At 61.6% G+C, this 55168-nt stretch carries 61 protein-coding genes (1 of these 61 running past the window's edge); 41 read left to right on the top strand and 20 right to left on the bottom strand.

The features are described from left to right. A protein-coding gene (locus M2360_RS18870) for a GNAT family N-acetyltransferase (RefSeq protein WP_280776798.1) crosses the window boundary here: on the top strand, positions 1-111 show its 3' end. Its footprint begins 402 nt before the window's first position; 111 of the gene's 513 nt are visible here — the last part of the coding sequence; its start codon lies beyond the left edge, outside the window; the stop codon is at positions 109-111. On the opposite strand, the gene M2360_RS18865 is transcribed toward M2360_RS18870, so the two are convergent. Then, positions 106-1293 carry an MFS transporter gene (locus M2360_RS18865; RefSeq protein ID WP_280776797.1) on the bottom strand — a complete coding sequence of 396 codons (1188 nt, stop codon included), beginning with the start codon at positions 1291-1293 and terminating at the stop codon, positions 106-108. The genes M2360_RS18870 and M2360_RS18865 overlap by 6 nt on opposite strands. A 96-nt stretch (positions 1294-1389) precedes the next feature. On the opposite strand from M2360_RS18865, the gene M2360_RS18860 reads away from it, so the two are divergent. The 12 genes from M2360_RS18860 to M2360_RS18805 all read left to right on the top strand — a co-directional run bounded on the left by M2360_RS18860 (position 1390) and on the right by M2360_RS18805 (position 7521). Further along, positions 1390-1800, top strand: a complete 411-nt coding sequence (locus M2360_RS18860) for a phage major tail protein, TP901-1 family (protein WP_280776796.1) — start codon at positions 1390-1392, stop codon at positions 1798-1800. After that, positions 1797-2198, top strand: coding sequence for a gene transfer agent family protein (locus tag M2360_RS18855; RefSeq protein WP_280776795.1), 402 nt, complete (start codon positions 1797-1799; stop codon positions 2196-2198). The genes M2360_RS18860 and M2360_RS18855 overlap by 4 nt, the downstream gene beginning before the upstream one ends. Further along, the gene (locus M2360_RS18850) at positions 2198-2383 is read left to right on the top strand and encodes a phage tail assembly chaperone (RefSeq protein WP_280776794.1); all 186 of its coding nucleotides are present in this window, start codon (positions 2198-2200) and stop codon (positions 2381-2383) included. Before M2360_RS18855 ends, M2360_RS18850 begins: the two co-directional genes overlap by 1 nt. Next, complete coding sequence (locus tag M2360_RS18845) at positions 2376-2909, top strand: phage tail tape measure protein (RefSeq protein ID WP_280776793.1); 534 nt, start codon at positions 2376-2378, stop codon at positions 2907-2909. The genes M2360_RS18850 and M2360_RS18845 overlap by 8 nt, the downstream gene beginning before the upstream one ends. A 145-nt stretch (positions 2910-3054) precedes the next feature. Continuing rightward, positions 3055-3318, top strand: coding sequence for a PbsX family transcriptional regulator (locus M2360_RS18840; protein ID WP_280776792.1), 264 nt, complete (start codon positions 3055-3057; stop codon positions 3316-3318). After that, positions 3318-3677 carry a type II toxin-antitoxin system PemK/MazF family toxin gene (locus M2360_RS18835; protein WP_280776791.1) on the top strand — a complete coding sequence of 120 codons (360 nt, stop codon included), beginning with the start codon at positions 3318-3320 and terminating at the stop codon, positions 3675-3677. Before M2360_RS18840 ends, M2360_RS18835 begins: the two co-directional genes overlap by 1 nt. 416 nt (positions 3678-4093) lie before the next feature. Next, positions 4094-4732: a DUF2460 domain-containing protein gene (locus M2360_RS18830; protein ID WP_280776790.1), complete on the top strand. Its 639-nt coding sequence runs from the start codon at positions 4094-4096 to the stop codon at positions 4730-4732. Continuing rightward, complete coding sequence (locus M2360_RS18825) at positions 4729-5610, top strand: DUF2163 domain-containing protein (RefSeq protein WP_280776789.1); 882 nt, start codon at positions 4729-4731, stop codon at positions 5608-5610. Before M2360_RS18830 ends, M2360_RS18825 begins: the two co-directional genes overlap by 4 nt. Continuing rightward, positions 5585-6037 (top strand): NlpC/P60 family protein, encoded by a 453-nt coding sequence (locus M2360_RS18820; protein ID WP_280776788.1) that lies wholly within the window; start codon positions 5585-5587, stop codon positions 6035-6037. The genes M2360_RS18825 and M2360_RS18820 overlap by 26 nt, the downstream gene beginning before the upstream one ends. A 58-nt stretch (positions 6038-6095) precedes the next feature. Further along, the gene (locus M2360_RS18815; protein ID WP_280776787.1) at positions 6096-6350 is read left to right on the top strand and encodes a TraY domain-containing protein; all 255 of its coding nucleotides are present in this window, start codon (positions 6096-6098) and stop codon (positions 6348-6350) included. After that, positions 6350-6772 carry a type II toxin-antitoxin system VapC family toxin gene (locus M2360_RS18810; RefSeq protein ID WP_280776786.1) on the top strand — a complete coding sequence of 141 codons (423 nt, stop codon included), beginning with the start codon at positions 6350-6352 and terminating at the stop codon, positions 6770-6772. Before M2360_RS18815 ends, M2360_RS18810 begins: the two co-directional genes overlap by 1 nt. 122 nt (positions 6773-6894) lie before the next feature. Next, complete coding sequence (locus M2360_RS18805) at positions 6895-7521, top strand: LysE family translocator (RefSeq protein ID WP_280776785.1); 627 nt, start codon at positions 6895-6897, stop codon at positions 7519-7521. 6 nt (positions 7522-7527) lie between these two features. Here M2360_RS18805 and M2360_RS18800 read toward each other — a convergent pair whose 3' ends face one another. Then, entirely contained in the window at positions 7528-7899 is a 372-nt protein-coding gene (locus tag M2360_RS18800; RefSeq protein ID WP_280776784.1) for an XRE family transcriptional regulator, read from the bottom strand. Positions 7900-7901: 2 nt separating this feature from the next. Then, positions 7902-8243, bottom strand: a complete 342-nt coding sequence (locus tag M2360_RS18795) for a type II toxin-antitoxin system RelE/ParE family toxin (RefSeq protein WP_280776783.1) — start codon at positions 8241-8243, stop codon at positions 7902-7904. Between the two features lie 418 nt (positions 8244-8661). Here M2360_RS18795 and M2360_RS18790 point away from each other — a divergent pair, with 418 nt between their 5' ends. From M2360_RS18790 to M2360_RS18750, 9 genes are all read left to right on the top strand, one after another. Beyond that, a complete protein-coding gene (locus tag M2360_RS18790) occupies positions 8662-8952 on the top strand; it encodes a nucleotidyltransferase family protein (protein WP_280776877.1) in 291 nt (96 codons plus the stop codon). Further along, the gene (locus M2360_RS18785; RefSeq protein ID WP_280776782.1) at positions 8949-9320 is read left to right on the top strand and encodes a DUF86 domain-containing protein; all 372 of its coding nucleotides are present in this window, start codon (positions 8949-8951) and stop codon (positions 9318-9320) included. Before M2360_RS18790 ends, M2360_RS18785 begins: the two co-directional genes overlap by 4 nt. A gap of 104 nt (positions 9321-9424) precedes the next feature. Then, complete coding sequence (locus M2360_RS18780; protein WP_280776781.1) at positions 9425-13273, top strand: glycoside hydrolase/phage tail family protein; 3849 nt, start codon at positions 9425-9427, stop codon at positions 13271-13273. 39 nt (positions 13274-13312) lie between these two features. After that, entirely contained in the window at positions 13313-13519 is a 207-nt protein-coding gene (locus tag M2360_RS18775; protein ID WP_280776780.1) for a hypothetical protein, read from the top strand. A gap of 101 nt (positions 13520-13620) precedes the next feature. After that, positions 13621-13959: a hypothetical protein gene (locus M2360_RS18770; RefSeq protein ID WP_280776779.1), complete on the top strand. Its 339-nt coding sequence runs from the start codon at positions 13621-13623 to the stop codon at positions 13957-13959. Positions 13960-13989: 30 nt separating this feature from the next. Further along, on the top strand, positions 13990-14658 hold the full coding sequence (locus M2360_RS18765; RefSeq protein ID WP_280776778.1) for a response regulator transcription factor: 669 nt from the start codon (positions 13990-13992) through the stop codon (positions 14656-14658). Continuing rightward, positions 14651-16096: a HAMP domain-containing sensor histidine kinase gene (locus tag M2360_RS18760; RefSeq protein ID WP_280776777.1), complete on the top strand. Its 1446-nt coding sequence runs from the start codon at positions 14651-14653 to the stop codon at positions 16094-16096. Before M2360_RS18765 ends, M2360_RS18760 begins: the two co-directional genes overlap by 8 nt. Positions 16097-16292: 196 nt before the next feature. Beyond that, entirely contained in the window at positions 16293-16466 is a 174-nt protein-coding gene (locus M2360_RS18755; protein WP_280776776.1) for a hypothetical protein, read from the top strand. 8 nt (positions 16467-16474) lie between these two features. Beyond that, positions 16475-17011 carry a hypothetical protein gene (locus M2360_RS18750; RefSeq protein ID WP_280776775.1) on the top strand — a complete coding sequence of 179 codons (537 nt, stop codon included), beginning with the start codon at positions 16475-16477 and terminating at the stop codon, positions 17009-17011. Positions 17012-17349: 338 nt separating this feature from the next. On the opposite strand, the gene M2360_RS18745 is transcribed toward M2360_RS18750, so the two are convergent. After that, the gene (locus tag M2360_RS18745; RefSeq protein WP_280776774.1) at positions 17350-17727 is read right to left on the bottom strand and encodes a hypothetical protein; all 378 of its coding nucleotides are present in this window, start codon (positions 17725-17727) and stop codon (positions 17350-17352) included. A 395-nt stretch (positions 17728-18122) separates the two neighbouring features. Between M2360_RS18745 and M2360_RS18740 the strand changes: the two genes are divergently transcribed. The 11 genes from M2360_RS18740 to M2360_RS18690 all read left to right on the top strand — a co-directional run bounded on the left by M2360_RS18740 (position 18123) and on the right by M2360_RS18690 (position 30560). Further along, positions 18123-18608, top strand: coding sequence for a hypothetical protein (locus tag M2360_RS18740; protein WP_280776876.1), 486 nt, complete (start codon positions 18123-18125; stop codon positions 18606-18608). A 97-nt stretch (positions 18609-18705) separates the two neighbouring features. Continuing rightward, positions 18706-19836, top strand: a complete 1131-nt coding sequence (ccmI, locus tag M2360_RS18735) for a c-type cytochrome biogenesis protein CcmI (protein WP_280776773.1) — start codon at positions 18706-18708, stop codon at positions 19834-19836. Next, positions 19833-20288 carry a cytochrome c maturation protein CcmE gene (ccmE, locus tag M2360_RS18730; RefSeq protein WP_280776772.1) on the top strand — a complete coding sequence of 152 codons (456 nt, stop codon included), beginning with the start codon at positions 19833-19835 and terminating at the stop codon, positions 20286-20288. Before ccmI ends, ccmE begins: the two co-directional genes overlap by 4 nt. After that, positions 20285-22297, top strand: a complete 2013-nt coding sequence (locus M2360_RS18725) for a heme lyase CcmF/NrfE family subunit (RefSeq protein WP_280776771.1) — start codon at positions 20285-20287, stop codon at positions 22295-22297. Before ccmE ends, M2360_RS18725 begins: the two co-directional genes overlap by 4 nt. Then, positions 22294-22752: a cytochrome c-type biogenesis protein CcmH gene (locus M2360_RS18720; protein ID WP_280776770.1), complete on the top strand. Its 459-nt coding sequence runs from the start codon at positions 22294-22296 to the stop codon at positions 22750-22752. Before M2360_RS18725 ends, M2360_RS18720 begins: the two co-directional genes overlap by 4 nt. A gap of 130 nt (positions 22753-22882) precedes the next feature. Continuing rightward, positions 22883-24475, top strand: coding sequence for a Do family serine endopeptidase (locus M2360_RS18715; RefSeq protein WP_280776769.1), 1593 nt, complete (start codon positions 22883-22885; stop codon positions 24473-24475). Between the two features lie 71 nt (positions 24476-24546). Then, entirely contained in the window at positions 24547-25224 is a 678-nt protein-coding gene (locus M2360_RS18710) for a response regulator transcription factor (protein WP_280776768.1), read from the top strand. Further along, positions 25224-26633 carry an ATP-binding protein gene (locus M2360_RS18705; protein WP_280776767.1) on the top strand — a complete coding sequence of 470 codons (1410 nt, stop codon included), beginning with the start codon at positions 25224-25226 and terminating at the stop codon, positions 26631-26633. The genes M2360_RS18710 and M2360_RS18705 overlap by 1 nt, the downstream gene beginning before the upstream one ends. Before the next feature lie 51 nt (positions 26634-26684). Beyond that, positions 26685-26951 (top strand): hypothetical protein, encoded by a 267-nt coding sequence (locus M2360_RS18700; protein ID WP_280776766.1) that lies wholly within the window; start codon positions 26685-26687, stop codon positions 26949-26951. Further along, entirely contained in the window at positions 26915-27589 is a 675-nt protein-coding gene (locus tag M2360_RS18695) for a nucleotidyl transferase AbiEii/AbiGii toxin family protein (protein ID WP_280776765.1), read from the top strand. Before M2360_RS18700 ends, M2360_RS18695 begins: the two co-directional genes overlap by 37 nt. A gap of 67 nt (positions 27590-27656) precedes the next feature. Then, a complete protein-coding gene (locus M2360_RS18690) occupies positions 27657-30560 on the top strand; it encodes a bifunctional [glutamine synthetase] adenylyltransferase/[glutamine synthetase]-adenylyl-L-tyrosine phosphorylase (RefSeq protein ID WP_280776874.1) in 2904 nt (967 codons plus the stop codon). Here the strand turns inward: M2360_RS18690 and M2360_RS18685 are convergent, their stop codons facing one another. From M2360_RS18685 to M2360_RS18665, 5 genes are all read right to left on the bottom strand, one after another. Next, a complete protein-coding gene (locus M2360_RS18685) occupies positions 30561-30989 on the bottom strand; it encodes a hypothetical protein (protein ID WP_280776764.1) in 429 nt (142 codons plus the stop codon). Next, positions 30986-31240, bottom strand: a complete 255-nt coding sequence (locus tag M2360_RS18680) for a hypothetical protein (RefSeq protein WP_182826813.1) — start codon at positions 31238-31240, stop codon at positions 30986-30988. Before M2360_RS18680 ends, M2360_RS18685 begins: the two co-directional genes overlap by 4 nt. A 91-nt stretch (positions 31241-31331) precedes the next feature. After that, positions 31332-33623, bottom strand: a complete 2292-nt coding sequence (locus tag M2360_RS18675; protein ID WP_280776763.1) for an ATP-binding protein — start codon at positions 33621-33623, stop codon at positions 31332-31334. 258 nt (positions 33624-33881) lie between these two features. Further along, positions 33882-36530, bottom strand: a complete 2649-nt coding sequence (gene pepN / locus M2360_RS18670; protein WP_280776762.1) for an aminopeptidase N — start codon at positions 36528-36530, stop codon at positions 33882-33884. Between the two features lie 197 nt (positions 36531-36727). Next, positions 36728-37831 (bottom strand): methyl-accepting chemotaxis protein, encoded by a 1104-nt coding sequence (locus tag M2360_RS18665; RefSeq protein ID WP_280776761.1) that lies wholly within the window; start codon positions 37829-37831, stop codon positions 36728-36730. Positions 37832-38059: 228 nt separating this feature from the next. Here M2360_RS18665 and M2360_RS18660 point away from each other — a divergent pair, with 228 nt between their 5' ends. Further along, positions 38060-38977, top strand: coding sequence for a DMT family transporter (locus M2360_RS18660; protein WP_280776760.1), 918 nt, complete (start codon positions 38060-38062; stop codon positions 38975-38977). Here M2360_RS18660 and M2360_RS18655 read toward each other — a convergent pair. The 3 genes from M2360_RS18655 to M2360_RS18645 form a co-directional block, all read right to left on the bottom strand. Beyond that, positions 38955-40115: an MFS transporter gene (locus M2360_RS18655; RefSeq protein ID WP_280776759.1), complete on the bottom strand. Its 1161-nt coding sequence runs from the start codon at positions 40113-40115 to the stop codon at positions 38955-38957. The genes M2360_RS18660 and M2360_RS18655 overlap by 23 nt on opposite strands. Positions 40116-40161: 46 nt before the next feature. Beyond that, complete coding sequence (locus M2360_RS18650) at positions 40162-40938, bottom strand: hypothetical protein (protein ID WP_280776758.1); 777 nt, start codon at positions 40936-40938, stop codon at positions 40162-40164. A 74-nt stretch (positions 40939-41012) separates the two neighbouring features. Then, on the bottom strand, positions 41013-42305 hold the full coding sequence (locus tag M2360_RS18645) for an Hsp70 family protein (protein WP_280776757.1): 1293 nt from the start codon (positions 42303-42305) through the stop codon (positions 41013-41015). Positions 42306-42758: 453 nt separating this feature from the next. On the opposite strand from M2360_RS18645, the gene M2360_RS18640 reads away from it, so the two are divergent. Together M2360_RS18640 and M2360_RS18635 are read left to right on the top strand one after the other, a co-directional pair. Beyond that, positions 42759-43001 (top strand): hypothetical protein, encoded by a 243-nt coding sequence (locus tag M2360_RS18640; RefSeq protein WP_280776756.1) that lies wholly within the window; start codon positions 42759-42761, stop codon positions 42999-43001. Positions 43002-43181: 180 nt separating this feature from the next. Beyond that, entirely contained in the window at positions 43182-44843 is a 1662-nt protein-coding gene (locus M2360_RS18635; RefSeq protein ID WP_280776755.1) for an electron transfer flavoprotein-ubiquinone oxidoreductase, read from the top strand. Positions 44844-44961: 118 nt separating this feature from the next. Here the strand turns inward: M2360_RS18635 and M2360_RS18630 are convergent, their stop codons facing one another. Next, positions 44962-45762, bottom strand: coding sequence for a hypothetical protein (locus tag M2360_RS18630; protein WP_280776754.1), 801 nt, complete (start codon positions 45760-45762; stop codon positions 44962-44964). 321 nt (positions 45763-46083) lie between these two features. On the opposite strand from M2360_RS18630, the gene M2360_RS18625 reads away from it, so the two are divergent. Next, entirely contained in the window at positions 46084-46701 is a 618-nt protein-coding gene (locus M2360_RS18625; RefSeq protein WP_280776753.1) for a L,D-transpeptidase, read from the top strand. On the opposite strand, the gene M2360_RS26815 is transcribed toward M2360_RS18625, so the two are convergent. Next, complete coding sequence (locus M2360_RS26815; protein WP_348529568.1) at positions 46692-47048, bottom strand: EamA family transporter; 357 nt, start codon at positions 47046-47048, stop codon at positions 46692-46694. The two genes, M2360_RS18625 and M2360_RS26815, sit on opposite strands and share 10 nt — an antisense overlap. A gap of 33 nt (positions 47049-47081) precedes the next feature. Continuing rightward, positions 47082-47603 (bottom strand): EamA family transporter, encoded by a 522-nt coding sequence (locus tag M2360_RS26810; RefSeq protein WP_348529567.1) that lies wholly within the window; start codon positions 47601-47603, stop codon positions 47082-47084. Between the two features lie 132 nt (positions 47604-47735). Between M2360_RS26810 and M2360_RS18615 the strand changes: the two genes are divergently transcribed. Beyond that, positions 47736-48206 carry an Lrp/AsnC family transcriptional regulator gene (locus M2360_RS18615; RefSeq protein ID WP_280776752.1) on the top strand — a complete coding sequence of 157 codons (471 nt, stop codon included), beginning with the start codon at positions 47736-47738 and terminating at the stop codon, positions 48204-48206. A 9-nt stretch (positions 48207-48215) separates the two neighbouring features. On the opposite strand, the gene M2360_RS18610 is transcribed toward M2360_RS18615, so the two are convergent. Continuing rightward, positions 48216-49400 (bottom strand): MFS transporter, encoded by a 1185-nt coding sequence (locus M2360_RS18610; protein ID WP_280776873.1) that lies wholly within the window; start codon positions 49398-49400, stop codon positions 48216-48218. Positions 49401-49681: 281 nt separating this feature from the next. On the opposite strand from M2360_RS18610, the gene M2360_RS18605 reads away from it, so the two are divergent. After that, positions 49682-50611 (top strand): diacylglycerol kinase family lipid kinase, encoded by a 930-nt coding sequence (locus M2360_RS18605; RefSeq protein ID WP_280776751.1) that lies wholly within the window; start codon positions 49682-49684, stop codon positions 50609-50611. Here the strand turns inward: M2360_RS18605 and M2360_RS18600 are convergent. From M2360_RS18600 to M2360_RS18590, 3 genes are all read right to left on the bottom strand, one after another. After that, positions 50586-51332, bottom strand: coding sequence for a class I SAM-dependent methyltransferase (locus tag M2360_RS18600; protein WP_280776750.1), 747 nt, complete (start codon positions 51330-51332; stop codon positions 50586-50588). The two genes, M2360_RS18605 and M2360_RS18600, sit on opposite strands and share 26 nt — an antisense overlap. Continuing rightward, the gene (locus tag M2360_RS18595) at positions 51329-52831 is read right to left on the bottom strand and encodes an AMP nucleosidase (RefSeq protein ID WP_280776749.1); all 1503 of its coding nucleotides are present in this window, start codon (positions 52829-52831) and stop codon (positions 51329-51331) included. The genes M2360_RS18600 and M2360_RS18595 overlap by 4 nt, the downstream gene beginning before the upstream one ends. Positions 52832-52937: 106 nt before the next feature. After that, entirely contained in the window at positions 52938-53105 is a 168-nt protein-coding gene (locus M2360_RS18590) for a hypothetical protein (protein ID WP_280776748.1), read from the bottom strand. A gap of 152 nt (positions 53106-53257) precedes the next feature. On the opposite strand from M2360_RS18590, the gene M2360_RS18585 reads away from it, so the two are divergent. Next, a complete protein-coding gene (locus M2360_RS18585; RefSeq protein WP_280776747.1) occupies positions 53258-53959 on the top strand; it encodes a glutathione S-transferase N-terminal domain-containing protein in 702 nt (233 codons plus the stop codon). A gap of 57 nt (positions 53960-54016) precedes the next feature. Here the strand turns inward: M2360_RS18585 and M2360_RS18580 are convergent, their stop codons facing one another. Then, positions 54017-54352 (bottom strand): DUF2147 domain-containing protein, encoded by a 336-nt coding sequence (locus M2360_RS18580; RefSeq protein WP_280776746.1) that lies wholly within the window; start codon positions 54350-54352, stop codon positions 54017-54019. A gap of 448 nt (positions 54353-54800) precedes the next feature. Between M2360_RS18580 and M2360_RS18575 the strand changes: the two genes are divergently transcribed. Continuing rightward, positions 54801-55064 carry a sel1 repeat family protein gene (locus tag M2360_RS18575; RefSeq protein WP_280776745.1) on the top strand — a complete coding sequence of 88 codons (264 nt, stop codon included), beginning with the start codon at positions 54801-54803 and terminating at the stop codon, positions 55062-55064. Positions 55065-55168 lie beyond the last annotated feature (104 nt).

Here is a 55168-nt window from a genome sequence, read left to right as displayed (position 1 = left end):
GCTGCCGAAGCATTTTACCTGAGATGGGGCTTTCGCAAGGTTAGGGGGCTCGACCGGGCGCTGATCCTGCCCATGCGTGACCTGATCGCGGCGCTTGACCGGGAGTCATGAGCGCCTCCCTCTCTGCAGTCCCCAGAGGCAGGCGAGCGCGGCCAGAGTGAGCAGCGCCGCCGCCGACAATGCGGCCATGGGGCCGGCGCGATCGAGAAGCGCGGTCATGGCGACCGGGGCGAAGGCGGTGGCGATGTTTTGCGGCAGCGCGATGCGGCTGGACATCAGCCCGAAATCGCTGGCCGAGAAATGGCTGAGCGGCAGGACGGTGCGGGCCACCGTGCCGACGCCGGAGCCGAAGCCGTAAAGGCCGATGAACAGGATGAGCGCTGCAAGCGACGGCGCGCCGAAGGCCAGCGCTGCGAAGGCCAGCAGTAGCAGCAGGCAGGCGCCGGCCATGGCGCGCGGCGGCGTGCTGAGCCTGCCCAAGAGGATATCGCCGAGCCGGGCGGTGACGCCGAGCGCCGAGCGGAACGAGGCGAGGCTGAGCGCGAGCGCCGGGGCCGCGCCGCTGGCGGTCAACAGCGCGATCAGGATCGGCGACAGGCCGAAGGTGACCAGCGTGAACAGCGTGGAGACGGCGGCGAGCAGCAGAAACGTGTTGCGCCCGGCTTTGGCGGTCTCGGCAGGCGCCGATGTGGGTGATTGCGTTTCCTGAGGTGGCTGTGGCGGCGCATCGGGAAGCGCGAGCAGATAGAGCGGAACGCAGAGGCCGATCTGCAGGGCCGCGCCCATCAGCACCGCGATCCGCCAGCCGAAGCTGGCATTGACGAGACTGAGCAGCGGCCAGAACAGCGCCGCCGACAGGCCGGTGACGATCATCATCAGTGAGATCGACGCCTTGGCGCGGAGGCCTTCGCGCTCGACCACGGCGGTGTGGGCGGAGGCCGAGAGACCTAGCGCCGCGCCCAGCCCTACCACCAGCCAGCCGAGCCCATAGAGAAAAAGGCCCTGCGCGGCGGCGATGATTGTGAGGCCCGCGCTCATGGTGCAGGCGCCTGTGATCAGGCAGAAGCGGGCGCCGCGCGCCTTCAAAAGCCGGCCGGCCCAGGGGCCGGCAAGGCCCGAGACGATCATCATCACGCTCAAGCCGGCAAAGGCCGCTTCGTTGGAAAAGCCGAGATCGGCGGCGATGATGCGGCCGAGCGCGCCGGGCATGTCGAAGGTCGTTCCCCAGCCGATGATCTGGCAGAGCGCCAGGGGCGCGAGAAGGCGAAAGCGGGCGGCGGATGGCGACGTCATGAAAATCTCTTTGAATGCGGCGCCAGCATAGGCGCCGCCGCCCGCCGCCGCAAGGCGAGGGCGCCATCGATTATCTCAGCAAGAAAGGACAGGCGCATGACAGCCCAGCGCGGCAAGGATCTGCTGCTCAAGATCCACAATGGCGAAAGTTATGAGACGGTGGCGGGGCTGCGCTCGCGCCGCATCGCCTTCAATGCGGCTGCTATCGACGCCACCGACGCCGAAAGCGCCGGACGCTGGCGCGAATTGCTCGACGGCGGCGGGGTGAAGAAGGCGGCTGTGTCCGGCTCCGGCATCTTCAAGGATCAGGCGTCGGATGCGACCGTGCGCACCGCCTTCTTCGCCGGCAGCGTGCTCGACTGGCGGATCGTCATTCCCGATTTCGGCCAGGTGACCGGGCCGTTCCAGATCACCGCGCTCGATTATTACGGCCAGTTCGACGGCGAGGTGCTGTTCGATCTCGCATTGGAATCGGCGGGTCAATTGAGTTTTGGAGCGCTGGCGTGAGCGGCCGGGCCAACCGGCGGCGCGGCGAGGTGGAGGCGGTGATCGATGGCGAGCGCCGCATTCTCTGCCTGACGCTCGGCGCCATCGCCGAACTCGAAACCGCTTTCGGCGTCGACAATATCGCCGATCTCGCCGGGCGTTTTTCGGGCGGCAGGCTGTCGGCGCGCGACGTCATGACGATCCTCGCGGCCGGCCTGCGCGGCGGCGGCAACCGGCTCGATGATGAGGATCTGGCCGATCTCAGCATCGAGGGCGGGCTTGAAGGCGCGGTGCGGCTGACGGCGGAACTGCTGGCCTCGGCCTTTCTGACGGAGGAGGCGAACGGGGCGACGCGCCCTTTTCAGCCGCCGGCGCGGGGCGGGCCGAGCCCGGCGTCGGCTTTCCCTGGCGGCAGGTGATGGAAGCGGGGCTCGGCCGGCTGCGGCTCACGCCAGGGGATTTCTGGTCGATGACAGTGAGGGAACTGACCGTGCTGCTGGGCGGGCCGCTACGAAGCCCGCTCGGGCGCGGCGATCTCGCCGCGCTGATGGCGGCCTGGCCGGACGAGCCGGCGAGGGTGGAACAAGGAGGGCCGTATGGCTGAGGATGACCTGGAGGCGAGCCTCGATCTCGCCGGTGCGCTGACCGACACGCTCGATGGCCTTGAGGCGCGCTCGCGCGCCTTCGGGGCGGCGCTGACCAATGCGCTCAAGGGCGCTACGCTCGAAGGCGACGGGCTGAACGCGGTGCTGGCCTCGATCGCCACGCGCTTCTCGTCGATCGCGCTCGACGCCGGGCTCGCGCCGCTGCAAAGCGCGCTGTCCTCGGGCGTTTCCAGCCTGACCCAGACGCTGACGGGCGCGACCGCCTACGCCAAAGGCGGCGTCGTCAACGGCCCGACTTATTTCGGCGCCGGCGACGGGCTGGGCCTGATGGGCGAAGCCGGCGCCGAGGCCATCCTGCCTTTGAGCCGCGGCCCCGACGGCCGCCTCGGCGTGGCGGGCGCCGGCGGCGGAACCCAGATCGTCTTCAATGTGCAGGCGGCCGATGCCGCGAGCTTCCGCCGCTCGGAGCAGCAGATCAACGCCATGCTGGCGCGGGCGGCGGCAAGGGGGCGGCGGGGGGTGTGAGCAAAGTCGAATGCCAATGCAGCAAGGTCTTCGTCAATGTTTCTCAAATTGGTTCCGGCGTAACTGTTTTCCACCGATTGCCCCATCATCGCCTTGCGAGCAATAGGACGGTGCTATATATGTAGCACACCAATGGGAAGGCGATATGTCCAACACAGCAAAGATTCGCCGCCAAGGCGGCGCCGCGGTATTCAGCATTCCTCCTGCGCTTCTGAAAATGCTCGGCGTGGACGTTGGGGCTGAACTCACCTTGGTCGTGGACAAGGGCGCTCTGGTCGCGACGCCGCTTAAGCCAAAGAAAAAATACACCCTTGCAGAACTGCTTGAAGGGTCGGACGAGATGATCGAACTGAGCAGGCAAGCTGCGGGATGGGACACAGGCGGTCCTGTGGGGAATGAAATTCTCTGATGGTGCGGAGTCATGTTCCCAAACGCGGTGATATTTTTCTCATTGACCTCAATCCGGTCGTGGGAAACGAGATGCGAGACACGCATCGTTGCGTGGTGATTTCGCCTCGTGAGGTCAACGCTCTCGGCATGTGCTTGACCGTCGTCGTTACAACTGGCGGCCAATTCGCTCGGAAAGCGGGTATGGCTGTGAACATTACAGGACACGAAATCAACGGGGTCGCGCTTTGCAATCATGTCAGGAGCTTCGACATTGTGTCCCGGGTTCAGCAGAAGACGGCGCGTTATGTCGACACGGTTGATGCTGATACTGTCGATGAAATCGTCGGTAGGGTTGTGGGCATCATCGATCCGTCTTGACGTTGCGGGACGCAATCCTTGGCCATCTGCTCCTTTCCGAGAGCGTTCTTGATCAGACAGACGCGCCTTCCTCGACGAAATTCCGTATGGTGGATATCAGTGCGAAGGCCCAATGCTCAAGCGGCAGCGCATGGCGCGCCCGAGGACAAGTTTCCCAATAATCTCGGCTGTTCACCACAATTTTAGTCGCTCACGGCGTGACCACCTGATGTCACTGATCTTGGCCAATAACTCCTCGTTATCTGCGGCATGGTCCCGAACCCTTCTGAGAACCTATCGGCGCCTAAAGGCTGTCACGTCACGATCTTTCTCGCAGGACTGGAAACGCAACAAAGCAAAGTTCGTCATACCGTATGCGGTTGATTGCGCGTCAATTTTCCACGCCCCCGATATCACTTCCCCAGGAGAGACCATCCATGACCGCATTTCACGAGGTGCAGTTTCCGCTTCGCCTGGCGCTCGGCGCGCGGGGCGGGCCGGAGAGGCGGACGGAGATTGTGTCTTTGTCCAATGGGCGGGAGGCGCGCAACAGGCGCTGGCGGGATGCGCGGCGGCGTTATGATGTCGGATCGAGCATGAAGACGCTCGCCGATCTCTATGAAACGCTTGCCTTTTTCGAGGCGCGGGCGGGGCAGCTTTATGGGTTCCGCTTCACTGACCCCTTCGATTTCAAGAGCGGCGGGCCGCATGAGGCGGTTGGGCCTGAGGATCAGCGGATCGGGACGGGGGATGGAGAGACGCGCAGTTTCCAGCTCAGGAAGACCTATCGCGACGCCGGCGGCGAGAGCGTGCGGACGATCGAGAAGCCGGTGGCGGGCAGCGTGCGGCTGTCCGTCGATGGCGTCGAGATCGACGGCGCGGATTTTTCGGTTGCCGCGGCGACGGGGTTGGTGACGTTTTCGGCTTCGGCAGCGCCGGCCAATGGCGCGGTGATCAAGGCCGGCTTTCGCTTCGACACGCCTGTTCGCTTCGACACCGACAGGCTCGATATCGATCTCGACGCGTTTCAGGCGGGCCGTATCCCGTCGATCCCGCTTGTGGAGATCCGGCCATGAGGAGCATTCCCGAGGGGCTTGCCGCCCATATCGCCGGCGAGGCGACGACGCTTGCCAATGGCTGGACAGTGACGCGCCGGGATGGCGTGGTCCTGGGGTTTACCGATCACGATCATGATCTGACATTTGCCGGGCTGACATTTGCGGCGGCGAGCGGCTTTGCCGCCGGCGGCGACGAGAGCGAGACGGGGCTTGCCGCCTCGTCCTCGGAAACGCTGGGGGCGCTGTCATCGGACGCCATCACCGCCGAGGATATTGCGGCGGGCCGCTATGACGGAGCGATCGTGGATCTTTATCTCGTCAATTGGCAGGCGCCGGAGCAGCATCTGCGGCTGCGGCGCTACGAGATCGGCGAGGTCACGAGAAGCGAGAGCGATTTCAAGGCGGAATTGCGGGGGCTGTCGCATCGCCTCGGTCAGATGCAGGGGCGGGTCTACGGCCATCGCTGTAACGCGGGTTTTTGTGACGCCCGCTGCGGGCTGAGCGCCAGCGACTTCCGGCATGTGGGCGTGGTGGCCGCCGCGGACAGAATGAGCGTGACGATCGAGGGCGTGGACGAGGTCGCGCCGGCGCGGCTTGCGGGCGGGGTGATGACGCTGACATCAGGGGCGCTGGCGGGTTTTGCGACGGATATCGACGGCGCGACGCGGACAGGGGGGCGGACGCGGCTTGCGATCTGGCAGCCGCTGCGGACCCTGCCGCAGGCGGGCGATGCCGTGACGGTGCTGGAAGGTTGCGACAAGCGGTTCGAAACCTGCCGCGACCGCTTCGGCAATGCGCTGAATTTCCGGGGTTTTCCGCATATGCCGGGCGCCGATTTCGCCTATTCCTATGCCGACGGGGAGACCGAGCATGACGGACGCCCGCTCTATGACTGAGACGGAACAGACAGACGGGCAGCGCGTGGCGCAGATCGCGCGCGGCTGGATCGGCGCGCCCTATCGGCATCAGGGGGCGAGCCGGATCGGCTGCGATTGCCTGGGGCTAATTCGCGGCGTCTGGCGTGAGTTGCGCGGCGCGGAGCCGGAAGAGCCCGGCCCCTATGGCCGCGACTGGGCGGAGCGTTCGGGTGAGGAGCGGCTGCTGGAGGCGGCGCGACGGCATTTCGGCGCGGCGTGTCCGGGCGGAGACTTGAGGATCGGCGATGTGCTGGTGTTCCGGCTGCGGCGGGGGCTGGCCGCCCAGCATCTCGGGATTGTCTCGGCTGAAGATCGCTTCATTCACGCCTATGAGCAGACGGGCGTGGTGGAAAGCCCGCTCGCGCCGGCCTGGCGACGGCGGATCGCGGCGGTGTTCCGGTTTTGAAGTGGTTGCCGGCTCCGCCCATCGGTTGTAGATTGCGGTTCTATCACGGAGGCTGGATATGGGCCTGATCACGATCGACGGATTGGATGCGGAGACCGAGGCGGCGCTGGAAACGCGGGCTCAAGAAAATGGACGCACGGCTTCGGAGGAAGCGAGGGCTGTGCTCGAAGCGGCGCTCGACACTGAACCTGTCTCGCGAAAGGGGATGTTCAATCTGGCCGACTTCATTCGCGACAGGGTGTTACGGTTCGGCGGCGAAGATCTCGAATTGCCGGAACGGAGCATGATGCCTGAGCGGGTGAGCCTGCGCTGATGATCCTACTCGACACCAATGTCATTTCTGACCTGGTGTCGATCAATCCCGATCCCGGCGTTCTGGCGTGGGTGGGATCGCATCCTGCTGATGATCAGTTCATTTCAGCCATCACTGTTGCCGAAATTCTCTATGGGATCAGAATTCTTCCCGAGGGCCGGCGTCGCACAATGCTGGAAAGCGAAATCGGCCTGTTATTGAGAGACGCTTTTGCCGACCGAATTTTTCCCTTCGACGCTGCGGCGGGGGAGTGTTTCGCGACGATCATGGCGGACAGGCGGTCGCGAGGGCGGCCCATATCGCAATTCGATGGCCAGATCGCGGCGATCGCGCTGTCGCGGGGCGCCAAGCTGGTGACCCGCAATGTCAGAGATTTCGAGCTGACCGGGATCGAGGTGATCAATCCATGGCGGGGCGCGTGACATGTGTCTTTTCGAGCCCGCGCACTTTGACACGGCCATCGCCGCATGATCATGTGCCCTCGACGGGGCGGGGCCGGCTGTTCTGTCTCGAAAAGTCCGGCTGAGACCTTGCCGGAGCCGTCATGCCGTCTTTATCCTTGCTCGCCGCGTTTTTTGCGACCACCTTCGTTTTTGCCTATGTGCCGGGGCCGGCCATGCTCTATGCGGCCGGGCAGACGTTGGCGCGGGGGCGCAAGGCGGGGCTGATGGCGGCGCTTGGCATTCATCTCGGTTGCTACGCGCATGTGTTTGCCGCCGCCGCCGGACTGTCGATCCTGTTTCATGCGGTGCCGTCGCTCTATCTCGCGGTGAAGCTGGCAGGCGCGGTCTATCTGGTGTGGCTCGGTTTCCGGATGATCGTGGCGAAAGACCAGCCGGCGGCCGAGGCGGGCGCGATGAAAAGCGGCCGGGCGGCGCTCATTGAGAGCATGCTGGTGGAAGTGCTGAACCCGAAGACGGCGATTTTCTTTCTCGCCTTCCTGCCGCAATTCGTCGACGACGGCGCGGGCTTCCCGGTCTGGCTGCAACTGGCGATCCTGGGAACTGCGGTGAATGTGATCTTCACCTCCGCCGATGTGGTCTGCGTGCTGTTTGCCGGACTTCTGACCGAGCGGCTGAAACGATCGAGCGGCGCGCAGAAGCTGATGCGGCGCGCGGGCGGGACGGTGCTGTGCGGGCTCGGCGTCAATCTGGCGCTGCAGCGGGGGTGAGGGCGCTCACCGCGGTTGCGCGGCGCAGTCCGTGCTCTCGCGGTTTCTGACCGTCACATCGACCGTTTTGCCGATGCGCTGGACCATGTCGATCAGCGTGTCGATGGTGAATTTCGAGACCTTCAAGTTGACGACGTCGGAGACGCGGGGACGGGAGACGTTGAGACGCTCGGCGGCCTCGGCCTGTTTCAACCGGCTGTCGCGGATCCAGGCGGCGATTTCCGCCATCAGGCTTTTCTTGATGGCGATGCTGGCGGCGATGCGAGCGTCTGACTCTGTCTGCAGCCGTTCGGCTTCCTCGGCGGCAAAGCCGAGTTCGGCGAAAATGTTGGCGTCCGCTGGGGTGACGTGGCCGATATCGTGGATGTCTGCGGCCATGATCATGTGTCCATCGTTTCTCTGAGCTTTTTCATAGCCTTGTAGCGCTGCTTGCCGATCTCGACATCGAAAAGAGAGGTTTTCTGGCTTTTCTTGACGAAGCAGTGAAGCACGTAAATCGCCTCTTCGAATTTCGCGACATAGAAGATGCGGCGCTGGTTGTTCTCGGTCTTGATCCTGATCTCGTAGGTTCCGGGGCCGACCGTCGAAAAGGACTTCCAGTCATCCGGCGTCGCGCCCGCCTGGAGGCAATTCAGGTCATGGCCCGCTTGCCGGCGGGCGGCGGCGGGGAAATTCCTGATGTCGTCGAATGACGACCCGATCCAGACGACGGGTTTACGCACTATAACCCCTGTATAAGTATTTATACGCTTTGAAAAGTCAAGGGCGATGGATGAGCGTTGGGCTCCCTTATTCCGGTATGGCGAATGTGTCGTTATTCTGCTCTGGTTGCAACAGTTGCAATTGCGCGCGGGTCTTTCCTGATGCTCATCCCAACTTCATCTCAATAGAACATTGGTCCGTCAGCCCGTCGTGGGCGCGGCGCTATGTCTGTGAATTTGGCTGAACTTGCGGTTTGTCGGGCCTGGGCTTAGATTGCTCTCCAGAAAGTGGAGGCTTCCGATGGGCCCGATAACGATCGACGATCTTGATGCGGGTGTGTTCGAAATATTGGATGGGCGGGCTCGTCAGAGTGGTAGGACCGTCGAATATGAAGCGCGGCGGGCGCTCGAACATGCTTTGGGGCCGGACGCTGACGCCTTGAAGCCATCCGAGAAGCTGGCGGCGCATCGCGGCGACGTGCGCGAGGCCGTGGCGCGCTATCCCCTGAGCAATCCGCGTCTGTTCGGCTCGGCGCGAACCGGACGTGATCGACCCGGCAGCGACCTCGATATTCTCGTCGATCCGGAGCCCGGCGCGTCCTTGTTCGATCTCGGCGGATTGCGCCAGGAGCTCGAGGACATGCTGGGCGTTGGCGTCGATCTGAAAACGCCGGACGATTTGCCGCCCGCCATCAGGGCGAGAGTGCTGGCCGAGGCCGAACCTTTATGACCGAGCGCAGCGCCGCCGATTATCTGGGGCATGTTCTCAGGGCGGCGCGCGAGGCTATCGAATTTACCAATGATCTGACCATCGAAGAGTTCAAGGGCGACCGCAGAACCCAGCAGGCCGTGGTGATGAGCTTGATCGTGATGGGCGAAGCCGTTGTGCAACTCCAAAGGGTCGCTCCCGATTTCCCGGTCCGACATTCAGAACTGCCGTGGAGAGCGATGCGCGGCATACGCAATCAGCTTGTTCATGGCTATTTCGACATCAATCTCGACCTTGTCTGGACCACGGTGAGGCGGGATTTGCCGAACCTGATCGCACGGATCGAATCCGTGTTGTCGAGGGATGGCAGGCCCATCGCGCCTGAGTGAGCGCTGCCGCATCTGGCTGGCCCGCAAAATTTTCACAACATCGATTTTGCCGCCCTGCTGATCAGGGTGAGCCGCACCATTCCCACATATCACAGGACAATCTCATGGCGACATTGGTGTTGCAGGCCGCCGGCGCTGCGCTGGGCGGGGTGTTCGGGCCTGTTGGCGCGATGATCGGGCGGGCGGCGGGAGCGTTGGCGGGCAATGTCATCGATCGCAGCCTGATCTCCGGGCTGACGACGATAGAAGGCAGCCGGCTCGCCAATGCGCGGATCGCCGGCGCGGAAGAGGGAACGGCGATCCCGCGCGTCTATGGGACGATGCGGATCGGCGGCACGCTGATCTGGGCGACGCGGTTCGAGGAGGAGGTCAGCAAGGAGCGGTCGGGATCAAAAGCCACAGGGCCGCGGGTGGAGACCTATCGCTATTTCGCCAATTTCGCCGTGGGTCTCGCCGAAGGTCCGGTCGCCTGCATTCGCCGCATCTGGGCCGACGGGATGGAGATCGACCAGACGGACTATGAGATCCGTTTCTATGAGGGGACGGAGAGCCAGGGCCCCGATCCGCTGATCGAGGCCAAGCAGGGCGCGGGCAATGCGCCGGCTTTTCGGGGGCTCGCCTATGTGGTGTTCGAGCGCATGCCGCTCGACGCCTTCGGCAACCGCATTCCGGTGCTGCAATTCGAGGTCCTCCGGGTGATCGATGCGCTTGAAAACCGGATCAAGGCGGTGACGATCATTCCCGGCGCGACCGAGCATGGTTATGCGACTGACATCGCGACCGAGAGGACCGGTGAGGACAAGGGACGCAAGATCAACCGCAACCAGTTGCGGCGTGCGACCGACTGGGAGGCGTCGCTGGATGAATTGACGGCGCTGTGCCCGCATATCGAGCGGGCGGCGCTGGTGGTCTCCTGGTTCGGAACCGATCTTCGCGCCGGACATTGCCGGGTGCTGCCGGGCGTGGAGACGCGGGCAAGGGACGAGGAAAGCCCGGCCTGGCGGGTATGCGGTCAAGATAGAGGCTCGGCGCATCTGATCTCGTCGGGGGCTGGCGGGCCGGCCTATGGCGGCACGCCCAATGATCAGAGCGTGATCCAGGCGATCCTCGATCTCAAGGCGCGCGGGCTCGGCGTCTATCTCTATCCCTTCCTGATGATGGATATTCCTTCGGGCAATGGTCTGCCGGATCCCTATGGCTGGGGCGAGCAGGCGGCGTTTCCCTGGCGCGGGCGCATCACCTGCCATCCCGCAGCCGGCCAGCCCGGCAGCGTCGACAGGACGGCCGAGGGCGCCACGCAGGCGCTGGCCTTCATGGGCGGAGCGCAAGCGGCGGATTTCGACGTCGACGGCGAAAGCGTGCGCTATGAAGGGACGGATGAAGGTTATCGGCGGCTGGTGCTGCATTATGCGCTGTTGGCTCAGGCGGCGGGCGGCGTCGACGGCTTCATCATCGGCTCGGAACTCAGGGGGCTGACGCAGATCCGCGACGCCGCAGGCGACTATCCGTTCGTGGCGGCGCTGGTGGAACTGGCTGCGGATGTCAGAGCCATTCTCGGGCCTGAGACCAAGCTGACTTATGGGGCCGATTGGAGCGAGTATTTCGGCCATCAGCCGCAGGACGGATCGGGTGACCGGACTTTCCATCTCGATCCGCTCTGGGCCTCGCCCGCGATCGACGCTGTCGGCATCGACAATTACATGCCGCTGTCGGATTTTCAGGACGAGGATTTCACCGGCTTGCATCCTGATGGCGCCGCCATCGCCGACGACGAGGCGGCGATGCGCGGGGCCATCGCCAGCGGCGAGGGCTATGACTGGTACTATGCCTCAAGCGCCGACCGGGCGGCGCGCATCCGCAGCCCAATCAGCGATGGTCTCGCTGGCAAGCCCTGGGTCTATCGTTACAAGGATATCGAGAACTGGTGGGCGAACCGGCATTACGACCGCGTGGACGGAGCGGAAAGGGCTGCGCCGACCGGTTGGACATCCAAGATGAAGCCGATCTGGTTCACCGAACTCGGTTGCCCGGCGATCGATCGCGGCGGCAACCAGCCCAATGTCTTCGTTGATCCGAAATCGTCGGAATCCGAGACGCCGTATTTTTCGAGCGGCGCGCGTTCGGACGAGACGCAGCGTCGGTTTCTGAACGCGCATCTCGCTTACTGGAATGGCAGTGAGGCGCCGGAAGGCCTGGTCGATCCGGGCCATGTGTTTCTGTGGACCTGGGACGCGCGCGCCGCGCCGGCTTTTCCCGAGGATCTCGACATTTTCGCCGATGGCGCCAATTGGCAGACCGGGCATTGGCTGAATGGACGGTTGGGGGCGGGCACGCTCGCCACGGTGATCGCGGCGATCGCCGAGGATTGCGGCGTCGGCGAGGTCGACCTGTCCGCTGTGTCAGGCAATCTGCAGGGCTATGTGATGGGCCAGCAGAGTTCGGCCCGGGCGCTGATCGAGCCGCTGCTGACCGCCTACAGGCTGGACGCGACGGAGCGGGCGGGCAAGATCGTGTTCCGCTCGCGCGATCTCGTCTCGGCTCCGGCCGCAACGCTCGACGTGCTGGCGGAGATCGAGGAGGAAACGCTATGGTCGGAAACGCTGGGGCAAGATGGCGATTACGCCTCCGAGGCGCTGATCTCCTATCAAAGCGAGGACAATGAACATGAGCCGGCGAGCGTGCGGTCGCGGCGGGCCGAGCCCGCGCATCAGCGGGCCTTGAGCATTGCGCTGGCCGGAACGCTGGACGAACAGGCGGCGCAAAGCGCGGCGGATGCGATGCTGAGGGATCACCGGCTGGGACGGCGGCAGATCAGTTTCTGCCTGCCGCCATTGATGCTTGAACATGAACCCGGCGATGTCGTGGAACTCGCCGATGGTCAGGAGGGACGGTTTCTGATCACCCGGATCGAGGACGGCGATGTCCGGCGCGTGACGGCGCGCGAGGCGGGATCGGGCGGCGTAGGCATAGCGACGGTCGCCAAGTCCAGGCGCAGGGCGCGCGGCGGGGCGGCCAATGCCGTTTATCAACCGCTGGTGATCTTGATGGACCTGCCGCGGCTGGGCGACGGCGACGAGCAGGACTTTGCGCTGGCCGCAGTGGCGGCGTCGCCCTGGCGGCGGACGCGGTTGTCGGTGTCGTCAGGTCTCGACAATTACGACGGACGGCTGACGCTCATCCGCCGCGCCAGCCTGGGAAGGCTGACGACGGCGCTGGCCGCGGGACCTACGGCGATGATCGACCGAGGCAATAGCGTCAATGTCCGGATGACCTCGGGCGCGCTCGAAAGCGTGTCGAAGTCGGCACTGCTCAATGGCGCCAACCGCGCGGCGATCGCGACCGGGAGTGGCGGCTGGGAGGTGATCGCCTTTCAGAGCGCCGAAGAGATTGAGGCGGATGTCTGGCGTCTGGAGGGATTGCTGCGCGGTCTCTGCGGAACCGAGGACGCGATGGATACGGGGGCGGAGATCGGCGCGCGCTTCGTGCTTCTCGACAGCGCGGTGGAGGCATTGGGGCTTAAGCGCTCGGAGGCGGGGTTGACGCTGAACTGGATCGCGGAGGCTGCGGGGTCTGCGGGCGGCAGAGCGGGACCGATCGGCTTTTCCGGCGGCGAGCGGGCGGCGACGCCGCTTGCCCCTGTACATCTGCGCGGCTGGCGCGAGACAGGGGGCGATATCCGCTTGTCCTGGATCCGGCGCGGTCGGGTCGACGCCGACGGTTGGGAGGGCGACGACATTCCGCTTGATGAGACCGGCGAGGCCTATCGACTCGACATTTTCAAGGACGGAGAGGTGGTTCGCAGCCTGCATGTGACGGCGCCGAAGGCGAGTTATGCGGCCGCCGACGAGATCGCCGATTTCGGCGCGACGCAGACCGCGCTGACCATCCGCGTTCGCCAGAAAGGCGACCGCGTGGCGCTGGGCCTGCCGGCGCGCGCCACGCTGCAAATCTGACACTGCAAATCTGACATGGAGCCAAGAAAGGACATTTCCATGAGCGATATGAAAGCCTGGTACCAATCCAAGACGATCTGGGGCGCGCTGGTGGCGATTCTCGCCAGCGTCTTGCAGGCGGCGGGGGCGCCGATTGAACCCGGCATGGAGCGCGATCTCGTCGAGGCGTTGACAACGCTCGCCGGCGCGGCGGGCGGTTTGCTGGCGATTTACGGGCGGCTGAGCGCCGAACGGCGGGTGTCCTGAACAGGCCCAATCGAAGCTGAAGGCCACATTCATTCGCCATTCATTGTTGCTGCTCTAGAAAAGGGGCAAGTCAAACGCCTCACACGGAACCTCAACATCCCATGGCCGCTTTCCTGCCCTCCCTTCTGGCCGCGAGCCTCATGCTCGGCCCCACCGGCAACCTGCCGGCGCCGGTCGAGCAGTATACGCCCGCGCAGATGCTGTATCTCGAGGACGGCCCGGTGTTTGCGGATGAATATGCACCGCCGCCGCGCAAGATGCGCGCCAACAACCGCGCCGCCTGCGCCGGCGCGGTCAACCAGGCGATGGCCATGACCGGCGGCGAATTGCTGTCGGTCAAGGCCAACCGCAATCAGGGCGTCTGCGTGGTGACCATGCTGGTGATCAAGCAGAACGGACGGCCAAAGAAAGTCCGCTTGCGCATTCCCATGGATTATTGATACGCAGGCCGGGCTATCCGAGGAGTTCCGATGCGCATACTCGTCGTCGAAGATGACCAGAATCTCAACCGCCAGCTCGCCGACACGCTGAAGGAAGCCGGCTATGTGGTGGACCAAGCCTATGACGGCGAAGAAGGCCATTATCTCGGCGAAAACGAACCCTATGACGCGGTGATCCTCGATATCGGCCTGCCCGAAATGGACGGCATCACCGTGCTCGAGAAATGGCGCGCGGCCGGGCGCAAGATGCCGGTTTTGTTGCTCACGGCGCGCGACCGCTGGAGCGACAAGGTGGCGGGCATCGACGCCGGCGCCGACGATTATGTCGCCAAACCCTTTCACATGGAAGAAGTGCAGGCGCGGCTGCGCGCGCTGATCCGCCGCGCGGCAGGCCATGCGAGCTCGGAACTGACCTGCGGCCCTGTCAGGCTCGACACCAAGAGCAGCCGCGTGACCGTCAACGGAAGCGCGCTGAAGCTCACCTCGCATGAGTTCCGGCTGCTGTCCTATCTGATGCATCACATGGGCCAGGTCGTGTCGCGCACCGAACTGGTCGAGCATATGTACGATCAGGATTTCGACCGCGATTCCAACACGATCGAAGTCTTCGTCGGCCGTCTGCGCAAGAAAATGGGCATCGACATCATCGAGACCGTGCGCGGTCTCGGCTACCGCATCCAGCCCAACACCAATGGATAGGCTGCGCTCGCTCACCGGCCGCGTCCTGATCTACACGACCGTATGGTCGGCGATCGGGGTGGTGATCATGGGCTTCGTCATTTCCACGCTGTACGAACGCAGCGCCGAGAAGAACCTGCATGATCTTCTGCGCGCGCAGCTCTATTCGGCGATCAATTCGGTGTCGATCGATCCCGACAGCCATAAGCTGACCGGATCGCCGCAGATGAGCGAACTCGGCTTCCAGCAATTGGGATCCGGGTGGTACTGGGCGGTGTTGCCGCTCGCCGACTACCAGACCGAGCCTCTGACCTCGCCGAGTTTCGAGGGCGTGACCGTGCCGACGGCGACCAACGAATCCGCGCCCTTCAACCATCGTTTCGAGCGCTATTACGCTGCGACCGACAGCGCTGGTAATCCCGTGCGGGTGGCTGAAGCCGAGATCAGTCTCGACGAGGGCGCGCCCGAGGAAATTGACGCCAACGCCACAGAACTTCCCGAAGCCGTCTATCGCACCGTCCGTTTCCGGATGATCGGCAATCACCGCACGGTGGAGAATGATGTCGCCGCCTTCAACCGCAATCTCTATCTGTCGCTCGGCCTGTTCAGCATCGGCTCGCTCGGGCTCAACGCTCTGGTGATCCTGATCGGTCTGAAGCCGCTCGACCGCGTCCGGCGCTCGCTCGCCCGCATCCGCAATGGCGAGGCTGAACGGCTTGACGACGACCTGCCGCGCGAAATCCAGCCGCTGGCCGTCGAGGTCAACGCGCTGATCGAGAGCAACAAGCGGGTGATGGAACGGGCCCGCATGCAGGTGGGCAATCTCGCCCATTCCTTGAAGACGCCGATCGCCGTGCTGCTCAATGACGCCGACCAGATGGCCTTGCCGCACAATGCGCTGGTCAAGAGCCAGGCCGAGATCATGCGCGCGCAGGTGCAATCCTATCTCAACCGCGCCCGCATCGCCGCCCAGCGCGAGAGCATCCTGGCCCGCACCGAGGTGGAGCCGGTGCTGGAGCGCCTGCTGCGCGTGATGCGCAAGCTCAATGACGGCAAGGATTTTACGCTCTCGATATCAGGCCGCGGGCTGAAGCTCGCCATGGAGGCGCAGGATCTCGAGGAAACCATTGGTAATCTGCTCGAAAACGCGGGCCGCTTCGCCGTCTCGACGGTGGCTGTCACCGTATCCCCCGCGCCATCAGGCGTGATCGGCAAGGACCCCGCCCGCAAGAACTGGGCGCTGGTGGTGGTGGAGGACGATGGACCGGGGCTCGAACCCGACCAGATCAAGGAAGCGATGAAACGCGGCCGCAGGCTGGACGAAAGCAAGCCGGGCACCGGACTCGGCCTGTCGATTGTCACGGAAATCGTCTCGGAATATCAAGGCGTGTTCACGCTGTCGCGCGCCGAGGCCGGCGGGCTGAGAGCGGAGTTGATCCTGCCAATGATCGGGGGGTGACGGCGGTGGGGCGGTTGACGATAAGTCTGGCGTCGGAGCCCTAACAGATTCTGAAGAAATTCATCATGTATCGGAAGTTGTATGGAGTTTGAATCTCTTGCGCGATGGCTCTTTATGCGATAAATATAGATGAAAGCCTGCAGGCTGCACACCATCTTTGTTCGATGTTTATCCTGCACGCGGCACGGAGGCCATTATGGTAGCTCTTCTCAAAGATGACGGCGAGTTCATGCCTATGCCTGTCGTGGTCGATACGGCGAAATTTGAACAATTGAAAGCGGCAGCGGTTGACGAGAAAGCAGAGCCTGTGCCCAGCTTAGCCAAACTCATTCGCAAATCGCGCGCGCGTTTTGTGACGCAATCTAAATAAGTCCGCCTATGGAAGAGATTGTCATTGAGCCCCTCGGCGATCATCCGCGAGGGGCTTTTTGCTGCGATCTGAAGCCGATAGACAACTTCTTCCGAATAAACGCGCTCAAGAGCCACAAAAGCTATGCCCAGCGCGTGTTCGTCGCCTGTAGAGCCGGATCCCCGACGCCGCTCGGATTTTACGCCCTCACAACAATGACCTTCAAGCCTGGCATGAGCGACGAAGCAGACAAGAAGTTTGGTCGATTTGCTGCAATCCCTACCATTTATCTGACCATGATCGGGCGCGACAGGAATGCGCCGAAGGGCTTGGGTCTCACCATGATGCTAAACGCATTTGAGCGCGCATTGTCGGTTAGGGAGAATGTTGGGGTGTACGCGATGACGCTACACGCCTTCAATGCGCGCGTTCAGGAAATATACGAAGCCTTCGGCTTTAAGACGTTCACCGAAGCCGATCAGGATCAGGAAGGTTACAAAGCAATGTATATTCCGCTTTCCGCAGTAGCGGCGACATTTGCGGAAACCTCGATTGTGCCTCAATAAAAGCACGCTCGCGTTACGATCGTGGTTGACGAATGCGCTGTGGAGCGCCCACGTGATCATTTCCGCCAAAACGAATATATTCCCCGTTTCATCCGCGCCATATTGCGGCCATCCCCGCGCCGCTGGACCGCACGCAAATCCGTAATGACAACAATGAATTTCGTGACCGCAATTCCTTGGCCGCCCGGTTCGCTGTTTTCCCTTAGCCACGCAGGTCTAGATATGCTTCGCGAGACCATTGAGGCAGACGTCATGCGAGCCTTTTCGCGCTCGACTGTATATCCTCGGGGACATAATCCGGTGGCCGGCGGGCCGATTTTGACCCGCCGACAGTCGCGTCACAGACCCCAGTCTTCGGCCTTTTCGGCATAGTCCTCGGCCAGCCGGTCGAGCCGGTTCAGAAGCTGCTCCTGGCTGGGCAGGTGATCGAGGCGGTTCTCGACATGGCGCAGCTCCGTTCGCAGATCCTTGAGCTCGATTTTGTCGAGCGCGGTCATGCCGTCATCCTCGACGTCGAGCTTGATGTCGAGGATCGTGTTTTCAAGATAGGTTGCCCGATCTGACAATTCCTCGACCCGGTCGAGCTTCAGCTCCAGCGTGTCCATCTTCATGTCGAGGGCGGCGAGGTAGTTCTTGTGAAACTTTACGTCGCCGCCGGTGTGAGCGTCCGCGGCGCCGAGCTTGGCCGCTTTATCGGTGTTGGTTTGCTTCGACATATATGATCTCCCTGAATAGACACGTCTCGCCCTGCGCCAAGCGAGTCACCGGCCTGAAGATGAGGCTAAGGTGGTGGCCTGAGAAAAAAAAGCTGCAGAAACACGCTGTGAACAACTTTAAATTTTAGTCATATGCGGGGTGTCGACGGCAATCGTCCAATTGTCTCGGGAGGGGCAGGGCGTGAAGAAGATCGTGACGACATCATCGCGGGCATTGCGCGGGGATTGCTGGCGGGAAACGCAGGCCCGCCTGCATGCGAGCCCCTGCGCCGGCCGGAACCCGTGGCCGAGACCGGCGATTAACCCATCATTTCCATCAAAACGAATATATTTCTCCGTTCATCCGTGCCATATTGCGGCCATCTCCGCGCCGCAGGACTGCCCGCCAATCCGTGATGACAAGAATGAATTTCGTGACCGCATTTCGTATGACCGCCCGTCTTTCCGTTTTCGCGCTCGTCGCGCTGTTCGCCGCATCCTGCGCCACGACGTCGGGGTCCAGCCGGCTCGACAAGACCGGCGAGGATGTGTCGGAGGCGACCGGCTATGAATTGTCCGACAAGCCCGAGCCGCCGGCCTTCTATCTGCAGGCCCTGCGCGGCGGGCTCGTGGCGCGGATGCCGGGCGTGAAACTGTCGGACGCCGACAAGGCGCGGGCGCTCGAGGCGGAATACAAGGCGCTGGAAGCGGCGCCGAATGGCCAGGCGGTGGTGTGGAGCGGCAATGGCCTCAAGGGCGAAGTGACAGCGGCGGCGCCCTATCAGGTCGGTTCGCAGAATTGCCGGCAATATTCCCATGTGCTGGCCGCCAAAAGCGGCGCGGTGACCGCGCGCGGCGCGGCCTGTCGCATGGGCAATGGAGCCTGGACGCCTCTCACGTGAAATTGACCTGGGGATTGCGGCCAATCGTCTCCGGGACGCGAATTCCTTGATCTGGCGCATTTTCACGCCGCGCGGCTTTCGCTAGTTGATATCCATCATGTTTTGGATCGTTTCGCTTCCCATCGCGGTCATCGCCGCACTCATCGTCGCCGCCCCGCTGATGCGGCGGCCGGCGGCCGCTTTGCCGGCGTCCGCCAATGACGCCGAAGTCTATCGCGACCAGCTCGCCGAGATCGACCGCGACCGGGCTTCGGGCCTGATCGAGGTCGACCAGGCCAAGCAGGCGCGCGCGGAAATCGCCCGCCGGCTGATCGCCGCCAGCGAGAAGACGGAACACGGCGGCGCAGGCCTGTCGCGCGGCGCGGCGCTCGGCGTCATCCTGTTTCTCTGTCTGTTCTTGCCGGCCGCCGCCGGGCTCATCTACCTGCGCACCGGCAATCCCGAATTTCCGGACCTGCCGCTCGCCATGCGCCTGAACGAGGCCGATCCCGACATCAATGTGCTGATCGCCAAGACCGAGGCGCATCTTGTCGCCAATCCCACCGATGGGCGCGGCTGGGCGCTGATCGCGCCGATCTATATGCGGCGCATGCGCGCGGACGAGGCGATCACCGCCTATCGCAACGCCATCCGCTATCAAGGCGGCAGCGCCGAGCTCTATGGAGCGCTGGGCGAGGCGATTGCGGCGCAGAATCAGGGCATGGTGACCAAGGACGCTGGCGCGGCCTTCACTGAGGCCCTGAAGCTAGACCCCAGTGACGCGCGCGCGCGCTTCTATCTGGCGCTTGCCGAGGGACAATTGGGCGACAAGGCCAAGGCGATCGCTGATCTCGAGGCGCTTGCGGCCTCGGCGCCCAGTGACGAACCCTGGCAGGAGATCGTCGCCGCTCAGATCGCGCGGTTCCAGGCGGAAACGGCCAATCCGGCCGCGCCTGGCAATCCTTCGGCGGCGGATGTCGAGGCTGCGGCAGGGCTTAACGACGCCGACCGCATGCAGATGATCCGCACCATGGTGGAATCGCTCGATGCGCGGTTGACCGACGAGCCCGCCAATTTCGAGGGATGGCAACGGCTGATCCGCTCCTACATGGTGCTGGGTGACCCGGCCAAGGCGGGCGAAGCGCTGAAGCGCGGCCTTGCGGCATTCCCCGCCGACACAGACAATGGCAAGGCGCTGATCGCGCTGGCGCGCGAGATGGGCGCGCCGATGGAGGGAGCGACCCCATGACCCGCAAACAGAAAAGACTGGCCCTGATCGGCGGCGGCGTGGGCTTTCTGATCGCCGCAGTTCTGCTGGTGATGTTCGCTTTCAGCCAGTCGGTGGCTTATTTCTATGTGCCCTCCGATCTCGCCAAGGCGAATTTGAAGCCCGACACGCGCATCCGGCTGGGCGGGCTGGTCGAGGTTGGCTCCTGGAAACGCGGGCAGGGCATGCATGAGAATTTTGTGGTGACCGACACAATCGGCACGGTGTCGGTGGCCTATACCGGTATTCTGCCCGATCTTTTTCGCGAGGGGCAGGGTGTGGTGGCCGAAGGACGGATGACCAGCATGACGCCGCCGACTTTCGTGGCCGACAGTGTGCTCGCCAAGCATGACGAGACCTATATGCCCAAGGATGTCGCCGACCGGCTGAAGGCCAAGGGCGTGACCATGAGCGGCAAGGAAAAGATCCAATGATCGTCGAACTCGGCCATTTCCTGCTTGCTTGCGCGCTCGCGTCCGCGCTTCTGCAATCGACGCTGCCCGTGATCGGCGCCTTTCGCAACGAGGCGCGGCTGATGGATGTGGGCACGACCGGGGCGTTGGCGAGCTTTGCGCTGATTGCGCTCTCCTATCTCGCGCTGACCTGGGCCTATGCGACCTCCGACTTCTCGGTCATCAATGTCTGGGAGAATTCGCATTCGCTGATGCCGATGGTCTACAAGATCTCCGGCGTCTGGGGCAATCACGAGGGATCGATGATGCTCTGGCTGTTGATCCTCGCCTTCTTCTCGGCGCTGGTGGCCGCCTTCGGCGGCAATCTGCCCAAGAGCCTGAAAGCCAATGCGCTTGCCGTGCAGGGCTGGATCACGGTCGCCTTCCTGCTGTTCATCCTGCTCACCTCCAATCCCTTCCTGCGCACCTTCGGCATCGCCGAACTGACCCCGCCGCCGGCGGAGGGCAGGGACCTCAATCCGGTGCTGCAGGATTTCGGCCTCGCCATCCATCCGCCGCTGCTCTATCTCGGTTATGTCGGTTTTTCGGTCTGCTTTTCTTTCGCCGTCGCCGCCTTGATCGAAGGGCGGATCGACGCCGCCTGGGCGCGCTGGGTCAGGCCCTGGACGCTGCTCGCCTGGACCTTCCTGACCGCCGGCATCGCCATGGGCTCCTATTGGGCCTATTACGAACTCGGCTGGGGCGGCTGGTGGTTCTGGGATCCGGTCGAAAACGCCTCCTTCATGCCCTGGCTTGCGGGCACGGCGCTGCTGCATTCGGCGCTGGTGATGGAAAAGCGCGATGCGCTGAAGATCTGGACCGTGCTCTTGGCGATCATGACATTCTCGCTATCGCTGCTCGGCACCTTCCTAGTGCGCTCGGGCGTGCTGACCTCGGTGCATGCCTTTGCCAGCGATCCGTCGCGCGGCGTGTTCATCCTGGTCATTCTGTCGATCTTCATTGGCGGCGCTTTCGCGCTGTTTGCGCTGAGATCCGCGTCGCTTGCGCCCGGCGGTCTGTTCCAGCCGGTGTCGCGCGAAGGGGCGCTGGTGCTCAACAATGTCATTCTGGTGGTGGCGACGGGAGCGATCCTGACCGGCACGCTCTATCCCTTGCTGCTCGAATCGCTGACCAGCGAGAAGATTTCCGTCGGCGCGCCGTTCTTCAATATCGCCTTCAGCTGGCTGATGGCGCCGCTGTTCGTGGTGCTGCCATTCGGGCCGCTGCTGGCCTGGAAGCGCGGCGACCTCAGGGCGGCGAGCCGCAGGCTGGGATTGGCTTTCGTCCTGTCGCTCTGTCTCGGGGTTGCGGTGTGGGTCGCGCGCGGCGATGGGCCAATGCTGGCGGCGCTTGGCCTGATCGCCGGTTTCTGGCTGGTGTCAGGCGCGTTGGTCGATCTCTGGCAGCGCGCCGGTTTCGCCAAGGCAGGCTTCGCCAATGGCCTCCGCCGGCTGATCGGCCTGCCGCGTTCGGCTATCGGCACGATGCTGGCTCATCTCGGCCTGGGAGTTTCGGTGCTGGGCGTGGTGCTGACCACGGCCTGGTCGACCGAACATATCCTCGAAATGAAGCCGGGCGATACGACAGAGAACGGCGCCTATACGGTGCGTTTCGATGATGAGCGCGCCGGCAGGGGGCCGAATTACACCGAGGACGCTGCGCATTTCTCGGTGTTGCGCGATGGCGTCGTCGTGGCGGAAACCAACAGCGCCAAGCGCATCTACACCGCCCGGCAGATGCCGACGACGGAAGCCGGCATCATCAGTTTCGGCGCGTCGCAACTCTACATCTCGATCGGCGACAAGAACCCCGAAGGCGAGCATGTGGTGCGGATCTGGTGGAAACCCTGGATCCTGTTCATCTGGGGCGGGGCGGTGGTGATGATGATCGGCGGTTTCGTGTCACTGTCTGACCGGCGTCTCCGTGTCGGCGCGCCGTCGAAGCGGGCGCGGGCAGTCGCAGCGCCGGGCGCGCTGGAGGCGGCGGAATGAGGAAGCTCCTCGCAATCCTCTTGTTCCTGATGTCGGCGGCGCCAGCTTTTGCCGTCAATCCCGACGAGGTGCTGAAGGACCCGGCGCTTGAGGCGCGGGCGCGGGAGCTATCGGCGCAATTGCGCTGCATGGTCTGCCAGAACCAGTCGATCGACGATTCCAACGCCGATCTCGCCAAGGATCTCAGATTGCTGGTGCGCGAGCGCCTGACTGCTGGAGACAGCGACGACGAGGTGATCGAGTATCTGGTGTCGCGCTATGGCGAATTCGTGCTGTTGAAGCCGAGATTGTCCGAACACACGATCCTGCTCTGGGGCATGCCGGCGGCGCTTGCGGCGATCGGGGCGGGCGTGGTGCTGATACAATTGCGGCGCAAGCGGATTTCTTCGCCCACACAGGACCTTAGCGACGATGAACAGCGCAAGCTGGACGCGTTGCTGAAGGGCAGGGACTGAACTTTTTCCCACATTACCAAAATTTCACCCGCCGGAAAGAATGCCGCAAGGTCGACGCAGCTAGATCTATTCCCATCAAAAGGATCTGAACTGGAGCAGACGCTCCGCCTGACGATGAAGGACTAGCATCATGACCGGAAAAACCGCTTCACGCTTTTCGCTGACTTCTCTCCTCAAGGCCGGCACTATCGCCGGCATGGCGACCGCCGTGCTCGTGACCGGCGCGCCGATGGCGTTCAACACGGCGCATGCCGAGGCCGTGAAGCTGACGGCGCCGCCGCAGGTGCCGAGCTTCGCTGACGTTGTCTCCGCTGTGACCCCGGCCGTGGTGTCGGTGCGTGTCGAAAGCCGCGCCCAGCCAGCCTCCGATGACGCCTCCAACGGCTTCAACTTCAATTTCGGCCCGAATTTGGGCGGCCAGAACTTCGACGATCTGCCGGATGACCATCCGCTGAAGCGCTTCTTTAGGGAATTCGGCGGCGGCGATCAGTACAGCCAGCGCGGCGACCAGGAACGCGATTACTGGAAGAACCATGGCAAGCGGGGCGATAAGCCGCGTCTGCGCCCGACCTCGCAGGGCTCTGGCTTCTTCATCACTGAGGACGGCTATCTGGTGACCAACAACCACGTCGTCGACGGCGGCAGCGCCTTCACCGTGGTGATGAATGACGGTTCCGAACTCAGCGCCAAGCTGGTCGGCCGCGACCCCCGCACCGATCTCGCAGTGCTGAAGGTCGACGCCAAGCGCAAGTTCACCTATGTGCAGTTCGCCGACGACAGCAAGACCCGGGTCGGCGACTGGGTGGTGGCTGTCGGCAATCCCTTCGGCCTCGGCGGCACCGTGACAGCCGGCATCGTCTCGGCACGCGGCCGCGATATCGGCTCTGGCCCCTATGACGATTATCTGCAGGTCGACGCGGCGGTGAATCGCGGCAACTCCGGCGGCCCGACCTTCAACCTTCAGGGCGAAGTGGTGGGCATCAACACCGCAATCTTCTCGCCGTCTGGCGGCAATGTCGGCATCGCCTTCGCTATTCCGGCCTCGGTCTCCAAGGATGTGGTCGCCAAGCTAATGAAGGGCGGCGAAATCCAACGTGGCTGGCTGGGCGTCAAGATCGAACCCGTGACCCAGGACGTCGCCGACTCGCTCGGCCTTGCGGAAGCCGCCGGCGCGCTGGTCAACGAGCCCACGGGCGATTCTCCCGGCGCCAAGGCCGGCATCAAGGTGGGCGACGTGATCACCGCCGTCGATGGCGAGCCGGTCAAGGGTCCGAAGGAACTGGCGCGCAAGATCGGCTCGCTCGATCCCGGCAAGGTGGTGGATGTCTCCGTCTGGCGCGACGGCAAGCTTGAAAGCGTCAAGGTGACGCTCGGCACGCTGCCGACCGATCCGAAGATGGCCTCGACCGAACCGCAGCAGGAGCAGGGTTCCGACGAGCAGGCTCCCCCGAGCGAATTGACGCTTGACCAGCTCGGCTTGATTGTCGCTCCCACCGACGACGGCAAGGGTGTGGCGATCACCTCGGTCAACCCCGACTCCGACGCGGCCGACAAGGGCGTGAAGGAAGGCCAGAAGATCACCTCGGTGAACAACCAGGAGATCAAGTCGCCAGCCGACATCAAGAAGATCGTCGAGGACGCCAAGAAGGGCGGTCGCAAGAAGGCGCTGTTCCAGATCCAGGATCAGACCGGCAATCGCTTCGTCGCCCTGCCGATCGGCTAACCTTCCGATCTGAACCGCGAAAGCCCCCGACGGGGCTTTCGCTCTATGCGCTCTCGCCTTATTCTCCGGCCATGAAAATACTCATCATCGAAGACGATCTCGACGCGGCGAGCTATCTCGTCAAGGCGTTCCGCGAAGCAGGACATACGATCGACCACGCCAGCGACGGTGAAGCGGGTCTCTTCATGGCCGCCGAGAACGGCTATGACGTGTTGATTGTCGACCGCATGCTGCCGCGCCGCGACGGATTGTCGGTGATATCGGAACTGCGTCGCCGCAATATCAACACGCCGGCGCTGATCCTTTCGGCGCTCGGCCAGGTCGATGACCGGGTAACAGGACTGCGCGCCGGCGGCGACGATTATCTGCCCAAACCCTATTCCTTCACCGAGCTTCTGGCCCGCGTCGAAGTGCTTGGCCGCCGCAGGGCGTTGCCCGAACAGGACATGATCTACCGGGTCGGCGATCTCGAACTCGACCGGCTCTCGCATGAGGTCCGCCGGGCCGGCAAGGAGATCGTGCTGCAGCCGCGCGAATATCGCCTGCTCGAATATTTGATGAAGAATGCCGGCCAGGTGGTGACGCGCACCATGCTGCTTGAAAACGTCTGGGACTATCATTTCGATCCGCAGACCAATGTGATCGATGTGCATGTGTCGCGGCTGCGCGGCAAGATCGAGAAGGATTTCGAAAAATCGCTGCTGAAGACCATTCGCGGCGCCGGCTATATGATCAAGGACGAGGCGTGATGGCGGCGCTTGCGCGCCTGAGGCTGCTCTATCGCCACACCGCCGTCCGCCTTTCCGCCATTTATCTGCTGCTGTTTTCCGCCTGCGCGGCGGTGTTGGTGCTCTATGTCACCTCGATCTCCGACGGCCAGTTGCAGACGCGGATGAAGGAATCGATTTCCGAAGAGGTCAATCAGCTCGAGGACATCTATACCGAAGGCGGCGTCGCCTCGCTGCTGCGCGTGCTGGAGCGCCGTTCGCACCAGCCGGGGGCCAATCTCTATGTCATCGCCGGGCCGAGCGGGGAAATCCTTGCCGGCAATGTGGCGGGCTTGCAGGCCGGCGTGCTCAACGAAGAGGGCTGGACGGACAAGCCCTTTCTCTACAACCGCTTCGGCGAGACGGCCAAGAAGGACCGGCATCAGGCTATCGCCCATGTGATCCGCTTCGAAAACGGTCTGCGCGTGCTGGTGGGCCGCGATGTTGGCGAGCCGGAAAATGCCCGTCTTCTGGTGCGCAAGGCGCTGATGCTGGCGCTCGGCGTCATGGGCGTCGGCGCGCTGGTGATCTGGTTTGCGATCGGTCGCAATGCATTGAAGCGGATCGACCGGACTTCGCTCGCCGCCCAGAAGATCATGGCGGGCGATCTCTCCCAGCGCCTGCCGGAAACCGGCTCGGGCGACGAATTCGATCGGCTGGCCGGATCGCTGAACGTGATGCTGGCGCGCATGGAGCGGCTGAACGAGGGGCTCAGGCAGGTGTCTGACAACATCGCCCATGACCTCAAGACGCCATTGACGCGGCTGCGCAACAAGGCCGAAAGCGCCCTTGCCAAGGCCGAGGACGCTGATGACTACCGTTTGGCGCTCGAAGAGGTGATTGGCGACACCGACCAGTTGATCCGCACCTTCAACGCGCTGCTGATGATTTCCCGGGTCGAGGCGGGATCTGCGGCCGCCGAGATGTCGGTGGTCAATCTGTCAGAGGTTGCGGAAGAGTTCGGCGAACTCTATGAGCCGGTGGCGGAAGATGCCGGCTTCATTCTCAGGCGTGACGTCGCACCGGGTGTGGTTGTCCGGGGAAATCGCGAACTGATCGGCCAGGCGATCTCCAATCTGATCGACAACGCCATGAAATATGGCGACAATCCCGATGCGCCCGAGATCACGCTGTCTGTTGCTTCAAGCGCCGACGGCGTGCGGGTGACGGTGGCCGATCGCGGCCAGGGGGTGCCCGAGGACAAATATGGCGATGTGGTCAAACGCTTCTTCCGCCTGGACGAAAGCCGCTCAAAGCCCGGGACTGGGCTGGGCCTGGCGCTGACGGTGGCGGTGATGGAACTGCATGGCGGCCGGGTGGGACTCTCGCCGACAGAGGCGGGTAAGGAGCATCCGGGGTTGTCGGTGACCATGGTGTTTCCGTTGGGTTGACGCAACCGAAGGCGCATGAGACTCTTCGATGATCGCTCGGAGGATATGTCTATGGCGAGTGTCGAACCGCTGATTCTAGCCACCGTGAACGCCTCCTATACCCGCAAGCTCAGCGGGGAACAGGTTGCTTCTCTGATTCTCGATCTAGAGCGCATGAAGGCCATGCCGGGACACGCCGCCTCCTTTCTTTATGAGGTCGATCCCGATCTACAGCGGCAATTTGCCGGGGAGCACGGTATCTCCGATGAGCGCCTTGCTCGGGTTGCGGCAGACTTCGACAATTGGACGGGCAGGACATGGCTGGGCCGGGCGGCTTGAGCGGCGGTTGGCAAGACCTGTTTCTGAAGGCAAATGATATTCTCGGTCGCGCCGGCTTCCAAGATCGGTGGTCATTCGGCGGCGGAACGGCCTTGATGTTGCAGATCGGCCATCGAGAAAGTCATGACATCGATGTTTTTCTCCCCGATCCCCAGCTTTTAGCCTATTTGGATCCCGGTAAGGGCAATATCGGCCTGGTCCAGGGCCTGGCCGCATATCACGGCGATGGTGTTCGATTTCTCAAACTATCGTTCGGCGCCGCGGGCGAGATTGATTTCATTGCTTGTCCCGATCTCACCTCGACACCCAATCGCAAGCTTGAAGTCCTCGGTCTATCCACGCGGGTGGAGACGATTGGAGAGATCCTGGCGAAGAAGGTTTACTTTCGAGGAGCCTCGCTTCTGCCGCGCGACATGTTCGATATAGCAGCGGCTTGGCGAGCCGACAGGCGCCAAGTGCTTTTGGCGCTCCGATCATTTCCAGACGAAGTTCGCCGCGCCGAACGCGCCGTGCTTTCCGCCAGCCCCGAATTTCTCCATGGCGTCTTCGCCGATCTCGCCGTAAAACCTGCCTTCGAGGATATGCGTCCCGCAGCCGTCGACCTCTGTCTGGAGGCGTTGCGGGCGGCGGCGCAGTAGGGAATGCCTGGGAGGACGGATGACGGAGAAGAGTGGCGGCGCGGTCGGGCGGCGCATTGTTGATCTCATGGCCAATCCCATCCTGCCGCTGTCGCAGCAGGCGGTGAAATCGGTGCTGGCTGATCTCAAGGATTGGGCGAAGGAAGAGCCTGAGATCGCGGCGCTTATGGCGGGGGACAGTCCGGCGCGGGATTTCGTGGTCGCCGCCATGACGCTGTCGCCCTTTCTGCGCGACACCGCCCGTATCAAGCCTAGCCTTCTGGCCGAAGCCTTGGTCACCGATCCGGCTCGGGAGATCGAGACGCTGATTGCCGGGACGCGCGACCTCTGGCGGGGGCGGACCGAAGCCGAGTTGATGACAGCGTTGCGCCAGGCGAAACGTCGGGCCGGCTTCCTGATCGCGCTCGCCGATCTCGCAGGGATCATGACGGCGGCAGAGACGACGCGGAGCCTCAGCCTGTTTGCCGGTGCGGCGACGGCGGCGGTGATCGACCATCTTCTGCTTTCGGGCATGGAGGCTGGCAAACTCAGGCTTGCGGATCCTGACGAGCCCTCGCGCGGTTCGGGGCTGATCGTGCTCGGCATGGGCAAGCTGGGCGGCTTCGAGCTCAATTACTCCTCCGATATCGACATCGTGGTGTTCTATGAGCCGGAGGCAGGCATTCTCGTCGATCCCGAAGAGGGAACCGAGACATTCGCTCGGCTGCTGAGACGGCTGATCCGCATTCTGCAGGACCGCACCGGCGATGGTTATGTCTTCCGCACAGATCTCCGGCTCCGGCCAGATCCCGGCTCGACGCCGCTCGCCATACCGGTGGAGGCGGCGATCCTCTATTACGAGGGCAGGGGACAGAACTGGGAGCGGGCGGCTTACATCAAAGCGCGGCCCATCGCCGGCGATCTCCAGGCGGGCGAGCGGTTCCTCAAGGAATTGACGCCGTTCGTGTTCCGTAAATATCTGGATTATGCGGCTATCGCTGACATTCATTCGATCAAGCGGCAGATCCATGTCCATAAGGGCCATGGCGAGATCGCGGTGAAGGGGCACAATGTCAAGCTGGGCCGCGGCGGCATTCGCGAGATCGAGTTCTTCGCCCAGACCCAGCAATTGATCGCCGGGGGGCGCATTCCCGAACTGCGCGTCAAAAGCACCGAACAGGCGTTGAAGGCGCTTGAGGCCAACCGGTGGATCGACGAGACGACATGTGGGGAACTGATCGAAGCCTATTGGTTCCTGCGCGGCGTCGAACATCGGGTGCAGATGGTGCATGACGAGCAGACCCATAATCTGCCGACGACAGAGGCGGAGCTGAAGCGGATCGCCTTCATGCTCGGCTTTGCCGATACGGCGGCCTTCTCCGCCGCGCTGACCAAGCGGCTAAAGACGGTGGAAAGGCGCTATGCGCAGCTGTTCGAGCAGGAAAGCAAACTGTCTGGCGAAACCGGCAATCTCGTCTTCACGGGCCAGAAGGACGACCCCGATACGCTGAAAACGCTGGGGCAACTCGGCTTCAAGCGGCCCGAGGATGTTTCACGCGCCATTCGCGGCTGGCATTACGGTCGCTACAGGGCCACGCAATCGGTGGAGGCGCGCGAGAGGCTGACGGAACTGACCCCCGATATTCTCTCGGTGTTTGGCCAGACGCGGCGGGCGGATGAGGCGCTGTTCGATTTTGATCGTTTCATTGCCGGTCTCCCTTCGGGTATCCAGGTCTTTTCGCTGCTGTCTTCCAATCCTTCGCTGCTCTCGCTGATCGCCACGATCATGTCGGCAGCGCCGCGGCTGGCGCGGATCATCTCGGCCAAGCCGCATGTGTTCGACGGCATGCTCGATCCGACGCTGATTTCTGAATTGCCGACGCGGGAGTATCTCGAACGACGTTTGACGGCGTTTCTGTCGGGCGCCGTGCATTTTGAGGATGTGCTCGACCGGTTGCGCATCTTCGCCTTCGAGCAAAAATTCCTGATCGGCGTCCGGCTTCTGACCGATGCGATCGGCGCGGACGCGGCGGCTTCGGCCTTCACCGACCTTGCCGATCTGGTGATCGGGGAGGCTCTCGCAGCCGTCAGGCGTGAACTTGAGGCGGCGCATGGCAAGTTGCCCGGCGGTGAAGTGGTGGTGCTCGGCATGGGCAAGCTCGGCAGCCGCGAAATGACCGCCGGCTCCGATGTCGATATCATCCTGCTTTACGACCATGACGATGATGCGATGTCCGACGGGCCGAAGTCGCTCGACTCCAACCGCTATTTCACCCGCATGACGCAGCGGTTGATTGCGGCCCTGTCGGCGCCGACAGCGGAGGGCGTGCTCTATGAGGTCGACATGCGGCTAAGGCCGTCCGGCAACAAGGGGCCGGTGGCGACGCGACTGCGCGCATTTGAGAAGTATCAGTTGGAAGAGGCCTGGACCTGGGAGCATATGGCGCTGACCCGCGCGCGGGTGGTGAGCGGCGACAGGGGCCTCGCAGGCAGGGCCGAGGCCATTGTTGCCCGCGTGCTCGCCCGGCCCGGCGACAAAAACAAGATTGCCGCTGACGTCGCAGAGATGCGCGCGATGATCGACAAGGAAAAGCCGCCGCGGGACATCTGGGATGTCAAGCTGATCGCCGGCGGTCTGGTCGATATCGAATTCCTCGCGCAATATTTCGCGCTGATCGCGCCCGTAAGCGAGGTGGACGACGTGTTGCGCAATCCAGGCACCGAAGCGACACTTGCCCGCCTCGGGCCGTCCTTCCTGGAGCCGGCCGATCTCGATGCCGTGATCCAGGCGCTCCGGCTCTATTCGGCGTTTGCGCAGATGGCGCGGCTTTGCGTCGAGGGGGATTTCATCATTGCGGATGCGCCTGAAGGGCTCAAGGATTTGATCTGCCAGATCGCCGAGACGCCGGATATCCGGGTGCTGGAAGCGGAGATCCGGCGCATGTCGGCGCAGGCGCGCAAGATCTTCAAGGCGACGGTGCGAGCAGGGTGATCAGGCGCGGTTAATGCGGGCGATGCGACGCGCTTCGGCCAGTCGGACGAGGCGATCACGGATCTGCTCGTAAAACTCTTTTGGGATCATGCCGTAGTCGCATCGCTCTGGATTGTCGGGACGGGGACGGAGAAACTCGCTTGGCCAATCGAATGAATTGAGCTCGTCCAGCCGTATCCAATTGGTCTGTTGATCAAGGCCAATCGATGCGCAGAGCGCCGCCGGGATCTCCAGAGATAGGTCCTCCTGGCCGAAATCGGGTGGCGAATGGGTTATGGGGACAACGGAGGCGCGCCCTGTCCGGGAGACGTAGATGACGATCGCGCAGGGACGATCCTTGACGCCTTCCGTCAGGCCGCTTCGTACTTCTTCCAGCCAAAGGTAATTGTATCGGATCACGAGGCCCTGAACTGGAGCCGGCGCCTTCACTCGGATACTTCGCCGTATTTGGCGTTCTTGATGGCATCGAGAAGTTCGTCATCGATATCTTCGACGGCCACGACCTCACGCTCTTTGAGCTTGAGACGCCGGTAATGTTCGAGTTCCTTGGGACTGAGATAGCCGCCGACAACACGATCGTGCGACGTCACTTCGATCACGCCGACGGCGTGGACCTCTTCCCGATAACGCGCGAAGCTACGAGAAAACTGGGTTGCTGAAACCTGCAGAGGACGAGACATCGAACTTCTCCTATAGGAGAAAAATACGTAAATTGTGTATTTTGTCAATGCGAGGGCAGAGGCCAAGTCGTAGCAACCTCCGCCTTTTGTCTCAAAGCCTCACCACGATGATCGTGCCCTTGCCCTCTTCGGAATGGATCTTCATCTCGCCGCCATGAAGCTGCGTCAACGAGCGGGAAATGGCCAAGCCGAGGCCCGAGCCGCCCTGGCTTTTCGCGTATTGGCTCTGCACCTGCTCGAACGGTTGGCCGATCTTGTGCATGGCGGATTTGGGGATGCCGATGCCGGTGTCGGCGATGGTCATGCAGATGCAGTCGCTGAGCTTGCGGGCGCGGACGATGACCTTGCCGTTGGGATTGGTGAATTTCACCGCATTGGAGAGCAGGTTGAGCAGGATCTGCTTCATGGCGCGCTTGTCGGCCATCAGGCGTAGGTCGCCGTCGATATGTTGCTCCACGGTGATGTTTTTCTGAGCCGCCGCAATATTGATGAAGCGCAGGCTTTCCTCGATCAACACGCCAAGATCGGTCGGCTCCGGATGGATCTTGAGATGCCCGGCCTCGATTTTGGACATGTCGAGAATGTCTGTGATGACCTGCAGGAGGTGTTTGCCGCTGTCGTGGATGTCACCGGCATATTCGAAATATTTCTCCGAGCCCAGCGGGCCGAACATCTGGTTCTGCAGGATTTCCGAAAAACCGAGAATTGCGTTGAGCGGCGTGCGCAGCTCGTGCGACATATTGGCGAGGAATTCGGACTTGGCGCGGTTGGCGGCCTCGGCGCGTTCTTTCTCCGCCTGATAATTGGAATTGGCCACCGACAGTTCGGCCTTCTGTCGCTCAAGTTTGAGCCGGGAGGCCGAGAGATCGCCGATCGTCGCCATCAGCCGGCGCTCGGAATCGCGCAACCGTTCCTGATGGCGCTTGAGAAGGGTGATGTCGGTGCCGACAGAGACGAGGCCGCCGTCATCGGTGCGGCGCTCGTTGATCTGCAGCCAGCGGCCATCGGCGAGCTGCACTTCCATGGTCTGCGACATGACTTGACCCGGATCGGGATCGGCGAGGCGCCGTTCGATGACGGGCCTTGACGCCGCCGCCAGGACGCCTTGGCGCTCCGCGCCGGGAACGAGGATATGATCGGGAAGGCCATAGGCCTGTTGGTAATGCGAATTGCACATCACGAGGCGGTCATGCTTGTCCCAGAGAACGAAGGCTTCCGATGTCGATTCAATGGCGTCGGCCAGCCGCTGGTCGGCTTCCGCATAGCGCTGAGCGAGTTTGTGCTGCTCGGTGACATCCATGGCGATGCCGATGAGATGGGCGCGCCGCGAGGTGGAGCGGATGATCTGGGCGCGGGCGCGCAACCAGACATAATGGCCGGCGGCATGGCGGACGCGGAAAACCTGGTCGACCTGGCGGAGTTCGCCGCGGGCGATGCCACGAGCGAGCGAGTAGATCGACTTGTCGTCCGGATGCATGAGCCGCGCCAATTCCCCGAAGGACATCACCGTATCGCGCGCGGCGACGCCAAGCATCTCGAACATCGAACGCGACCAGAACAGCCTGCCGTCCTCCATGTCGAGATCCCAGAGCCCGCAGCGACCGCGCGATAGCGCCGTCTCCACGCGCATATTGGATTCCACGAAAATTTCGTCGGCGTCAGTAGCCCGCTTAGCCTGATTGTAATAGGCGTAGAGAATGACCAGGATGATCGCCGAAATGCCGGTGAACAGCGTGGCGTTGAGCGAAATCTCCTCACGCCATAGCGCATCGACGCCATCCGTCGGCAAAAAGACCATCACCGAGCCGAGACCGGCGCCAATTTGCGCGACCGCGACGAAAAAGTCTTTGCCGCGAAGCGTGACGCGCTGCTCGGGCGCAGCAGGTTGATTGGCGTAGAAATTGGGCGCGAGCGTCTGGATGTAGCGGCTGACGCGATCGGCCTCCGAGCCGACGCTGGCGACGATGTAGCCGCTGCTGTCAGCCGCGTAGGCCTGCAGACCGGAATTCATGAGCGCGACCGGAAGATCGGCGCGCGTCAGCGCTTCGGCGCGCATGGTCTGGCTCTTTACGATGACGTCGGGATTGCCCGCAAGCCGCGCCGCGATGGTGGCGGCGGAAAGCTGGGCTTGCATTCTGTGCGCAGATTCCAGTCGCTCCACCTCGGCATAGATCCCGAAAGCGCGCGACGCGGCGACGACCAGCAGAAAGGCGGTGATGAGGATTGGAACGAAACGCTTCAGATGCGGCTGCGCGCGCGACAAATCGCGGGATCTCGCCCATCCGCGCACAAAAGTCCGCACCTGCCGCTCGATCCCCGAAAGGCTCGCAAAGCCGGGGCGAACGGAACGATCGGTCACGCTTCCCCGTCGCGTATCCGCCATATTTTCCGCCTTGATTCTGTTGATGATTCGACCGCCGCTCGCCCGAATCTACCGTAATGAATCATCCTCGAATCAGCTTGTCCAGAGTGTCGGATTAAACTTTTATTAACCCCTTTATTCGACTCGGCTTTTTTTCGGCGGAACACGCGGGAGGCAAGAAAAATCAGCTGGATAGGCGATTTCGCCTGCTGTTCAAACGGGGGCGGAACCCAATTGAGGCGCAAAAAGAAGCGGCGGGGAAGACCCCGCCGCGCTTGATCAACCCTTGAGCATGCGATCGACGAGATCGCGCACATCGGTGGACAGTGGACCGGACCGGTCGATCTCCATCAATGCCGCCTTGGCGTGGCTGGCGCGCACAGCTTCCAGCGACCGCCATGAACGCATGGAGGTCAGGATTCGGGCGGCGACCTGCGGATTGCGCTTGTCGATCGCCACGATCTGTTCGGCGAGGAAACTGTAGCCAGCGCCGTCCTTGCGGTTGAAGCCGGTCGGATTCTGCATGGCGAAGGAGCCGATGAGCGACCGGAGGCGATTGGGATTGTTCGGCGCGAAATGGCGGCTGGCTGAAAGCGCCTTGACGCGATCGAGCGTCGACGCGCCGGGAATGGCAGCCTGGATGGAAAACCATTTGTCCATCACCAGCGGATTATCGCCGAACCGGGTCTCAAAGGCTGCGAGAGCCTCTGCGGCCTCGGCGCTGTCCGGAAAACGATGGCTCAGCGTCATCAGCGCATGCGCCTGTTCGGTCATGTTGTCGGCTTCCGCAAATACCCCGGCAGCCCGCGCGGGCGTTTCCTCGGCATAGGCGAGCCACACCAAGGCGGCGTTGCGCAGGGCCCGCTTTCCGGCGCTGACCGCGTCGGGGCTGAATGCGCCATCGGAGGCCATCGCCGCATAGATGTCGGCAAGCGGTCCGCCAATCGCCTTTGCGACGGACGAAATCACCGCTTCGCGCGCGGCGTGAATGGCGTCCGTGTCGATATTGGCGCCGATCTCCCGGGCGATATCGGCTTCAGACGGCAAAGCGAGCGCCTGGGCGCGGAAGGCGGGTTCAAGCGCGTCGTTGATCAGGGTTGCGCCGAGAATCTCGGTGAGTTCCGCGCTTGCTGACGGCGTCTCGCCTGATTGGGCTGATCGCACCGCCTTGAGGAGATCCTGCAGCGCCAGCGTGTTGATCGCCTGCCAGCGTGAGAACAGATCGGCGTCATGACGGGCTATATGGACGATATCGGCCGCCGACTGGTCGAGATGCAGGTTGATCGGCGCCGAGAAGCTGCGATTGACCGACAGGACTGGACGCGAGGCCACGCCCTCGAAGACGAAGGTTTGGGCTCGATCGGTAAGATGCAGGACGCCGCCGGAATATTCGCCGCCGGTAACGGCGCTGGGCTTGGCTTCCGAACCGTCTTCCAGGATCAGGCCAAGCGCCAGCGGAATATGCATCGGCTGCTTGACGGCCTGGCCGGGGGTCGGCGGGATCATCTGTTCAAGCGACAGGCTGAGCGTCTTGGCTCCAGCGTCATAGGAGGTGGAGACTGACACCAGCGGCGTGCCGGACTGGCGATACCAGAGCGAGAACTGGCCGAGATCGCGACCGCTCGCATCCTCGAAACACGTGACGAAATCCTCAATGGTCACGGCCTGGCCGTCATGGCGCTCGAAATAGAGATCCATGCCCTTGCGGAAATCCGCCGCGCCCAGCAGGGTCGCGATCATCCGGGTGACCTCGGAGCCCTTCTCGTAGACCGTAGTGGTGTAGAAGTTGTTGATCTCGCGATAAAGCTCGGGCCGCACCGGATGGGCGAGCGGGCCTGCATCCTCGGCGAACTGCTCGGCCTTGAGATGACGAACCTCGGCGATGCGCTTGACGGCGCGTGAGCGTTGATCGGCGGAAAACTCGTGGTCGCGATAGACGGTCAGGCCTTCCTTGAGGCAGAGCTGGAACCAGTCGCGGCAGGTGATGCGGTTGCCAGTCCAGTTGTGGAAATATTCGTGCGCGACGATTGCCTCGATATTGGCGTAGTCCTGGTCGGTCGCGGTTTCCGGATCGGCGAGAATGTATTTGTCGTTAAAGACGTTGAGGCCCTTGTTCTCCATGGCGCCCATGTTGAAGTCGGACACGGCGACGATCATAAATATGTCGAGATCATATTCCCGGCCAAAGGCTTCCTCGTCCCACTTCATCGAACGCTTGAGCGCGTCCATGGCGTAGGCGGCGCGCGGCTCCTTGCCATGCTCGACATAGATCTTGAGCGCGACTTCATTGCCGGACATGGTGGTGAACGTGTCTTCGACCACGCCGAGATTGCCGGCCACCAGCGCGAAGAGGTAGCTGGGCTTGGGATGCGGATCAAACCAGGCGGCGAAACGGCGGCCATCGCCATAGGGGCCGGCGCCGAGGAAATTGCCGTTCGACAGCATCAGCGGATTGGCGTCGCCATCGCCGATAATGGTGATCGTGTAGACGCCGAGAACGTCGGGACGATCCATGAAATAGGTGATGCGACGGAAGCCTTCCGCCTCGCACTGCGTGCAATAGGTGCCGTTGGTGCGGTAAAGGCCCATCAGCTTGGTGTTGGCTTCGGGATTGATGATTGTCTCGACTGTCACCTCAAACGTCACACCGGTCGGCAGACCGCGGATGATCAATTGCTTGTCGGAGACGTCGTATTGCGAGGCGGGAATATCGTTGCCGTCGATCGCGACCGCCTTGAGCGATAGTTCATCGCCGTCGAGCACAAGCGGCGCATCTTCGGAGACGCCTTCGCGGCGATGCATCAACGATCGCTGGATCACCAGCGTCGCCGTGGGATCGAGTTCGAAGGTGAGATCGACGCGCTCGAGCACGAAATCTGTTGGGCGGTAATCTGTCAGATGAATTATCTGGCCGGAGGAGGCGTCCATCGTGTCTTCCCGGTTTGCAAGCGCGAATTGTCATGGTGATCGTCGTCGAAAGCGCTCATCCCCGCTTGCCCTCTATGCGATGCGCGCAAATCCGGCGGTAGTATTTCAATGAAAAGCTGATCTAACGTTAACATGTATCAAATAGGAACAACTTTGTCATAGTCTGCGTGGATCAGGCTTGTTGAGCGCTATCATTATTATAGATTCAGGGCGCTCTTGATTTCCTCGTCGCGTTCCGTCTCTTGAACCACCACGCAACTCCAGCCGAGCCCGTCATAATCCTCGTAACCGAGTGTCTTGGCGAAAGCGACGAGCGTTCCGTCATTGATGTAATAGCTGCCTTTGCTTCTGCCGCCTGAAGACAACTGGAAGCTGCGATAGAGCTGCTGTGGCCTCGTGGTGGCGATGATGCGGCTGTTTTCATCCAGCAGATGCACCGCAGTTTTGTCGGCGATGTGCGGCGGAAGATTGGCTTCTTTTTCGACGATCGCCTGTCCCTGATTCTTCCAATCGAAATAGACGCCCAGTGCGCCGAGCGGCGCGCCGTTCTGATGGCCGCCTTCGCGGATGGCCGTCGCGTAGACCAGCGTGTCCTCTCCCTGGTGGAAGGGGGAAGGGGAAACCTTGTCGACGATGTAATCATTGCCGCTTTGTGTGGCGAGCGCAGCCTTCATCCAGGGCTCTGCACGCAAGGACTGTCCCATGATCGATTTACGATATTTGGGATTGGCTGTGGCGACCGCGCGACCGTTGATGTCGACCAGTACAAGGTCTAGATAAACGGTATAGAAGCGGTTGATGACGCTAAGCCTTTCGGCTGCATGATCGAAGGATGATTGTGTTTGCGCCTCCAGCGCTTGCCAAAGGGCGGAATCGGTCGCCCACCAACGCACATCGGCGGTTCGTTCGAACAGATTGCGCACGATCAGCTGCACGAGAGATTGGGCGAGGTCTGTCAGTCGTTCGCCCTCCATCTGGGCGACCAAACCATCGGCGATGCCGCGCCCCATATTGATCCGCTTCAACACATTGCTTTCGAAGCGAGAGGCGAGATCGGAGGAATTTTCGGCCAGCCGCTGGACCTCGGCCGCGACCACGGCAAACCCCTTACCCATGTCGCCCGCACGCGCCGCCTCGATCGCCGCATTGATGGCGAGGAGCTTGATCTGCTTGACGATGACGCTGTTGGCCTCGCCGTAGCCGGTCATATCGGCGGCAATTCGATCGGTGACAACACGCATTGCGCGTGGCGATATCTGTTCGGATGGCTTTGTGGTTGCTTTTTTGACGGCGTAAGCCATAAATATTCCCCTTTTATGTGGAAATTCGTCTAGTATAGATATTGAAATGCCTAAAGACGCATCATTTGCCTATCTGATATGCAACCTATGATAGATTTTTAATGATAATTTTTGGTAAACAATATGTTGCGTCTTTATATGGATAAGGTTTCAGCATGCCCCGGTACTTGTGCTGGGGAGCGAATGGGGCCAAAGGAAAGCGATCATTTTCGATCGTGTATGTTTTCCATGGACAAGACTGTCACCAATCCTCTGCGCGGCATCACGATGAAGCTGCTGTCGATCTTGCTGTTTCTGTGCATGCAGATCCTGATCAAGGAAGGCGGCAAGGGGCTGGCGACCGGGGAGATTACGTTCTTCCGATCCTTGTTCGCCATGCCGGCCATTCTCGCCTGGCTGGCGCTGCGCGGCGAGTTCCTCTCCGCTTTCCGCACGGACAATCCCTTCGGTCATTTCAAGCGCGGTTTTATCGGCGTGATCTCGATGTCGTTCGGTTTTTATGCGCTGGTGCATTTGCCACTGCCGGAGGCGATCGTGATCGGTTACGCGCTGCCGCTATTCACCGTCATTGCTGGCGCTGTTCTGCTCGGCGAAGAGGTGAGGGCCTATCGCTGGAGCGCGGTGGCCGTTGGCTTTGTCGGCGTGATGATCATTCTCTGGCCCAAGCTCGATCTGTTCACCTCTGGGCAGATGAGCACGGGGGAATTTGCCGGCGCGATTGCCGCGTTGATGAGCGCGGCGATGGCGGCGCTGGCCATGGTGCAGGTCCGGCAATTGGTGCGGACCGAGAACACGCCGACGATCGTGTTGTATTTCTCCCTGTCCGCGACGCTTCTTTCGCTTCTGACCATCCCGTTCGGCTGGCCGGCGATGACATGGGAACAGGCGCTGATGCTGATGGGGGCGGGCTTTTTCGGCGGGGTCGCCCAGATATTGCTGACCGAGAGCTATCGCTATGCCGATGTCTCGACCATCGCGCCGTTCGAATACACATCGATCATCGGCGGGGCGGCGGTCGGTTATCTGCTGTTCGGCGAGACGCTGAGCGCCTCGCTGTTTTTCGGCGCGGCCGTGATCATCGGCTCCGGCGTTTTCATCATCTGGCGGGAAAGCCGCCGCGGGGTCAAACGTCCGTCGGCGGGATGATGGCGGGACGCTGCCGCAGGCGAAGCCCGGCATAGGCGCCGTAGAGCGCAAAGCAGAGCGCCAGCAGCATCGGCAGGCCGGGCGCGCCGGCGAATGCGATGGCCTGGCCGGCGGCCAGCGGGCCGACGACGACGCCCAATCCATAGAGCACGGTGATGCCGCTCGAAATCCGCACATATTCGCCGGGTTCGGCGAGATCATTGGCATGCGCCACATTCAGCGAATAGATCGGGAAGATCACCATGCCGGCCAGGAAGCCGGAGAGATAGACCATATAGGGCGAGGCCGTGGACGCGGCCATGGCGAGCGCGGCGACGATGCCGAAAGCGCCGCAGGCGACCATCACCAACCGGCGGTCCATGCGGTCGGAAATGCGGCCGAGCGGAAACTGCGCCACCACGGAGCCCAAAATGACGGCGGCGATGAGATTGGCGCCGCCGGTTTCGCTGAGGCCGGTCATTTTGGCGTAGACGGCCGAGAAATTGACCCAGGCCGCCGAAATGACGCCGGCAATGAAGGTGCCGACAAAGGCGACCGGCGAGCGCGTCCACAGGCCCTTGAGATCGAAACCCGCTTCGGTGGGGATGGACGGTGTCGAACTCGAGGTCAGCGCGATCGGGAAGATGGCGACGGAGAACAGGATGGCGGCGACGATGAACAGCACCGTGGTCATGGGATCGGCGAGGGCTGCGATATAGGGGCCGGCAATCGAGCCGCCCATGGCCACCACCATATAGACCGAGAACATCAGGCCGCGATTTTCATTGGTCGCCTTCTCGTTGATCCAGCTTTCCATGATCATATAGCCGCCGGCGATGGCGAAGCCGAACAGGCCGCGAAACAGCATCCACCAGAAGGGCGTCTGTTCGAGCGAGCAAAGCAGGATCGAAATCGACATCAGCGCGATATAGGCGGAGAACACCCTGATATGGCCGGTGCGGCGGATGAAGCGCGGCGTGACGAAGGACGACAGCGTATAGCCGAGCGAATAGACCGCGCCGATCAGCGAAATGTCATAGGCCGTCCAGCCTTCGCCGAGCGCGCGCAATTGCACGATATAGCCGCCCAGACCGAAACCGGTCATGACGATGAAGATCGTGAGAAGCAGGCTGGAAATCGATTTGAGGCTGTTGGTCACATCAAGGCTCCGTAGCAGCCGCCGATTGTAGCGCGCCGGCGGCTGCTTAGGCTATTCCGTCCGCGCCGTCCATCGGCGAAGCCGATGCATGGCGGGTGGGGGAGAGGCTTTGTTCTGCGCGGAGATACGCGCGGGCTATGACCACGGCGATGTAGGTGACGAAGAGCGCGTTGAGCCAGAAAAAGGTGATGACTTCTGCGATGTGCTGAACGGAAAAAGCCTTCCCTAGAACTGGCGCATCGGCAACGTCCTTCGCCGCCAGCGATATCCCCCAGCTAACGCCTTCGATCAGAACGTTTACGAAGACTAAACTCAGGAGCACACGGAAGAATACGCCTGGGAACGTCATCTTCGCCCTTCTGATCGTCTTCAGAAAACTGTTGTCGGCGAGCCCTATCCCTGCAGGAAGCCAAGTCCCGGCGAGTCCAAGCGCCAATGAGACAAAAAGAGTTGAGAAGATGAAACTCGCCATAAGGAAGCGGGTTGAATCAGGGTCCCGGTAGCCAAGCGAGTATGTGAATCCTGCAGCTGTAACCTTGGCTAAAGTCATCAAGAGGAAATATTTAAGGAAATAACTTGGGTATAGCCATTGGAAATGTTTTTTCTCGCGTGAATCTATCCCTCTGGGGGACGTGTTGTTGGGGAAAATCACTGAGGACATCGCTTTCCCAAGTAGATAGGCAAAGCAAAATTGACCTATCCATCCCCCGGGAACTGTTGCGCCTAGTTTTGAGTAAATGAATTCTAAACCGAAAAACACAGAGAACGTCACAAGATAGGCTGTGAGATGACGTTTTATGATCGCAATTGAATCTTTGAGCATGTTTCAACGCAAGAAAATTGGTGCGGTGTATTCGTTTGTTTCCCCCGTCCCACAACCAGCGGCAAGCGCCCCGCTCACAACGCCGCCCAGTCCGCCGCGTCCTCGCGTTCGCCGATCAGGGCGAGGCCATGGGCGATGGAGAGGAGTTCTCCGCCGCTTTCGATGCGCTCGGCGCCGAAGCGGTTTTCGAACAGGCGGCGCACCGCCGGCACGAAGGAGGTGCCGCCGGTGAGGAAGACCTTGTCGATCGCCTCGGGCGCCAGGCCGGTCTTGGCCAGAGCGTCGTCGAGCGCGGCTTCCATCGCCTTGAGGTCGTCGGCGATCCAGCCTTCGAAATCCGTGCGCTTGACCATGCGGCGGCTCTTCTCGCCGAGCGGCGCAAAGAAGAATTCGGTCTCTTCCTCCTCCGACAGGCGCATCTTGGTCCGCGACACAGCCTGATAGAGCGGATAGCCCTCATCCTGGTCGATCAGATCGATGAAGGCTTCGAGCTTTTCCGGCTCAAGCGAGGCGCGAACCAGCCCCTTCAAATCCTGGAAATCCTTGAGCGTCTTGAAGATCGACAGCTGGTTCCAGCGGCCGAAATTGGCGTAGTAATTGGTCGGAACATCAAGAATCTTGTCGAAGCTCTTGAATTTCGAGCCTTTGCCAATCACCGGCGAAACGAGATTGTCGATGATGCGATAATCGAACTGGTCGCCGGCCACGCCGACGCCGGAATGGCCGAGCGGCGTCGCCGTCAGCCGGCCCGCAGCAGTTTCGAAACGGATGACGGAGTAGTCGGTGGTGCCGCCGCCGAAATCGGCCACCAGCACGGTGGCGTCGCGCTTCAGCTTTTCGGCGAAGAAGAAGGCCGCCGCGACTGGCTCATAGACGAAATGCACTTCCGGAAAGCCGAGACGGCCCAGCGCCTCGTTGTAGCGCTTGACGGCCAGCCCTTCATCGGGATTGGCGCCGGCATATTTGACCGGGCGTCCGACCACGATGCGGTTGATGTTGCTATCAAGAGACGCTCCGGCATAATCGCGCAGCCGGTTGAGGAAGGTCTCCATCAGATCTTCGAAGCTGAAGCGCTTGGCATAGACCATCGTGCCTTGAAACAGCGGCGAGGCGGCAAATGTCTTGATCGACTGCAGGAAACGCACGTCGCCGGGATTGTCGACAAAGACGCGGATCGCCGCCGCGCCTGCTTCGACCTCAAGCTTGGAGGCGCCCAGGCGTCCATCCTTCATGAAGGACAGACAGGTGCGCATGCTGTCGGTGCGGCCGGCGAGGCTGTCGAAGGACAGCGAACGCGAGCCGTCGCCTTCCTTGACCGCGAGCACGGTGTTGGTGGTGCCGAAATCCAGGCCGAGCGCGGTCGCCATCTGAAAACTCCATCGGAAATGGGAAATGCTGCGCCGCAGCGGAAGGCGCGCCTCATGCCACAGGGCACGGGGGATGGCAATGGGAATTTGACGCTGAGCCTGAACGCGACTACCCTCGCGCGAAGGACACGGAGGATCTTCCGCATGGCCAGGACGACTGCAAGCCGAGACGGCGCCGATAAGATAAACTCGACAGAAAATGATGGTTCAACGGACTGGAGGTCTGCGCTGCACGCCGTTTTCGGCGTCTGGCGGGATCATGATGACCTGGGTCGACTAACCATCGAGGAGCGGCGAGAACTCGTCGAGCGAATGTCCAGAGCCGACGGTGCATGATTGTCGACAGTTGCATTCTGATTGATATTTCCCGAGGCAACCAAGCCGCTCTCAATTTTCTCCTGCACCAGAATGAGCGTCCCGCCATTTCTATGCTGACTGTGGTGGAAGTCATGCGTGGGCGTCCGCAAGCCGTCCGAGGAAACGCTTTTCCGCGCCCTGTTTGAGAAAATGGTTTGTGTGCCCGTGGATCTCGATATTTCCTTGCGCGCGGGTGAAAATCTTCGCCGCTATGGACCGAGCCACGGCGTAGATCTTGTAGATGCTGTTATCGCGTCGACAGCCATCTCGATGCAAAAGCCGTTGGCGACGTTGAACCTCAAGCATTTCCCCATGTTCCCAGATCTGGTGCGACCTTAGTGATATGCAGGTTCCTGGCAGCCGATTTTCTAACATTTTTTTGCCCAATAATTTACGTTTACGTCAAAGTAAGGTATGAGCAAATGAGATAGGCTTATGTCGTTTGCTGGCTCGACAAGGTTTTGCGGATTTGACACAAGTCATCGACAAATTTTTGCGCGCCCGGCCGGAGTTTTTGAGATGAGCGACATGGAATTGCCCGAACGCGAGAGCATGGAATTCGACGTGGTGATCGTGGGCGCTGGTCCTGCGGGTCTTGCCGCCGCCATCAGGCTTAAACAGGTCAATCCCGAGCTGTCGGTGGTGGTGCTGGAGAAGGGCGCGGAAGTCGGCGCGCATATCCTGTCGGGCGCGGTGGTCGATCCCATCGGCGTCGACAGGCTTCTGCCGGGCTGGCGCGACGAGGCGGATCATCCGTTCAAGACGCCTGTCACCGACGACCATTTCCTGTTTCTGGGGCCGGCGGGCTCTATCCGCCTGCCCAATATGTTCATGCCGCCTTTGATGAACAATCACGGCAATTATATCGTCTCGCTCGGCAATGTCTGTCGCTGGCTGGCGACGAAGGCGGAAGAACTCGGCGTCGAGATCTATCCGGGCTTCGCCGCCACTGAAGTGCTGTATGACGATCATGGCGCGGTGCGCGGCGTCGCCTCGGGTGACATGGGCATCGGCCGCGATGGCGAGCCGACCGGCAATTATGCCCGCGGCATGGAGCTTCTCGGCAAATACACGCTGATTGGCGAGGGCGTGCGCGGTTCGCTCGCCAAGCAGTTGATCGCCAAATACGACCTATCGAAGGATCGCGAGCCGCAGAAATTCGGCATCGGCATCAAGGAACTCTGGCAGGTCAAGCCCGAGAACCACAAGCCGGGCCTGGTGCAGCACTCCTTCGGCTGGCCGCTCGACATGAAAACCGGCGGCGGCTCCTTCCTCTATCATCTCGAAGACAATCAGGTGGCCGTCGGTTTCGTCGTGCATCTGAATTACAAGAACCCCTATCTCTTCCCGTTTGAAGAGATGCAGCGGTTCAAGACGCATCCGGCGATCCGCGGCGTGTTTGAAGGTGCAAAGCGCATCTCCTACGGCGCGCGCGCCATCACCGAAGGCGGCTACCAGTCGGTGCCGAAGACAAGCTTCCCCGGCGGCGCGCTGATCGGCTGTTCGGCCGGTTTCGTCAATGTGCCGCGCATCAAGGGCAGCCACAATGCCGTGCTCTCCGGCATGCTCGCCGCCGACAAAATCGCGGAAGCGATTGCCAATGGTCGCGCCAATGATGAAATCGTCGAGATCGAAAACGAATGGCGCGCTGGCGACATCGGCAAGGACCTCAAGCGCGTCCGCAACGTCAAGCCGCTCTGGTCGAAATTCGGCACGGCGATCGGCGTGGGCCTGGGCGGTCTCGATATGTGGACCAACCAGCTGTTCGGCTTCTCCTTCTTCGGCACGCTGAAGCACGGCAAGAATGACGCCGCCTCGCTGGAGCCGGCCGCCAAGCACAAGAAGATCGACTATCCCAAGCCGGACGGCGTGCTGACCTTTGACCGTCTGTCTTCGGTGTTCCTGTCCAACACCAATCACGAGGAAGACCAGCCAATCCATCTTCGCCTTAAGGATCCGGCGCTGCAGAAGTCGTCCGAACTCGACATCTTCGCCGGCCCGTCGTCGCGCTACTGTCCGGCCGGCGTCTATGAATGGGTGGAGAAGGATGGCGACAAGGTCTTCGTGATCAACGCGCAGAATTGCGTCCACTGCAAGACCTGCGACATCAAGGACCCCAACCAGAACATCACCTGGGTGCCGCCGCAGGGCGGCGAGGGGCCTGTTTATCCGAATATGTGATTGGTGCGCGGACGCGTTTTTGGTATAGGTGCGTGACCCGTTGGCAGACTGATGGCTCTGGCAGACAGTCATGCTAAAAGAGAAACACGTTGGTCCAGCATCAAAAGGATTGAGATCTTTAAGAGCAATCGGTTCTTGGCAGCGCCAACGACGATCCCGGGGTGGGTGGGAAGCCAGCAAGGAAATTTGAAAAAGCGACATGTTTCTTTTGCTCGCTTTCTCTTTCAATAAATGTCGACAACTTGAGTGTAGGAAACCTTTCTCCGGTTTGCTGCCATTCAAACAAACTCCGATTGTAGCTTCTCGATGAGGGCCTTTCAGCGCGAGGGGGCAGGAGGGCCTCTGTCACGTTACTGACTGACGCAGCATATTTCGTATGCAGCGGCGCGATGATTTCGATGATCAGGTCAACAATCGTTTGTCCGAATTCCACTGTTTCGGCCTTCGCTGGAATGTAGCCCTTGTGTACTACCTTATTTCGAAACTGGGTGCCTTTCTTTCCATCATTCAGCGCCGGAACTTTCTTCGAATTTTCCATTGAAAAGACAGCGTGGAAGAAGCCGAATTGTCGCTCGCTGGACTTATCTAGCGGGTTCCATGCGAGATTAAATTCATCATCTTTGCCTCGCGTGTTGAAAATCACCCGACAGTAGAACTCCATTGCTCGTTCAAGCGCTGCGGCAAAACTTGCAACAGCATCTCGGAAATAACCGTCCACAATTGCCTGGGCGGCGACTTCGCACAAGACCTCGAACTTTGGTTGCGTAAAAAGGGTGGAAGTGGTGTGACCACGCTCACATGTGAAAATGCATATGCCGTTGTCCGTAATGGGAACGGAATGTATCGTGGGGGCTCCAAACGCCGTGTTGCCTTCAAAATACATCTGGTTGCACTTTGGGCAAACAATCAGAACCTTCACTGTTCACCTATCTTCGTTAGGATTTGTTTATCGACGGCAATGTCGGGACAGCGGCCAGCTGTTCCGATTGATCGCAATCACCATCCATAATACTATACCTAGGATTGCGGGGGCAAATTTTAAGCCATGCTCGACTGTTTACAGGGTTCGGCTAACAATACACGCTAATTCAGCATGCCGAAGGCAAGTGGATCAAGTGTTCAATCGCCTTCGGCAGTTTGCAAGCCCAGGAAAGCGAGATACGTCAGCCCCCTTTACCCGGCATTAACCATAATCTTCCTAATGTTCCCGCCATCAACGGGGCATTAAGGAATCAATTCGATGGCGGTTTCTCGGCGAGCGTTCCTTCTCGGCGCATCGGCGCTTCTGGCGGGATGCCAGACCAATCATTCCAATGACAAGGCCAATTACGCCGCTCAGACGACCGAACCTTATCCGCTGCCCGCCATGTCGCTGGAGAAGATCAAACCGGAACTGCGTCGTGCTGAGGTCGATTACGCCACCAGCCAGGCTGCCGGCACGGTGGTTGTCGATACGCCGGCTCGCAGGCTCTATTATGTGCTCGGCAATGGCCGGGCGATCCGTTACGCCGTCAGCGTTGGCCGGGAAGGGTTGGAACTGCGCGGCAACGCCTATGTCGGCCGCAAGGCCGAATGGCCGACCTGGACGCCGACCGCCAACATGATCCGCCGCGAACCGGCGAAATACGGCCCTCTTGCCGGCGGCATGCCCGGCGGCCCCAACAATCCGCTCGGCGCCCGCGCCATGTATCTTTATCGTGGCGGCAATGATATCCATTTCCGCATTCACGGCACCAACCAGCCGCAATCGATCGGCTATGCGATGTCGTCGGGATGCATTCGCATGTTGAACCACGACGTGATCGATCTCTACAGCCGCGTCTCCACCGGTGACAAGGTCGTGGTGCTTCAGGCCTGACGCTTTGACAGTAGCCCGGTCGACAAGATCACGCCGAGGCCGGTGATGACGGCTGCGGCGATCGTGGCCGCGCCGATCTGCTCGCCGAGCAGCAGTCCGCCGCCGATCGCGGCTGCCGCTGGCGTCGCCGCCGTGTAGGCCGCAGCAAGCGTGCCGCCTAGCGCCCGGATGGCGTAGCCATAGAGCAGGGTGGCGCAAAGGCCCGACAAGACGCCCTGTGTCAGCACCTGCAGGGCGACTTCACCGAGCGGCGCCGATAGCAGGTGAAGTCCCAAAAACGGGATGAGGGCTAGCGTGATCAGCGTCGACCAGACGCAGACCAGCGCCCCACCTTCGAGCGGTGTCAGGCCGGAGCGTCTGAACGCATGGGTGAAGACCGCTCAGAGCGTGGCGCAAAAGGGCAGGATCAAATAGCTCTTCCAGCCCAGGTCGACATCGCCGACGCCCGCCGTCAGCATCACCAGCCCGCCGAGCGCGATGGCGGCCATTCCGAACCAACGCATCAGGTCAGGGCATTCGCGATAGACCGCCACGCCGATCAACGCCGTTGCGAGCTGCATCACGCCAGGCAGCAGCACGCCTGCCGCCGAGGCCGGCGTCGCCCGCATGCCCACGGCCACGATCTGGAAGAAAGGCGCCCCCGATCCCAAGATCATCAGCACGAGCGGCCATTTTAGCGTCGCCTTGGGCCAGAGGCCGGTTCTCAGCCAGACCGGCGCGAGGATCAGCGCCGGAATGCCATAGCGCAGGAGGCTGAGATCCACGGCCCTGAGCGACGATACGGTTCCGTGCCGCGTCGACACCAGCCATGCCGCCCAGATCGCCACCACCGACAAAGCTGCGATGCGGCCCAGCATAGGCGATGTTGCGTGTGTTGTTGCCGTTTCCCTCGCCATGGCCATTTGCCCCTCCCGCCTGCATCTTAAGTTCCGGAACATTAATTCAGCGGTGGCGCGCATGTCCTTGCGTCTTGTGGCTTGAAATATGAATGATAGGGCAGAATATTGCGTCCAATGACAATGAAATGGTGAGTAATGCCAAAACTGGATGAATTCGATCTCGCGATCATCGATGCGCTGCAGGAGGATGCGCGCATGAGCAATGTCGATATCGCCGCGCGCGTCAATCTCTCGCCGTCGCCCTGTCTCAGGCGCATCCGCGCTCTGGAAAAAGCCGGCGTGATCCGCGGTTACAGGGCGGATGTCGACCGGCGCAATATCGGGCTCGAACTGACGGTGTTCGTGTTCTTCAAGGTGATCCGCCACAGCCGCGAGAACGCCGGCAATCTGCAGGATGCGCTTCTGGCGCTGCCTGAAGTCGTCGCCTGCCACATGATCTCGGGCGAGGCGGATTTTCTGGCAGAGGTCGTGGTGGAGGATCTGGCCGCTTATGAACGGCTGCTGACCGAGAAGCTTCTGACGCTTCCCGAGGTCACCGACATCAGGTCCAATTTTGCGATCCGCACGGTCAAGGCGAACGGACCGCTGAAACTGCCGATCGTATGAGACGGCGCGTTAGCGCGCCGCCCGCTTTTCCAGAAGCCAGGACGCGCCGAACACGAACAGGCCGAAAAAGGACAGGATGGCGCCGACATAGCCGGTGGCGGCATAGCCGTAGCCATAGGCGATCACCAGACCGCCGAGCCAGGCGCCCAGCGCATTGGCGACATTGAAGGCCGAATGCATCGAGGCGGCGGCCAAAGTCTGGCCGTCGGCGGCGACATCCATCAGGCGCGTCTGCACGGCGGGGCCGGCGGCGAAGGTGCATCCGATCAGGAACACCGACAGGCAGAGCAAATAGGGATTGGCGGCCGTCAGGCCGAAAATGGTCATGACGATGACATTGAACACCAGCATGCCGCCGATCGTGCCCATCAGCGACATGTCGGCGAGTTTGGAGCCAACGACATTGCCGACATTCATGCCGACGCCGAACAGCACCATGATCACCGGAATCATCGTGGCGGGCATTAGCGCGACTTCCGTCGCGGTGCCGGCGATATAGCTGAAGATCGAGAACATGCCGCCGAAGCCGGTGGCGGCCAGCGTCAGGGTCAGAAGCACCTGCGGATGGGTAAAGGCGATCAGTTCACGCGCCACACTCGCGCCATGGGCCGGTTTGTCGCGCGGCAGGTAAAGCCAGATCAGAGTGACGGTCAGCGCGCCGATGCCGCCGACGGCGAAGAACAGCACGCGCCAGGAGAGATATTGACCGAACAGCGCCATGACAGGCGTGCCGGCCAGCGTCGCCACCGTCAGGCCAAGCATCACGTAGCCAACGGCGCGAGCGCGCATATAGAGGGGCACCAGCGAGGCCGCGACCAGCGCCGAGACGCCGAAATAGGCGCCATGCGGCAGGCCCGTGAGAAAGCGGAGCGCCGTGAAGCTCCAGAAATCAGGGGCAATCGCGCTGGCGAGATTGCCGGCGGCGAAGACGCTCATCAGCACCAGCAGCAATGACCGACGCGAGGATTTAGCGCCGAGAATGGCGATCAGCGGCGCGCCGATCACCACGCCCAGCGCATAGGCGCTGATCACGTAACCGGCTTCCGGTGTCGTCACCGCGAAAGTGCGGGCCAAATCGGGCAACAAGCCCATGATGGCGAATTCGCCGGTGCCGATGCCGAAGCCGCCGCAGGCGAGCGCCAGGATCACCAATGCGATCTGAAAACGCGTCAACGCCGCGGCTTCTTCGGGAATTGCAGTCGTATCGGTGCAAACAGCGTTGCTCACGGTGAAGATCCGTCTGAAAGGGCTCGGAAAGCCGGGATATCGAGAATGGGAGCGGCGCAGGCGATTCAGGCCGTCCGATGATGAATTATAGTACTATAATAGGGATATTGCGCTGCGGTAAAGGCGATTTTGCGGCGCGAACGCAAATGATAATGATCAAAAATCCATTCCGCGCGTTACTGACCCGGCCGCGCCTAATAATCGCGGGAATAAAGCCTATATGCTGCTGAGAACACGGGAGATGACGGGTGAAGATCAAGGCCATTCTCAACCGCGACGGCGGCACGTTCCGGACGACGGACATGAAGGCGTATGAGGCCAAGATGACGGAGATTTTCGCCGAACGCGGTCATGCGCTCGAGACGGTTGTCGTCGAAGGCGCCGACATCGGCGCGGCGCTCGAAAAGGCGGCGGGGCGCGACGATCTCGATGCAATCATTGCCGGGGGCGGCGACGGCACGATTTCCTCGGCCGCTGGCATCGCCTGGAAGGCTGGCAAGCTGCTTGGCGTCATCCCGGCCGGAACGATGAACCTGTTTGCCAGGACGCTCCGGTTGCCGCTCGACATCTGGCAGGTTTTGCCCGTGCTCGCCGATGGCGTCATCGACGACGCCGATATCGGCAGCGCCAATGGCCGGGCTTTCGTGCATCAGTTTTCCGCCGGCATGCATGCGCGCATGGTGCGCTATCGCAATCAGATGAGTTATGGCTCGCGGGCCGGCAAGATCGCCGCCAATGTCCGCGCTGCGGTCGGCGCGGTGCTCAACCCGCCGCGTTTCGAGATCGAATTCGACGCCGACGGCCATCGCGAGCATCGCATGGTCTCGGCGATTTCGGTGTCCAACAACCCCTTTGGTGAAAATGGATTGCTGGTGGCCGAGGATGTCAAAGCCGGCCATCTCGGTTTCTACATCGCCGATCCGCTTGATCCGGCTGCGGCGCTAGGTCTGGCCGTCGACGTGTTTCGCGGTCGGTTGAAGGCCAATCGCGCCATTACGGAAATGAAGGCGCAGTCGGTGGACCTACATTTCCCCAAACTCTATCGCGCCGCCAATTTCGTGCTCGATGGAGAGTTGATGCGGCTGCCGGCTGATGTTGAAATCCGTCTTCATCCCGGCGAGTTGAAAGTCATCGCTCCGCCGGACGCCAGCCTCAAGCCAATCGACCCAAGGGTATGATTTCCTTGGACTGAGGCTCGAACGGCGCGCCTGACCAGTCGCCTAGCCAGATATCCACCACGAGACCGGCCCGGGCGATCAGGCCCGCGATCTGCGCCTGGTCGATGAACCGGATGGACGAATGGGACGACAGCGTTTCGCCCGACGGCAGGCGATAGGCGGTCTCATAACAGACGATCCCGGTGTCTTCGTCGAAGGTGATGTCGTTCCAGCTTTCCACATCGCCATAAACGGGATGAGCAACGATCCGTCGCGACGCCTCTGGCGTCCAGCCCTCCCATTCGCGGCGAACAGGATTGCGGCTGTCGAAAATGAACTGGCCCGATGGCGTCAAATGCGCGGCGATGGTGTCGAGAGCTGCGGCGACATCCGCGTCAGTCAACAGGCATTGAAAGGCGTGACCTGTCATGCTGACGAGATCGAAACGCTCTCCGAGGCGGATATTGCGTATGTCGCCATTAACCCAGCGGACACGATCGCCCTTGTCGCGGCGCAGCGCCACATCGAGCATGGCGTCAGCCGGATCGACGCCGACCATCGGCCTGCCGTCGGCGATGCCGGCGAGAAAAAGGCCTGTGCCGCAGCCGAAATCGAGCACGGAGCCAGCGGTGCGGGCGAGTTCCGCGCAATAGCGCGTATCGGGCCCCCAGCCGTTTTCGAGATCATAGAAGTCGACCAGCCGCGGATCGCTGTAGAGCCGGTCGTCTTCCTGCCCGGTCACTGGAAGGCCGTTTCGAAGAAGCTGCGCAATTTACGGGAATGCAGTTTTTCCGGCGACATGGCCGAGAGTTTTTCCAAAGCGAGCAGGCCGATCTTCAAATGCTGGCTGACTTGGCTCTTGTAGAAGGCGGTCGCCATGCCCGGCAGCTTCAATTCGCCATGCAGCGGCTTGTCGGACACGCAGAGCAGCGTTCCATAGGGCACGCGGAAGCGGAAGCCATTGGCGGCGATGGTGGCCGATTCCATGTCGAGCGCGATCGCGCGGGCCTGCGACAGCCGCTTGACGGGGCCGGACTGGTCGCGAAGTTCCCAGTTGCGATTGTCGATCGTCGCCACTGTGCCGGTGCGCATGATGCGCTTGAGCTCATAGCCATCATAGCCGGTGACCTCGGCCACGGCATCCTGAAGCGCCTGCTGGATTTCAGCCAGCGCCGGGATCGGCACCCAGACCGGCAGGTCGTCGTCCAGCACATGATCCTCGCGCATATAGGCATGCGCGAGTACGTAATCGCCGAGACGTTGGGAATTGCGCAGTCCGGCGCAATGGCCGAGCATCAGCCAGGCATGCGGCCTGAGAACGGCGATATGGTCGGTGATGGTCTTGGCGTTGGAGGGGCCGACGCCGATATTAACCATAGTGATCCCGGCATGGCCCTTGCGCTTGATGTGATAGGTCGGCATCTGCGGCAGGCGCTGCGCGGGCGAGCCTTCGCTTGGCGCGTCCTCGCCCGGATAGGTAATGAGGTTGCCGGGCTCGACGAAGGCCGTGTAGCCATTGCCGCCTTCGGCCATTTGCTGGCGCGCCCAGGCGCAGAATTCGTCGATATAGAACTGGTAGTTCGTGAACAGCACGAAATTCTGGAAATGCTCGGCCTTCGTCGCCGTGTAATGGCTGAGACGGGCCAGCGAGTAATCGATGCGCTGGGCGGTGAAGGGCGCAAGCGGCTTGGGCGTGCCCGGCGGCGGCTCATACTCGCCATTGGCGATTTCGTCGTCGGTGGTTGAAAGATCGGGCGTATCGAACAGGTCGCGCAACGGCGCTTCGATGGTGCTGCCGACCGACGCTTCGATATGCGCGCCTTCGCCAAAGGCGAAATGCAGCGGAATGGGCGTTGAGGATTCAGCGACCACCACCGGCAGGCCGTGGTTCTTGAGAAGCTGACCGATCTGCGTCTTGAGATAATGCTTGAACAGCACGGGCCGGGTGATGGTGGTGGAATATTCGCCGGGTTCGCTCAGGAAGCCATAGGGCAGGCGGGAATCGACATGGTCATATCGAACCGTTCCGAGCCTGATCTCGGGATAGAAGGCGCGGTAACGGCCCTCAGCGGCCCCGCCCTGAATGATCTTCTCGAAGGCGGACCTGAGAAACGACGTGTTGCGCTCGTAAAGCGCTGCGATCGCTTCGACCGCCTCATCGGGCGTCGTAAAGGACGCTGGCTCGAAGGGCTCGGGGGAAATGACGTTCAGGATGGAGGAAGATAGGATTCGTTTGGCCATGGGCCATAATAGAAGCCGCTTTGTGACAGTTGAACAGTCCCGAAGGGCGCATTCCCGCGAAATTTTCGCGCTGCGCCGCAGCAGGATCGGCGCCGCGCGCTGGCGATCACTGAATGCCGCAGCTGATGTTCATGGGGTTGCTGCAGGCATGACGATCGAACTGGGCGAAATGCGGCGCGCGCGAATGATTTTCAACGGCGACCTGCAACCCCACGGCAAACACCGCGGCCCCGAGGCAGATGATCGCGAAGCGGCGCATCATGATCGCATTCATGTCAGGCTTTTCCCCATGGCGGTTTCGATGGACACATGTCTAATCAGATGTGACTGAACCGGCGCTGACCTCGGTATTCATTTTCGGTTCAGAGTGGTTGCCGGTCGTTAACCCAGGCACTACCTTCCGTCAGCTACAGCAAGGAGACGCCCATGTCCGCGCCCATCGACCTTTACTACTGGCCCACCCCCAACGGTTGGAAGATCACCATCATGCTGGAGGAGCTCGAAACGCCCTACCAGATCAAATACATCAATATTTCCAAGGGCGAGCAGTTCGAACCGTCCTTCCTGGCCATCGCGCCCAACAATCGCATGCCGGCGATCGTCGATCCCGATGGTCCGGGCGGCGCGCCGATCTCGGTGTTCGAGTCCGGCGCCATCCTGCAATATCTCGGCCGGAAGTTCGGTAAGTTCTATCCCGCCGATGAACGCGCCCGCGTTGAGGTCGAGCAATGGCTGTTCTGGCAGATGGGCGGGCTCGGCCCCATGGCCGGTCAGGCGCATCATTTCCGCAATTACGCGCCCGAAAAGATCCAATACGGCATCGACCGCTACACCAATGAGGTCAACCGGCTCTATGGCGTGATGAACAAGCGTCTCGCCGACCGCGATTACCTCGCCGGCGACTATTCGATCGCCGACATGGCCTGTATCGGCTGGGTGATCCCGCACAAGAACCAGGGCCAGGATCTCGATGACTTTCCGAATCTGAAGGCATGGTTCGAGCGCCTGCATCAGCGCCCGGCCGTCCTGAAGGGGATCGCGGTCGGCAAGGAAGAGCGGGAGCGCCAGGCCAATCTCGCCGACGATAAGGAAGCCCAGAAGGTTCTGTTCGGCCAGCGCGCCCGCTGACCATGAAAAAGGCGGCTCCCAGATGGGGCCGCCTTCCATCGTTCGGGCGTTGCTCGATCAGAGCCTGGTCCAGGTCTGCGACTTGCAGAACACGCCCATCACGCAGCCCTTCAGTTTCATCGACGCGCCCGACACGGTTGCATAGCCGGAATAGGTCTTGTCGTCGGCGGGATCGGTGATCTCGCCTTCATATTCGCCGCCAGCGCCCGACATTTTGCCGATCCGTTTGCCGGAATATTTTCCCGACTTCAGCGTCACGCAATAAGCGCCGCCGCATTTGGCGATCGCGGCCGTCTCGCCGCTCTTGGTTTTCCAGTTGCCTTCGATCGGTTCGGCGCAAAACGCCACACCCGCCGAAGCGACGATGAAAAAAGCCGTCAAAATCTTGCGCATCTCGTCCTCCCAGGCTGCGAAGCCGTCCCATGGGCCTCGTGATTGAAATTCGTAACGTCGATTTTGCCGCAAGGAAACAGGAATCTGAGCATCGATCGTATCGCTGCCAGGCCGGCGATCGTTTTGCATGGTTACGGGTCGATTAAAACCACAGGCTGAAATTTTCGTAAAGTTTTCCGCATTCGCCGAGAAGGGCAGGCGGTTGGATACTTAAAGAAAACATAAGTTTACCAGCTGTTCGGATTTCGTTTGCTGCAAATTAAGGATGCATTTTAGGCGAATTTTCAAGGCCGTCCGGCATAGTAGAGCCATAACAAGGACGGCAGTAAACGCCGCCGAAAAACGGAAAGCGCCGAGCAATCGGAAAGAATAGGCAAGCGCGGTCCGGCCTTCATGCAAGGCAAAACAGGGTGAAAAGAAAACAACGTCACGAACAGGGACAAAGACAATGGCGCGTTATGAAATGAACATCTCGAATTCGGCCATGGGCGGCGAGAGCCAGGCTGACATCTTCTGCGACATGGGCCTGATGTACGCCACGGGCCAGGGCTGCGATATCGATCTGGTGTCCGCCCACAAATGGCTCAACATCGCCGCGATCAAGGGCTCCGAACGCGCCGCCATGCTGCGCGCCGAACTCACCCCAACCATGACCAAGATGGAACTGGCCCGCGCTCTTCGCGCCGCCCGCGAATGGATGACGATGCACTGATCGTTATCCGTATGCCGCTCATTACAAAAGACGTGAAGACTAAGACTGCGGTCCACGCAGCAGGATTTTGAAGCCGCGATCGCTCACTCAGCGCCGCGGCTTTT

Source organism: Rhizobium sp. SG_E_25_P2 (genome assembly GCF_029892285.1).
Taxonomy (GTDB): Bacteria; Pseudomonadota; Alphaproteobacteria; order Rhizobiales; family Rhizobiaceae; genus Rhizobium_E.
The sequence above is the reverse complement of the archived record's forward strand: the minus strand, read 5'-3'. Positions and strand labels throughout refer to the sequence as shown.

Coding starts and splice junctions, on each gene's coding strand:
- M2360_RS18590 (WP_280776748.1), bottom strand. CDS start 53,105: ATGAATGCGATCATGATGCGCCGCTTCGCGATCATCTGCCTCGGGGCC.
- M2360_RS18820 (WP_280776788.1), top strand. CDS start 5,585: ATGACGGACGCCCGCTCTATGACTGAGACGGAACAGACAGACGGGCAG.
- M2360_RS18850 (WP_280776794.1), top strand. CDS start 2,198: ATGGAAGCGGGGCTCGGCCGGCTGCGGCTCACGCCAGGGGATTTCTGG.
- M2360_RS18810 (WP_280776786.1), top strand. CDS start 6,350: ATGATCCTACTCGACACCAATGTCATTTCTGACCTGGTGTCGATCAAT.
- M2360_RS18710 (WP_280776768.1), top strand. CDS start 24,547: ATGAAAATACTCATCATCGAAGACGATCTCGACGCGGCGAGCTATCTC.
- M2360_RS18745 (WP_280776774.1), bottom strand. CDS start 17,727: ATGTCGAAGCAAACCAACACCGATAAAGCGGCCAAGCTCGGCGCCGCG.
- M2360_RS18740 (WP_280776876.1), top strand. CDS start 18,123: ATGACAAGAATGAATTTCGTGACCGCATTTCGTATGACCGCCCGTCTT.
- M2360_RS26810 (WP_348529567.1), bottom strand. CDS start 47,603: ATGGCCATGGCGAGGGAAACGGCAACAACACACGCAACATCGCCTATG.
- pepN (WP_280776762.1), bottom strand. CDS start 36,530: ATGGACGCCTCCTCCGGCCAGATAATTCATCTGACAGATTACCGCCCA.
- M2360_RS18825 (WP_280776789.1), top strand. CDS start 4,729: ATGAGGAGCATTCCCGAGGGGCTTGCCGCCCATATCGCCGGCGAGGCG.
- M2360_RS18805 (WP_280776785.1), top strand. CDS start 6,895: ATGCCGTCTTTATCCTTGCTCGCCGCGTTTTTTGCGACCACCTTCGTT.
- M2360_RS18625 (WP_280776753.1), top strand. CDS start 46,084: ATGGCGGTTTCTCGGCGAGCGTTCCTTCTCGGCGCATCGGCGCTTCTG.
- M2360_RS18775 (WP_280776780.1), top strand. CDS start 13,313: ATGAGCGATATGAAAGCCTGGTACCAATCCAAGACGATCTGGGGCGCG.
- M2360_RS18830 (WP_280776790.1), top strand. CDS start 4,094: ATGACCGCATTTCACGAGGTGCAGTTTCCGCTTCGCCTGGCGCTCGGC.
- M2360_RS18760 (WP_280776777.1), top strand. CDS start 14,651: ATGGATAGGCTGCGCTCGCTCACCGGCCGCGTCCTGATCTACACGACC.
- M2360_RS18845 (WP_280776793.1), top strand. CDS start 2,376: ATGGCTGAGGATGACCTGGAGGCGAGCCTCGATCTCGCCGGTGCGCTG.
- ccmI (WP_280776773.1), top strand. CDS start 18,706: ATGTTTTGGATCGTTTCGCTTCCCATCGCGGTCATCGCCGCACTCATC.
- M2360_RS18660 (WP_280776760.1), top strand. CDS start 38,060: ATGGACAAGACTGTCACCAATCCTCTGCGCGGCATCACGATGAAGCTG.
- M2360_RS18705 (WP_280776767.1), top strand. CDS start 25,224: ATGGCGGCGCTTGCGCGCCTGAGGCTGCTCTATCGCCACACCGCCGTC.
- M2360_RS18835 (WP_280776791.1), top strand. CDS start 3,318: ATGGTGCGGAGTCATGTTCCCAAACGCGGTGATATTTTTCTCATTGAC.
- M2360_RS18755 (WP_280776776.1), top strand. CDS start 16,293: ATGGTAGCTCTTCTCAAAGATGACGGCGAGTTCATGCCTATGCCTGTC.
- M2360_RS18700 (WP_280776766.1), top strand. CDS start 26,685: ATGGCGAGTGTCGAACCGCTGATTCTAGCCACCGTGAACGCCTCCTAT.
- M2360_RS18780 (WP_280776781.1), top strand. CDS start 9,425: ATGGCGACATTGGTGTTGCAGGCCGCCGGCGCTGCGCTGGGCGGGGTG.
- M2360_RS18645 (WP_280776757.1), bottom strand. CDS start 42,305: ATGGCGACCGCGCTCGGCCTGGATTTCGGCACCACCAACACCGTGCTC.
- M2360_RS18680 (WP_182826813.1), bottom strand. CDS start 31,240: ATGTCTCGTCCTCTGCAGGTTTCAGCAACCCAGTTTTCTCGTAGCTTC.
- M2360_RS18840 (WP_280776792.1), top strand. CDS start 3,055: ATGTCCAACACAGCAAAGATTCGCCGCCAAGGCGGCGCCGCGGTATTC.
- M2360_RS18800 (WP_280776784.1), bottom strand. CDS start 7,899: ATGGCCGCAGACATCCACGATATCGGCCACGTCACCCCAGCGGACGCC.
- M2360_RS18815 (WP_280776787.1), top strand. CDS start 6,096: ATGGGCCTGATCACGATCGACGGATTGGATGCGGAGACCGAGGCGGCG.
- ccmE (WP_280776772.1), top strand. CDS start 19,833: ATGACCCGCAAACAGAAAAGACTGGCCCTGATCGGCGGCGGCGTGGGC.
- M2360_RS18720 (WP_280776770.1), top strand. CDS start 22,294: ATGAGGAAGCTCCTCGCAATCCTCTTGTTCCTGATGTCGGCGGCGCCA.
- M2360_RS18765 (WP_280776778.1), top strand. CDS start 13,990: ATGCGCATACTCGTCGTCGAAGATGACCAGAATCTCAACCGCCAGCTC.
- M2360_RS18575 (WP_280776745.1), top strand. CDS start 54,801: ATGGCGCGTTATGAAATGAACATCTCGAATTCGGCCATGGGCGGCGAG.
- M2360_RS18770 (WP_280776779.1), top strand. CDS start 13,621: ATGGCCGCTTTCCTGCCCTCCCTTCTGGCCGCGAGCCTCATGCTCGGC.
- M2360_RS18750 (WP_280776775.1), top strand. CDS start 16,475: ATGGAAGAGATTGTCATTGAGCCCCTCGGCGATCATCCGCGAGGGGCT.
- M2360_RS18675 (WP_280776763.1), bottom strand. CDS start 33,623: ATGGCGGATACGCGACGGGGAAGCGTGACCGATCGTTCCGTTCGCCCC.
- M2360_RS18585 (WP_280776747.1), top strand. CDS start 53,258: ATGTCCGCGCCCATCGACCTTTACTACTGGCCCACCCCCAACGGTTGG.
- M2360_RS18635 (WP_280776755.1), top strand. CDS start 43,182: ATGAGCGACATGGAATTGCCCGAACGCGAGAGCATGGAATTCGACGTG.
- M2360_RS18715 (WP_280776769.1), top strand. CDS start 22,883: ATGACCGGAAAAACCGCTTCACGCTTTTCGCTGACTTCTCTCCTCAAG.
- M2360_RS18580 (WP_280776746.1), bottom strand. CDS start 54,352: ATGCGCAAGATTTTGACGGCTTTTTTCATCGTCGCTTCGGCGGGTGTG.
- M2360_RS18595 (WP_280776749.1), bottom strand. CDS start 52,831: ATGGCCAAACGAATCCTATCTTCCTCCATCCTGAACGTCATTTCCCCC.
- M2360_RS18865 (WP_280776797.1), bottom strand. CDS start 1,293: ATGACGTCGCCATCCGCCGCCCGCTTTCGCCTTCTCGCGCCCCTGGCG.
- M2360_RS18690 (WP_280776874.1), top strand. CDS start 27,657: ATGGCCAATCCCATCCTGCCGCTGTCGCAGCAGGCGGTGAAATCGGTG.
- M2360_RS18615 (WP_280776752.1), top strand. CDS start 47,736: ATGCCAAAACTGGATGAATTCGATCTCGCGATCATCGATGCGCTGCAG.
- M2360_RS18725 (WP_280776771.1), top strand. CDS start 20,285: ATGATCGTCGAACTCGGCCATTTCCTGCTTGCTTGCGCGCTCGCGTCC.
- M2360_RS18650 (WP_280776758.1), bottom strand. CDS start 40,938: ATGCTCAAAGATTCAATTGCGATCATAAAACGTCATCTCACAGCCTAT.
- M2360_RS18785 (WP_280776782.1), top strand. CDS start 8,949: ATGACCGAGCGCAGCGCCGCCGATTATCTGGGGCATGTTCTCAGGGCG.
- M2360_RS18665 (WP_280776761.1), bottom strand. CDS start 37,831: ATGGCTTACGCCGTCAAAAAAGCAACCACAAAGCCATCCGAACAGATA.
- M2360_RS18860 (WP_280776796.1), top strand. CDS start 1,390: ATGACAGCCCAGCGCGGCAAGGATCTGCTGCTCAAGATCCACAATGGC.